Consider the following 56,600-nt stretch of genomic DNA (forward strand, 5'->3'; position numbering starts at 1 on the left):
CTCCAGGCCGCCCGAGCTGCCAACAGGCAGCTGATCAGTCGGCTCAACACGAGCCACTGACCTCGGCAGCGGGGGGGGGGGGGCCGGGGTGACTTGCCCCCCCCCCCCCCGGGGCGGGCGGGCGGCCGGGCCGCCGCCCCCCCCCGGCCGCCACGGCCGGGCCCGGCGGTCCGGTGGCGCGCGGCCGGTGCTGTCGGCCGCGCTCGGACTTCCGGTGGCCGGCGCGGTGGCCGGTGAACTGACCGGACACGGCGGCGGCCCGCTGTTCGCGGCCGGCGCCGTGCTCGGCACCGGCGCCGCGGCGGCGCTCTGCGGCCGCGCCGGGCGCTGGTGGGTCGTCATCGCCGCGCCGCCGGTGGCCCTGGCCGCCCGGGCCGGTACCGCCTACCTCGCCGACCGCGAGACCCTGCGGGGCAACGCGCTCGCCTCGGCGGCGGTGCGCTGGGTGGTCGGCGCGTTCCCGGTGATGGCGGCGGCGGTGGTGGCCGGGCTGCTGGTGGTCGCGGTGCGGGCGCTCCTCGACCGGCGCGCCCGCCCGGACCGGCGCGCCGACGACCGGCACCGGCGGCGGACCGACGGCCCGCAGAGCACCGCGCCCGCGGCCCCCGCGCCCCCGGCCGCCGTGCTTCCGGCCCCCGTACGCCCGACCCCCGTCCCCGACCGGAGGAGCCGCCGTGGCTGAGCCCCGCACCAGCCGGCTGGCCGTCGCCGGCCGCGTCCTCGCCGGCACCGTCTCGGTGGCGGTCTTCGGCGCGAGCGGCTTCACCTGGTACGAGTACCGGCAACTCGACGCCGGCGTGGTCAAGTCGGGCGCGCTCACCGAGGCCCGGAAGAACGCGCCGCCGCACCTCGACGCGTCCGTCAACCTGCTGCTCATCGGCCTCGACAGCCGCAAGGACATGGACGGCAACGACCTCCCCAAGGAGTTCGTCGAGGAGGAACTGCACGCCGGCTCCAGCGAGATCGGCGGCTACAACACCAACGCGCTGATCGTCCTGCACATACCGGCGAACGGCGGCAAGGTGACGGCGCTGTCGGTCCCGCGCGACGACTACGTGCAGACCGTCGGCGCGGACGGGAAGATGCACAAGATCAAGGAGGCGTACGGGATCGCCAAGGAGACGGCCGAGCAGAAGCTGGGCGGCAAGGGCCTGTCCAAGGCGGAACTGGAACGGCAGAGCCGCGAGGCCGGGCGGGCCGCGACCCTCCAGACCGTGCAGGCGTTCCTCGGCATCCCCATCGACCACTTCGCGGAGGTGAACCTGATCGGCTTCTACGACATCGCCAAGGCCGTCGAGCCGATCCAGGTCTGCCTCAACAACCCGGTCGACGACCCGATCGTGGCCCGGACGGCGAACCACGAGGGCGGCGGGACCGGGCTCAGGCTCCCGGCGGGCGTCAGCTCGCTCGACGCCCGGCAGGCGCTGTCGTTCGTCCGCCAGCGCCACCACCTGAAGAACGGCGACCTGGACCGGACCCACCGGCAACAGGCCTTCCTCTCCTCGGTCGTGTACAAGCTCAAGCAGCAGGGCGTGGTCAACGACCTCGGGCAGCTCCAGCGGCTGTTCGAGGTGGTGAAGAAGGACGTGGTCATCGACGACCGCTGGAACGTGCTGGACTTCGCCCAGCAGGCGCCCAACCTCACCGGCGGCAACGTCGAGTTCAACACGCTGCCGATCACCGGGTTCAGGACGATCGGGGGCCAGGAGGTCAACACGGTCGACCCGGACCAGATCAAGCGCATCGTGAAGCAGCTGTTCGGGCACGAGCCCCCGCCGCCGGCCGCCTCCGAGGAGCCCGCGCCGGCGGCGGTCCCGGCGCAGCAGCCCGCTGCCGCGCCGACCGTCACGCCGACCGTCACGCCGAGCGGTGCGCGGTCCGTCGCCCCCACCCGCACGCCCGCCCCCGCCCGCACGACGACCACCCCGGCCCCGTCCGCCTCCGCCACCACGGCCCCGCCCACCGCCGAGCCGACCCCCGACCTCCCGATGCAGGGCCCGGCGGTCAGGGCGGGTGGCATCCCCTGCGTGGACTGAGGCGGGACGGCCGGACGGCCGAACCCGCCTCCGCCCTCACCTTCGCGCCGGCCCGCTGTCTCGCCGGCGCCCCGGGGACGCCGAACACCTGGCCCACGCCGTGCGACGCCAGGGACCCCGGTCGGCGCCGGGTGGTCTTCGCCGACCGGATCGGCCCGGCGCTCGCCTGAGGCCCGGGCGCCGGGTCCGGGCGGCACGGGGCGACCCGGGCGGGGAACCGCGGTGCGGGGCCGGGCGTCTTGGGACGGGAGACGAGGGGCCGGAGTGGCGGATGGGGGAGCGGGTGGGCCGGGCGGGCTGGCGGGTGTGGGCGCGGCGGGCGCTGCTGGGGGTGTGCGGCGCCGTGCTGGCCGGGTCGGCGGCGCTGGTGGCCGTCCGCCTCGGCGGGTGGGACGACGGGACGTGGCTGGCCCTCGCCGTGGTCGGGCTGCCGTACGCGGCGGTCGCCGGCGTGGTCGCGCTCGGCGTGCTGCTGGCGCTGCGCTCGTGGTGGCCGGCGGCGCTGGCCGGTGTCCTGGTGGCCGTGCAACTCGTCTGGCTGATACCGAGGTTGGTGCCGGAGGGCGGCGGTGCTCCGGCGGCCGACGCGCCGCGGCTGCGGGTCGCGACGAGCAACGCCTTCAAGGGCCGGGCCGACGCGGCGGAACTCGTCCGGCTGGTGCGCGAGCAGCGGGTCGACGTGCTGGCGATGGAGGAGTTCGGTCCGGGGGCCGCCGAACGGCTGGACCGGGCGGGGATCGCCGAGGTGCTGCCCTACCGGGAGCTGCGCCCGGGCCGGGACACCGTGCTCTACTCCCGGCTGCCGCTGACCCCGCTGGACGGTACGGCCTCGCCGGCGGCCCGGGACGAGGTGGCGGCGGAGGTCGTGGTCGGCGGACGCACCGTCCGGCTGACGGCCGTGCACACCTACTACCCGATGGGCGACGCCGGCCGCTGGGCGGAGGACTTCGACGGACTGCGGGCGGCGGTGGCCGGCGCCGCCCGCAACGCCGTCCTGCTGGGGGACTTCAACGCCACGCTCGACCACGCGCCGATGCGCGCGCTGCTCGGCACCGGCCTCACGGACAGCCACGCCGAGCTGGGGCGCGGCGTCGCGCCGACCTGGCCGGAGTCCACCACCTCCTTCTCGGGCCTGTGGCCGGTGATCCAGATCGACCACGTGCTGCACGGGGAGGCGCTGCGCGCGGTGTCGGTGACGGAGCACACGGTGCGCGGCACCGACCACCGCGCGGTGGTCGCCGAACTGGCGGTCACCGGCTGACGCGGCGTCCGGCGGTCCTTCCTTCCGGGACGTCCCCCTCGGTGCCGCCGTCCCCGGTCGGCGCGCGATCGGTGGCCCGCCAGAAGGCGAGCGCGAGCAGGCTGACGCCGCCGCCCAGCCAGCAGACCGCCGTCCAGCCGCCGCGCTCGTAGACGAGGGTGGAGACGATCGCACCGAGCGCGCTGCCGACCGAGTAGAACAGCATGTACCCGGCGGTCAGCCGGCTGCGTGCCTCGGGGCGGACCTGGTACAGCAGGTGCTGGTTGACCACGTGCACGGACTGCAGGCCGTAGTCGATCACCACCATGGCGAGCACCAGCCACCAGACCGAGTGCGGCAGCAGCGCGGCGAGCGGCCAGGAGACGAGCATCGCGGTGAGCCCGATCGCCAGGGTGCGCCGGGCCCGCCCGCGGTCGGCCTGCCGGCCGGCGTGCCCGGCGCCGAGCGCGCCGGCGGCGCCGGCCAGGCCGAAGAGCCCGATCGCGGTGTGGCTGAGCTCGAACGGCGGCGCGGCGAGCGGCAGCACCATCGGGGTGAGCAGCACGGTGACGGCGGTGAAGACGAGCAGCGCGAGTCCGGCGCGGACCCGGAGCACGGGCACCTCGGCGAACAGGGTGAACACCGAACCGACCAGCCGCGGGTAGCGGACGCGTTCCGCCCGCCGGCGCGGTTCGGCCGGGACGACCGAGGCGAGGACGACGGCCGTCGCGCCGGTGGCGACGGCGGAGACGACGTAGACGGCGCGCCAGCCGGCGAGGTCGCCGATGGTGCCGGCGACGGTGCGGGCGAGCAGGATGCCGACCACGATGCCGCTGGTGACGGTGCCGACGACGCGGCCCTGGTCGGCCGGGTCGGCGAGGGAGGCCGCGTGGGCGACCATCACCTGGGCCACCACGGCGAGCACCCCGACCGCCGCCATGGCGAGCAGCATCAGCGGCGCCGAGGGGGCGAGGGCCACGGCGCCGAGCGCGACGACGGACAGGCCGAGCTGGGCGGTGATCAGCATCCGGCGGTCGAGGTGGTCGCCGAGCGGGACGAGCAGCACCAGGCCGACGGCGTACCCGATCTGGGTGAGGGTGCCGACCAGGCCCACCGTCGCGCGGCCGATGCCGAGGTCGTCGGCGATGAGGTCGAGCAGGGGCTGGGCGTAGTAGACGTTGGCGACGGCCAGACCGCTGGCGACGGAGAACAGCCAGGCGACGGCGGGGGAGAGCCGGCGGGCGGGGGCAGGCACGGGGGATTGCTCCTTCGGGACGGCGTGACATCCAGGAGTGGTTTCAAAGTGCCACCGCCATACCCTCGCACGGCGAGGTTTCATTAAGCAACCACAAGGGGGCCGGAGGGCGGCGCGATAGGGTTGCACGGTGAAACCCCGCTCCCCCGGGAGCGCGGAACCGCAGGCGAGAGAGGAGCGGCGCGTGCCCAAACGCACCTCGCACGAGGGTTCGTCCTGCCCGGTCGCCCGGCCGCTGGACGTCCTCGGCGACGGCTGGACGCTGCTGATCGTCCGTGACGCCTTCGACGGGCTGCGCCGCTTCGGGCAGTTCCAGAAGAACCTCGGCCTGGCGAAGAACATCCTCTCCGCCCGCCTCGCCAACCTGGTCGCCAACGGCGTCTTCGAGCTGGCCCCGGCCGCCGACGGCAGCCCGTACCAGGAGTACGTGCTCACCGAGAAGGGCCGGGCGCTGTTCCCCGTCGTCACCGCGCTGCGCCAGTGGGGCGAGCGGTACTGCTTCACCGACGAGGAGCCGCGCGCCCGCCTGGTCGACCGGGACGCGGGCGCGCCGGTCGCCCGGGTGGAGGTCCGGTCGGCCGACGGCCGGCTGCTCGGGCCGGACGACACCGAGGTGCTGCTGCCCTGACGGCACGCCGGCGCCCCGCCCACCGCGGCGGTGGACGGGGCGCGGGCGGAGGGCTCAGCAGGTGCGGATGGCCCGTACGGGCGTCCAGTCCTGCTGGTGGTTGGCGCCCCCGTCGGGCGTGAAGGACTTCAGCACGCGGCCGTTCGCGCCGTAGAACACCGACCGGGTGCCGGGTGTCCGGTTGTCGGCGTAGAACCCCTGGCCGCTCCAGCCGTCGAGGCTGTACCGGGCGCAGGCGGTGAGGTAGAAGATCTTGTAGTCACCGGCCGTCGGGTCCCACACCAGGGTGCAGAGGGTGCCGGCGGCGCACTGGTAGTCGCTGTCGGCCGGGACGTGCCCGAAGGGGGCCGCCGGTGAGACGGTCGGTGAGCCGGCGGCGAGCGCGGCGGCCCGTTCCTGGAGCGAGGGCGCGGCGGGCGCGGCCGACAGCTGTCCGGTCGGGGCGGCCGTCGTGGGCGCGGCCTGGACCGGGCCGGTGCCGGCCAGCGCCGTCAGTAGTGCGGTGAGCGTGCCGGCCGCGGCCAGGGCCGGGCGCCGGGGACGGAAGCGGGGCATGGTTCCTCCCAAGGGTTTCGGATCGGCTCAGCCGGGGGTTCCGGTGGCCGTCGAGGGCTCTTCGACGGAGGTGGTGGTCGCGGTGGTGGTGGTGGCCGGCCCGGCGGTGGTGGTCGCGGCGGTGGTCGTGGCGGGGGCCGACTTGGGGGTCGTCGTGGTGGGGGCGGGCGTGTTCGTCACCGTCGGCTTGGCCGTGGTGGGTGCCGCGGTGGTCGGTGGCGCGGTCGTGGTGGGCGGCGCCGTCGTGGTGGGCGGCGCCGTCGTGGTGGCCGGCCCGGTGGGTGCGCTGGTCGTGGCTCCCGGTGAGGTCGTCCCCGGCGAGGTCGGGCCCGGCGTGGTCGTCGTCGGCCCGCCGGACGTCGTCGTGGTGCCGGTCGTCGGGCCGGACGGCGAACCCGAGGTCGAGGTGGAGGAGGCGGTCGAGGCGGAGGACGACGTCGAGGCCGAGGCGGACACCGAGGCCGTCGCCGTGAACACCTGCCAGACGGCGGGAGCCGGGACGCCGGGCGCCAGCGGGCCGCGGGGGGCCGGGGCCGGCCGGTCGACGACCTCCGCCTTCCCCGCCGACCGGGTGAACCAGCCGCCGGTTGTGACGTCCACCAGCACGATCTCGGTCACCGGCTTCGGCGCGGCGACCACGACGACCAGCGTGCTCGGCTGGAAGCCCGTCCATGCCTTGCCGGTGTACTTCGCGTCGCTGACCAGCGTCGGCGGCTTCAGCGGGTTGCCGCAGCCGCAGCGCACCCGTGGCACGCCCTGCGCGTCCACCAGTACGGCGGTGCCCGCCGCCAGCACGGACTGGTAGGCGACGGCCGCGCCGCCCTTGTAGGCGTGGTTGGTGACCCGGGTGTCCACCCGCAGGTACGCCGAGGTCAGCGAGCGCAGGTAGCCGGGGACGGCGGACTGCTGGATGCCCTGCGCCGACGCCCAGGCCCGGCCGGCGTCACCGGTCGAGGTCATCGAGACCAGCCGCTCGACGTCGCAGCTCGGCGTGTGCATCGTCCCGCCGTACACGCCCGCCGACGTTCCCTCGACGGAGTGGATGCCGGTGCCCGTGCCCGTGCCCGCGGTCCCGGTGGCCGTGGCGCCGCCCGTTCGGGTGGCGGAGGGCCCGGCGGGGGCCGGCGCCTTCACCGCCTGGGTCTCCACCGATGGGGTGAACGGTGCCGGGCCCGGGTCCTGCGGGCTCTGCAGCGCGACCTCGTTGGCGGTCGGCACGGTCTCCTCGTTTCCACCGCCGCCGGTGCTGTTGGTGACGATCAGCACCGTGGCCAGCACCGCCAGTCCGGTCGCGAAGATCACCAGCGCGGCCTTCTTGCGCGAGCGCCACCACGGCGTCGGCCGCTGCCCGGAGGGGCCGCCCGAACCCGTCGAGCCGCCACCGCCGCCCGAGGGCGGGCCGAACGGCGGGCCGGGCGGTGCGGGCGGTCCGGCGCGGCCGCCGCCCGACGGCGGGCCCGAGAGCGGCCCGGACGGCGGTCCGGAGGGCGGGCCGAGCGGTGACCCGGAGGAAGGCGGTTGGGAACTCATCGAGGGCTCCGATCGGGGGCTCCGCCGTCGCGGACGGCCGGTCCGTCCGGCCGGCGCGGGAGGCTCCTGCCACTGGCCTCCATTTCTGCCCCCGGTCCCGGTCCGTCGCAACAGCAGCGCGCGCGAGGGAGCACGCTGCCCGGGCGGTCCGGCCCGTCCTGGTCCACCCTGGTCCCAGGCGCGGGGGCGGGGCCGGCACCGGACGCGCGGGGGACACCGACCCCGACAGACCGACCCCGACAGGGAGGCCCGCATGCAGCAGCAGGCCCGACCGGGCGCGGCCGCGCCCGGCAGCGGGGCGGCCGGACCGCCCGGCGTCCTGCGCGGCTGGCTGGACGCGGCGGCGGTCGTCCTGGCCGGCCTCGCCGCGATGGCCCTGGTGGCCGCGCTCGGCCTCTGGGCGGCCGGCGCCGACACGCTGCCCGGCGGCGGTTTCCCCGCCGTGCTCGCCGGCACGCTCGCGCTCGCCGTCGGCGGATCGGTCGGCCTCGACGGCGGTGCCGGGTTCTTCGCCTCGGTCGACGCCGGGATCACCGCGATGCCGCTCTCCGTCGGACTGGCCGGCGCGCTGACCATGGCCGAGGTCTTCCTGCGCCAACTGCGCTACCGCGCGGTGGCCGGCGGCCGCGAACTGCTCGGCCGCGCCGCCCGGACGGCGGTGGTCTGGCTGGTCGCGCTCGCCCTGCTCTGCGCCGCCGCCCGGCACACCTTCACGGTGCCGCTCGGCGAGGGCCTCGCCGAGCAGCTCGGCAGCGTCCTCGGGCTCAACCCCGAGGTGGGCTTCCACGCGGATCCCGCGAGCACCCTCGGACTCGGGCTGCTCTGGCTGCTGGTCGTGCTGGCCGCGACCTTCGCGGTCTCCCGCCGGGCGCCGCTGCCGCGCTCCCTGGTGCCCTTCCAGCAGGCCGTCCGCCCGGCCGCGTTCGCGATGCTGCTGGTCCTGCTCGGCTACGTGGTGCTGGGCGTGGCGGCCGTGATCGGCACGGCCGCGGCGCACGGCCAGGCCCGGCAGGTCGCCGCCCTCGCGCTGCTCGCCCTGCCCAACCTGGTCTGGCTCGCCTTCGGCGTCGGCCTCGGCGGCGAGTGGCACGGCCACCTGGTCGGGGCGCTCGGCCTGCCGGTGCCCCAACCGCTGGCCGCCGTGCTGCGCGGCGGCGAGGGCCAGGACGGCACGGTGAGCCTCGGCACGCTCGCCGAGCAGGACGCCCGGGCCTGGTGGCTGCTCCCGCTGGCCGCCGTGCTGATGCTCGCGGCCGGGGTGCTGGCCGCCCACCGCTCACCGCGCGGGGTCCCGATCTGGCAGCACGCCGTGCGGCTGGCGGCGGCCGCCGCCGTCACCGTGCTGCTGGTCGGCGTGTGGACCAGGGTCTCCGCCGACTACGGCCTCTCCGTGCTCGGCGTCGGCCTCGGCGAGGGCGGCCTGGGCGACCTCCTCGGCTCCGTCCTCGGCCCGGCCGTCGGCGCGGTCGGCCCCGCCGCCGCCCTGACCGGTGGCACCCTCACCCTGGACCCGCGGCTGTGGACCCTGGTCCCCCTCGCCGCCGCCTGGGGCCTCCTGGCCGGCGCCCTCGGCGCCCTCGCCGCCAACCGCCTCCCCCGCCGCGGCGGGACCCGCTGACCCGAGGGGGCGGCCGGCCGACGGTCCTCCGGCTCCGTAGCGGGCCGGTGGCGGGGGTGGTCAGCCCAGGGCCTCGGCGAGAAGGACGGCGGTCGGGGGGAGGGCCTGGCCGAGGGCGCCGGGCCAGAGGCGGGGGGCGGAGGCGAACAGGGTGATGCCGGCGGCGATCATGAAGGCGCTGAGGTAGCGGATCAGGGTGCGGCCGACGGCGGGTTCGTCGGTGTGCAGCGCGACCAGGCCGGCGACCAGTCCGAGGGCGAGGAAGAGGTTGTAGAAGCCGACGTTGACCCGCCAGAGGCGGACCTGCGGCGCGTCGGCGGTGGAGCCGGTGAGCAGTCGGCGGACCCTCGGGTGGCCGTAGAGGAAGCTCTCCAGCGGCCAGACCACCAGGTGGACGGCGGCGGCGATCAGGGCGAAGACCTGGCTGACGGCGTTCATCCGGAGCTCCTGCGCGCGGGCGGGCGGACGACGGGGAGGGCCCAGGCGGGCGGTTCGGGGACGCCGGGGGCGGGGCCCACCGTGGTGGGCGGGCCGGGGGAGGCCCAGGGGCCGCCGGCCGGGGGAGCGGTGCCGGGCGGGGCGGTGGCGGCGGCCCGCAGCTCGGCGACGAACTGCAGGCAGCTCGCGAAGCGGTCCTCGGGGGACTTGGCGAGGGCACGGGCGAGCACCGCGTCGACGACGGCAGGCAGATCGGGCCGGTGCTCGCGCAGGGTGGGCGGCGGCTCGTTGAGGTGGGCCCAGAGCAGGGCGAGATCGCTCTCGCGGCGGAACGGGGGCGCGCCCGCGAGCATCTCGAAGACCACGCAGCCGAGCCCGTACTGGTCGCAGCGGCCGTCGAGCGGGCGCCCGGAGATCTGCTCGGGCGCGGCGTAGTCGAGGGTGCCGACGATCTGGCCGACGCCGGTCAGGCCGCTGAGCGACAGGGACTTCTTGGTGAGGCCGAAGTCGGCGAGGTAGAGGTGCTCGGGGTGCTCGCTGTCGGTGCCGGCGGCGACCAGCACGTTGCCCGGCTTGACGTCCCGGTGGACCAGGTCGTGGTCGTGCGCGGCGTCCAGCGCGGAGGCGATCTGCAGGGCGAGCCCGGCCGCCCGGGTGACCGGGAAGGGGCCGCTGCGGGTGATCAGCGCGCGCAGGTCGCCGCCCTCGACGAAGCGCATCGCGATGAACAGGATGCCGTCGGCCTCGCCGGCCTCGAAGACCGGGATGATGTGCGGGTGGTCGATCGCGGCGGCGGTCTGCGACTCGTGGATGAAGCGCTGACGGAACACCTCGTTGCGGGCCAGCTCGGGGGCGAGCAGCTTGACGGCGACGGTGCGGCCGAGCCGGAGGTCCTTGGCGCGGTAGACGACCGCCATGCCGCCGCGGCCGATCTCCGCCTCCAGGCGGTAGCCGGCGACCCGGCGCCCGACCAGTCCGGCGGGCAGGCTGGGCGGCTCGATGACGTCGTCGAAGTCGGCGGGTTCGCCGCGTCCGGAGGGCTCGCCGCGTTCGGCGGGTCCGGCGGGTTCGGAGAGTTCGGCGCGTTCGGCGGGTCCGTCGGGTCCGGTGGGTTCGGTGGGTTCGGTGGGTCCGGCGGGTTCGGTGGGTTCGGCGGGATCGCCGGGCCGGGCGTGGCCGGCGGTGGGCGGGGCGGGCGGTTCGACGGCCCCGGTTTCGGTGGGCGGGTGCGGCCGCCGCGGGGTCCGGTCGTCGCCGCCGTCGGGGGGCGGGATCACGGCTCCGCCAGGCGGGTGGGCTCGTCGGTGCCCGGGGCCCGGCCGGCCGGCGGGCTCGGACGGTTGCCGACGGCGTAGGTGCGCAGCTGGAGGCCGTCGCAGTAGCACCAGCGGTCGTGCACCGGGTCGTAGACCCAGAGCCGCTCGCCGTCGACGACCAGGCCGATCCGCAGGCCGTGGGCGCGGTCCCGGAAGGTCTCCAGGTCGGTGCCGCCCGCCGCGAGGTCCTCCAGCAGCGAGCGGTAGCGGGCCAGCGCGCCCTCCGCCTCGGCCAGCGCCGGGCGGGGGTCGGCGGTGCGGGCCGGCGGGCCGGCGGCCGTGGGCGGCACGCCCGGCAGCGAGACCAGCAGCCGGCCGTCCACCCAGGTCGTCCAGCCGTTGGAGCAGAGCACCTGTGCCCAGTCGCCGGTCCGGCCGATCAGCTGCAGCGGCAGCAGCGCGTCCAGCGGGGAGGTGGGCTGCGCGGGGTCCGGGGCGGCCCAGCTGGTCAGGCCGCCCGGCGGGGCGACATGGGTGGGGCGGAACGCGAGCTCGTCCATCGGCCGGGTCTTCTCACCTCCGCTCTTCTCGCTTCTCTGCTCTTCTGCCGCTGCTCACTTCCGCATGATCGCCGGCTCCTGCCGGCGCAGCAGCGCCACCACGGCGACGGCCAGCACCACCGAGAGCGCCACCAGCACGGCCAGCGCGAGCAGCCACCCGCCCCGCTCCTGGGCGAACATCGGGTCGTCGGTGATGTCGTTCGGCAGGACGGTGTGCAGGTCGACGGTGCGGGCCATCGCGGACAGGCCCCAGCGGGAGGGCACCAGCCAGGCGAACTGCTCCAGGCCGGGCACCGCGTGCAGCTTCAGCATGGCGCCGCTGAACACGATCTGCACCACGGAGAGCAGCACCAGCAGCGGCATGGTCGCCTCCTCCTTGCGGACCAGCGCGGAGACCAGCAGGCCGAGCATCATCGCGGAGAAGGAGAGCAGGGCGACCGCCACGATCAGTTCGGCCAGCGGGGGCATCAGCACCCCGCTGTGCACCGTGACGCCGCCCGGCAGGGTGGGGTCGAGGTCGACGCCGGCCAGCCCGACCACGGTCAGCACGGCGGCCTGGGCGACCGTGATGGTGCCGAGTACCACCACCTTGGAGACGAGATAGGCCGAGCGGGACAGCCCGACCACGCGTTCTCGCTGGTAGATCGGCCGTTCCTTGACGATCTCGCGCACCGCGTTGGCGGAGCCGGTGAGCAGGCCGCCGATGCAGAGCGTGAGCAGGATGTTGAGGGCGTTCTCCGAGGAGAGCCGGCTGCCCGCCATCGCCCGGCACATCACGCCGATCAGGAACGGCAGGGCGATCATCACGGTCAGGAAGAGCTTGTCGGCGGCGAGCACCGCGGTGTAGCGGCGGATCAGCGTGCCCAGCTGGGAGAACCAGCCCTGCGGCTGCTCGGGGCCGAACGCGTCGGCGGGCGCGGCGGGCGCCGGCACGGGCACGGCGGGCGGCAGCGCCCCGGCGGCCACGTAGCGCTCGTACTGGGGGGACTCCCGGAACCGGCGCTGCCAGGCCCGGTGGTCCTCGTTCTCGAAGGCCTCGAAGGCCTGCGGCCACTCGGTGAAGCCGAAGAACGGCAGCGCCTCGGCGGGCGGTCCGTAGTAGGCGGTGCGGCCGCCGGGGGCGAGCACCAGCAGCCGGTCGCAGACGTCCAGGCTGAGCACGCTGTGGGTGACCACGACGACGGTGCGCCCGTCGTCGGCCAGTCCGCGCAGCATCTGCATCACCGAGCGCTCCATGCCCGGGTCGAGGCCGGAGGTGGGCTCGTCGAGGAAGAGCAGCGAGGGCTTGGTGAGCAGTTCCAGGGCGACGCTGACCCGCTTGCGCTGGCCGCCGGAGAGGCTGGAGATGACCAGGTCGGCCCGGCTGTCCAGGCCCAGTTCGTGGATCACCTCGGAGACCCGGGCCTCGCGTTCCGCCGGGGCGGTGTCGCCGGGGAAGCGTAATTCGGCGGCGTACGTCAGGGCGCGGCGGACGGTCAGCTGGGTGTGCAGGATGTCGTCCTGCGGGACGAGGCCGATCCGGCGGCGCAGCTCGGCGTAGTCGCGGTAGAGGTCGCGCCCGTCGTAGAGCACGGTGCCCTCGTCGGCGGGGCGCAGCCCGGTGAGGGCGTTGAGCAGGGTGGACTTTCCGGCGCCGCTGGGGCCGGCGACGGCGAGCAGGGCCTTCTCGGCGAGCGGGAAGGAGACGTCGTCCAGCAGCACCCGGTGGTCGGCGCCGACCCGCACCACCAGGCCCTGCACGTTGAGCGAGACCTCGCCGGTGTCGGTGTACTCGACGAGGTCGTCGCCGGACAGGCAGAGCGCGAAGTGGCCGATGCCCACGATGTCGGCGGGGCCGACCGGGGCCCGCTCGACGGGGCCGCCGTTGAGGTAGGTGCCGTTGTGGCTGCCGAGGTCGGCGATCTCGTGGCCGCCGTCCGGCAGGGTGCGCAGCTCGGCGTGGTGGCGGGAGACCACCAGGTCGTCGAGGACCAGGTCGTTGTCGGGGGCGCGGCCGATCCGCACGGTGCGCCCGGGCAGGCGCAGCACGGCGCTGGGGCGGCGGAAGGTGCCGGAGGCGGCCGGCGCGATCAGCGAGGGGCGCTCGGCGGGTACGGGGGCGGGGGCCGGTGTCGGCGCGGGCGGCGGCGCGGGGTCGGGCAGTCCGGCGAAGGTGGCGGACGGGCCGTCGGCCGGGTTGCCGAACCGCAGACGGGTCCCGGGGCCGACGTCCTCGGAGCTGATCCGGCGGCCGTCGGAGAAGGTGCCGTTGGTGCTGCCGACGTCGTCCAGGTGCCAGTGGCCGCCGGTGGAGCGCAGCACCGCGTGGTGCCAGGAGACCCGGGGGTCGTCCAGGACGATCTCGCTGGTCGGGTCGCGGCCGACGTGGTACGCCCGGCACGGGTCGATCAGCTGCGAGTCCGTGTCGGTGACGAGGACCAGGGGCGGCGCGGTGGGCGCGCCCGGGCGCTCTCCCATGCTTCGGATTCTAGTCCGGGGACGGCCCGGGGGCGTCCGGACGCCGTTCCGTACCGTCCGTCCGGTCCGATACCGCTCAATTGGACTGGACCACTGGATCGCTGCCGGGTGGCTGTCCTATCGTTCTGGTGATCGCTACCGTCGTCCGGGGCACTCGGTACGACTCCCTCGACCGCCCCGGGATGAATCGATGAGCGTCTGGCCGCAGTTGCGCGACACCCGCACGGTCAGAGCGGGCACCGCGCCCGGGACGGTGCTCCGCTGCGGCCTGGCCGACACCATGCTCGCCGACCTCGCCGTCTCGGTCGTCCTCTTCTTCGAGCGCGCGCTGGACGAGGACCGCCTCGCCGCGGGCCTGGCCCGGGCGCTGGAGCGCGTCCCGGTCTTCGCCGGCCGACTGCGCACCGTGGACGGGGTGTTGGAGGCGGTCTGCGACGACTCCGGTGTCCCGATGGTGAGTTACCGCGTCGACGGCACGCTCGCCGAGTCCATGGGTCGGGTCACCGCGCCCGGTGCGCTGCACGTCGACCCGCTGGACGCCCCGGCCGCCCGCACCGGCGGCGGACCGCTGCTCGCCGTCCGGGTGACCCGCACCGGCGACGGCGGTACCGTGCTCGGCTGCTCCTGGCACCACGCGATCGGCGACCTGCACAGCTTCGCGTTGCTGCTGCGCGCCTGGTCGGCGGCGGTCGAGGGCGAGGAGCTCCCGGCGGCCGAACTCGTCGGGGACCAGGACGCCCTGCTCGACCGGGTGCTGCCCGCCGAGGACTGCGGCCGGCCCGGCTTCCGGGTGCCAGGACCGGCCGAGCGCGCCGTGCTGGACCGCGAGGTGGCGGCCGGCCCGCGTGCCAACCGGACCGTCCAGCTGTACTTCGGCGACGCCGAGATAGCCCGGATGCGCGAGGAGTTCGGCGCGGAGGCCGGCCGCTGGGTCTCCTCCGGCGACGCGGTCTGCGCCCATGTCACCCACACTCTGAGGGAGTTGGACGGCGACCGGGAGACCCGCTGGCTCACCGTCCCGGTCAACGCCCGCCGCGCGCTCGGACTGCCGGACGCCCTGGTCGGCAATCTGCTCGGCGACATCCACCTGCCGTACACGCCCGAGGACGGCCCGGCCGCCCTCGCCGGAGCGCTGCGCACCGCCGTGCGGGGATATGCCGAGGACCACCTCAACCTGCGCGCCAACCTGCGCTTCCTGGCCGAGCTCGGCCGGCCCGGGCTGGGGAGCTGCGTGCCGATCGGCTTCGACCCCCAGCAGCGCCGGATCAGCTTCTCCAACTGGAGCCGCTTCGGCCTCTACGACGCGACCTTCCAGGGCCAGCGGCCGGTGTTCTTCAGCCCGGCTGCCAACTACCCGCTGCCCTGGGTCTGCTGGGCCGTCGAGGGCTTCGGCGGCAGCGGTCTGCTCACCACGGCGGTGCTCCCGGCCCGGCTGGCCGCGCGGCTGCGCGGGACGGAGGGGCGGGCGGCGCTGCACCGCTTCCGGGACCGGTCGGACGAGCTGCCGGACCTGCTCGCGGCCGTGCCCAAGGTGCTCTGAGAACGCTCCGGGACGCAACCGGGGGCGACCGTAACGGCCGCCCCCGGTCGGTATCCTGACGCATCATCACTTCATGACGGCGCGCAGTGCGTGGCGCAGCTGCTCCCGGTCCGGCTGCAGGGCCCGGTCGAGCGCGGGGGCGAACGGCAGCACCGCGCCGTCGGGCCGGGTGACCCGCCGCGGCGGGGCGACGAGCCGGAACTCCTCGGCGGCGGTGGCCAGCACCTCCGCGCCGATCCCGCAGCTGCGGTTGGAGTCGTCGATCACCACCAGCCGCCCGGTGCGCTCCAGCGAGGCGCCCAGGGCGGCCCAGTCGAACGGGTACAGCGTGCGCGGGTCGAGCACCTCGACCGAGATCTCCCCGGCCAGCTCCTCGGCCACCGCCAGCGCGTCGTGCACCAGGTGCCCGACGGCGACCAGGGTGACGTCGGTGCCGCCGCGGTGCACCCGGGCGCTGCCGAGCGGGACCGGCGCCAGCTCCCAGGTGACGGTCTCGCGGACCGCCAGCGCGGCGGCCGGGGCGAAGACCACCACCGGGTCCGGGTCCCGGATCGCCGAGCGCAGCAGCCCGTAGGCGTCGGTCGGGGTGGCCGGCACGACGGTCTTCATCCCGGCGTGCGCGAACAGGCTGTATGGGTGGTCGGAGTGCTGGCCCGCCCAGCCGTCCCGGGAGCCGGAACCGGGGACCAGACAGGTGAGCGGGACACCCGCCTGGCCGCCGGTCATCAGCGAGAACTTGTGGGCCTGGTTGACGAGTTGCTCGAATACCAGGAAGAGCAGCGAGGGGATCTGGAACTCCAGCACCGGCCGCCGCCCGGCCAGGGCCGCACCGAGTGCCATCGCGGTGAACGCCTGCTCGGAGAGCGGGGTGTCGACGATCCGCTCCGGCCCGAACCGGTCCAGCAGCCCGAGGGTGGGTCCGGCCATCCCGGCACCGATGTCCTCGCCGAACACGCAGACGGCGGGGTCGCCGTCCAGCTCGTCGGCCAGTGCCCGGTTGAGCGCCTTCGTATACGAGAGTCTCATGCCACCGCCCCCGCCCGGGGCCGCAGCCCGGAGGCGTACAGGTGGTCGGCGGCGCCGGCCGGGTCCGGGTGCGGCGAGGCGAGCGCGAACTCCTCGGCCGCCGCGAGTTCGGCGGCCACCTCGGCGTCCAGGGCGGCGGCGCGCTCGGCGCCGATCGCGGCGGCGGCCCGGGGGAGCGGGTCCCGCTCGCGCCAGGCGGCCACCTCCTCGGGGGTGCGGTAGCGCAGTTTCATCCGCCGTTCCATCGTGTGGTGGCCCTCGAACCGGTAGGTGCGGCACTCCAGGAAGCCCGGACCGCCGCCGGACCTGGCCCGGGCGACGGCCCGCTCGGCGGCGGCCCGGACCGCCTCGGTGTCCATGCCGTCGACCTCGGCGGCCGGGATGCCGAAGGCGGCCGCCCGGCCGGTGGCGCTGCCCGCCACCGCGGCGTCGGCGGGCAGGGTGGTGGCGTAGCCGTTGTTCTCGCAGACGAAGAGCACCGGCAGCCGCCACATCGCGGCCAGGTTGAGCGACTCCAGCAGCACACCCTGGTTGAGCGCGCCGTCGCCGAAGAAGGCGACCGCCACCGCGTCGGAGCCGGCCCGCAGGTCGGCCCAGGCGGCGCCGACCGCGATCGGCGCGCCGGCGCCGACGATGCCGTTGGCGCCGAGGATGCCCAGCCGCAGGTCGGCGGCGTGCATCGAGCCGCCCCGGCCCCGGTTGGACCCGCCGACCCGCCCGGCCAGTTCGGCCAGCAGCCGCGCCGGGTCCAGGCCGCGGGCCAGGACGTGGCCGTGCCCGCGGTGGGTGGAGGCGAGTCGGTCGCCCGCCCCCAGCGCGGCGCAGACGCCGACCGCGACGGCCTCCTGCCCGATGTACGGGTGGATGCCGCCGGTGATCACCCCGGACTTCACCAGGTCCAGCGCCCGCTCCTCGAAGGAGCGGATCAGCCGCAGCATCCGGTACCGCCGCTCGGGCGTGTCGAGCGCGGCGACGACGGGTGCCCCAGGGATCACAGCACTCCCCGCCAGACGGTCGGGCAGAAGTCCGGGTCCGCGTAGTCGGGGCGGCCGTCGGCGGTGCGCCGCACCAGCACGTCGTGGTTGTAGACCACCGTCTCGCCGTCCGGGCGGGTGGCGAGCCGGTGGGCGTTGGCGCCGTCCTGGAGGTGCAGCGAGACCGCCCGGCGCGGGTAGGAGGCCAGGTTGGGGCCGCTGCCGTGGTAGGTGCGGCAGTGGTGGAAGCTGACGTGGCCGCGCGGGATGATCATCGGGACCTTGCGGACCTCGGTCCCGTTGTACTGCGCGTTGGCGTCCAGGATGGCGTCCAGCTCGGAGTTGTCGCGGTCGGCGAAGTGCCGGGTGGAGTCCTCCTCGGAGGGCAGCTCCTTCCACCGGTGGCTGCCGTCCACCATGGTGATGGTGCCGTTCTCCTCGCCGCAGTCGTGGAACGGCAGGAAGGCGGTGAGCATCCGCTCCGAGGTCGAGGTCTGCCAGTAGTGCTTGTCGAAGTGCCACGGCACCTGGTTGCTGGGCTCGCCCGGCACCGGGGGCTTGTAGATGAGGGTGGCCTGGAAGATCCGGACCTCCTCGGCCTCGGCGAGCAGCGCGGCGACGGCGCCGAGCAGCGGCTTGCGCAGGATCGCCGCGATCGCCTCGCTCTCGTAGTGCACGTAGTCGTTGTGCCGCTGGACCGGGCCGTGCGCGGGCTCCCAGGAGGCCAGCCGCGGCGGGCGGACCGGCAGGGTGCGGTCGCGGTGGCCCGCGTAGTACTGATCGGTGGCGGCCTGCAGGGTGTCCAGCTCCTCGTCGCTGAACAGCTTGCGGGACAGGTACCAGCCGTGCTCCAGGTAGCCGGCCACCTCCTCGGGGGTGGGCAGCAGGGCGCGTTCGGCCTCGGTCAGGTGGAACTCGGGTGCGGTGGTCATGGGGGACGGGCCTCCTGGGGTGTGAGGGCTCGGACGGACGTCGGGCGGCGGGCTCAGACCGAGGCGGCGGCGCGCTGGCGCTCGACGGCCTCGTAGAGGGCCTTGATGTTGGCGGTGCCGAAGGTGCCGGCGCCCTGGCGCTCGATCAGTTCCACGAAGTACGTCCGGCGGGGGTGGGTGGAGCGGGCGAAGATCTGGAACAGCTGCCCGCCGTGGTCCTGGTCGACCAGCACGTCCAGCTCGCGCAGCGTCTTCACCGGGATGGCGGTGCCGCCGAGCCGCTCGGCGAGCGCGTCGTAGTAGGTGCCGGGGGTGGTCAGGAACGCCACGCCCCGGTCGCGGATGGTGCGTACGGCGGTGGCGATGTCGCCGGTGCGGAACGCCAGGTGCTGGACGCCGGCGCCCTCGTGGTCGGCGAGGAAGGTGTCGATCTGGCCGGGGCGGCGGGTGGTGTCGGGCTCGATGAGGGTGAAGGTGACCTCGCCGGAGGCGCTCTGCACCACGCTGGAGTCCATCGCCTGCTCGCCGACCTCGATGTACTCGCCGAAGATGCGGTGCATGCCGAGCGCGGCCTCGCAGAACTTCACGGCGTCCGCCAGCTCGCCGGCCGGCAGGCAGATCGCGGCGTGGTCGAGGGCGTCCAGCAGCCGCGGCGAGCCGGCCGGCTCGGGCTCGGAAGTGGCCGGCGCCTCGGGGACGAACCGCAGGGCGGTGTCGCCGAAGCCGGCCACCAGCCCGCCGGCCCGGTCCAGCACCCGGGCGCCGTGCCGCTCGGCGCGGTCCAGGGCGGCCTGCGGGTCCGGGCAGGAGAGCGCGAGGGCGGCGACGCCCTCGCCGTGCCGGGCGGCGTAGCGGGCCACCGGGTGCTCCGGGTCGGCGGCGGAGCGCAGCAGGAAGCGGATGCCGCCCTGCCGCACCAGGACGGTGCGGGCGTTCGCGGACTCGGCCGCGGCGAGCTGATCGGGTTCGGGCGCCGCGAGCGCGAAGCCGTAGTCGGCGCAGAGTTCGGCCGCCGCGGTGTCGGCGTCGGCGCAGTGGTACTCGACGTGGGCGATGGACTGGATGGACAACGGGATCTCCCCGGGGGATCGCGAGTTGACGAGTGGCCTGGCACGGGTGTCCGCGCCGCGCTGGCGCCGGGCGGCGTCAGCGGACGGACGGGGTGGAGGCGGGCTCGAAGACCAGGCTGAGGTTGTGCCCGCCGAAGGCGAAGGCGTTGCTCAGGGCGGCGGTGAGCGGGACGGCGCGGGCGGCGCCCCGGACGTGGTCCAGGTCGCAGGCCGGGTCCGGCTCGTCGAGGTTGACGGTCGGCGGCAGCGTCCCCCGGGCCACCGCGAGTGCGGTGACCGCCGCCTCCAGCGCGCCTGCCGCGCCCAGGAGATGACCGGTGGCGCCCTTGGTGGAGCTGACCGCGGGGCGGTGGGTGCCGAAGACGGTGTTCAGCGCGGCGCTCTCGGCGACGTCGCCGAGCTTGGTGCCGGTGCCGTGCGCGTTGACGTAGCCGATGTCGGAGGGCGCGAGGCCCGCGTTGGCGAGCGCGGCGCGCATCGCGTCGGCGGCGCCCGCGCCGTCGGGACGCGGCATGGTCGGGTGGTGGGCGTCGGTGGAGGCGCCCCAGCCGGTGAGGTCGGCGTAGCCGGCGGCGCCGCGGGCGGCGGCGTGCTCGGGGCTCTCCAGCACCAGGACGGCGCTGCCCTCGCCCAGCACGAAGCCGTTGCGGCGGCGGTCGAAGGGCCGGCTGGCCTGCCCGGGGTCCTCCCAACCGGAGGACAGCGCGCGGGCGTTGGTGAACGCGGCGGCGATCGTCGGGTGCAGCGAGGACTCGGTGCCGCCGCACACCACCACGTCGGCGTCGCCGGAGCGGATCAGCCGCAGCCCCTCGGCGACGGCCTGGGCGCCGGCCGCGCAGGCCGTCACGATGGCGGTGCTGAAGCCGCGGATGCCGTGCTTGATGGCGATCCGGGCGGTGGCCATGTTGGAGAGCATGCCGGGCAGCAGGTACGGGCTGACGCCGGGCCGGCCGCGGTCGAGCCGGCGGTGGGACTGCTGCTCGAAGGTCTCCAGTCCGCCGCCGCCGGTGGCCAGCACCACGGCGGTGCGGTGCGGGTCGGCGTCCTGGCCGACCACCAGGCCGGCGTCGGCGAGCGCGTCGTCCGCGGCGGCCAGGGCGAGCAGCACGAAGCGGTCCACGCAGCGGGTCTCGGTGGGCGGCAGCACCTCGCGGCCGTCCACCGCCGGGGCGAGGCCGGCCGCGCTCAGCCAGCCGTGGGCGGCGTGGCCCTCGGGCAGCGCGCGGATGCCGGAGCGGCCGGCGGTGAGCGCGTCGAAGACCTCGGCGGGCTTGCGGCCGAGCGGGGTGACCAGGCCGATGCCGGTGACCACGGCGCCCGGGCGGCGGGCGGTCATCGGGCGGCCGCCGGGGCCGCGGCGACGGAGTCCAGGTAGCGCCGGCGCAGCAGGACCTTGCGGACCTTGCCGGTGGGGCCGACCGGGATGTCGTCCCCGCCCACCACGACGACCTGGCGGACGGTGGCCGCGGCGGCCTCGTCCAGCGCGGCGGTGACGGCCTTGGTGCGGTCGGCGGCCGGGTCGGCCCCGGCGGTCAGCACCAGCAGGACGTCGGTGACCACGCGCTCGCCGTCGCGCACCGCGACCACCGTGCAGTCCAGCACGTCGGGGCAGGCGGCCAGCACCCGCTCCTCCGACATCGCGGTGAACAGCCTTGTGCCGTCGTCGAGTTCGACCGAGTCGACGGCCCGGTCGACGTGGTAGTAGTAGCCCTCCTCGTCCCGGTACATCAGGTCGCCGGTGAGGAAGCGCCCGCGCAGCCGGGTGCGGTAGGTGGTCGCCGAGTCGTTCCAGTAGCCGAGGGCCAGCGTCGGTGAGGTGGTGGCGAGTTCGCCGACCTCGCCGGGGCCGAGCGGTTCGCCGTCCGGGCCGACCAGTTCGCAGTCGACGAAGGTGTGCGGGCGCCCGACGCAGCGGCCGTAGCGCTCGGTGTCCGGGCCGTGGGTGATGAAGAAGTGCGAGTGGCCCATCTCGGTGGAGCCGAGGCCGTCCACGAACAGCGAGCCGGGGACCCGGGTGCGGCCCTCGCGGGTCACCGACTCGCGGCTGCCGGTGGCGACCAGGCGGCGGATGTGCACCTCGTGGGCGCAGTCGCCGGTGTTCCACCACAGCGCGACCGAGTCCAACCGCCGGGCGTTCAGGTCGTGGTGGGCGAGGTCGGCCCAGGTGGCGGCGAAGCCGACCACTCCGCTGGGGCGCCACTGCTCGATGGCGTCCAGCACGCCGGCGCCGGACTGGCTGGACAGCAGGGCGAGTCGGGTGTGCGAGGCGAGCGCGAGGTTGACCGCGATCAGGGTGGCGGCGTGCGGGGCGGGCAGGGCACTGAGCATCCGCTCCTGGCCCTGCGGGCGCGGCAGCCGGGCGCGGTGGCGGATCGCCGCGTAGAGGCTCGCGTGCGAGTGGACCACGGCCTTGGGCAGGCCGGTGGTGCCGGAGGAGTGGGTGATCGCCACCGGGTCGCCGGCCCAGTGCCGGTAGGGCTCCGGGGCGGCCTCCGGGTCGCCGGAGGCGAGGGTGGCGATCTCCGGCAGGGCGGGGGCGCCGGTCTCGTGGCCGGCCAGCGCGGCCAGGTGCGGCGCGTCGGCGAGGACGCCGACCGGGCCGAGCTTGGCGATGTAGCGGGCGGCCCGCTCGCCGTCCAGGTGGGGGTTGAGCAGCGCGGGGATGGCACCGAGCCGGGCCAGGGCGAGGAAGGCGAGCACGTGGTCGGCGGCGTCGCTCGCGTACACCACCACCGGGTCGCGCCGGCCGATGCCCAGGGCGTGCAGGGCGGCGGCCCTGGCGCGGACGGCGCGGTCCAGCTCGACGAGGGTGAACGGCTGCCAGGCGGCGTGGTCGTCCACCGGGGTGTCGAAGGTCAGCAGCGGCTCGTCGAGACCGAGGCCGAGGGCGAGGCGGCTGGTGAGGACGTTTCCGGCGCCGACGGCCGGATCGTCGGCCAGCAGGGTGCGGATACTGCGGATGCTCACGGGGTGGATCCCTCCCGGGGTGCGGGCGTGCGGGGCGTGCGGGCGTGCTGCGGCGGGACGCGGCGGGTGGGGGACCGCTCGCGCCGGGTGGTGCGCAGGGGGACGGGCCGGGGGTCGGTTCGGGGTCGGTTCGGGGTCGGTTCGGGTGGGTGGGTCAGACGGCGGCGACCAGCAGGGCCACCGCCCGGTCGGTGTGCTCCGGGCCCTCGGCCGCCGCGGAGTCCTCGCCCTGCTCGCCCTGCTCCGCGGCGATGACGAGGACCTGCTCGGCGTCGCCGTCCGCGAGCAGCAGTTCCGCCAGGTCGAGCGCGTCCTGCGGGACCCGCCCGGGTGGCGGGGCCTGGGCCGGGCTGATCGCCACCACCGGGCCGGTCAGGCCCCAGCGGGCGGCGATGTGGCCGAGGACGGCGTTCGGGTTGGACTGGAAGAACAGCAGCGGGGGCATCCGCCGTCCGGGATCGGCGGCGGCCTCCTCGATGGCGCGGGCGGTGGCGCGGTCGCCGCTCGCGCTGGCCAGCAGCAGCGCGGTCCGGCCGGGAGCCGGGGCCGTGCCGTGCCGGGCGCGCAGGCAGCGTTCGGCGGTCTCGGCCACCAGGGGGTTGAAGGAGGAGGCGGCGAAGCCGGGCAGCGGGGGGAGCGGCTCGCGCCGTTCGGCGTCGGGGTCGGGCCAGGCGGCCTCGGCGAGGATGCGCAGCGTCGTCATCGGGCGGCCACCAGGAGTGCGGTGTTGGCGCCGCCGAAGGCGGAGTTGAGGGTGAGCGCGTAGCGCGGCCGGGCGGCACGCGGGCCGTCCAGCACGAGGTCCAGGCCGATCTCCGGGTCCGGGCCCAGCCAGCCGGCGTTGACCGGCAGCAGGCCGTCGGTCAACGCCCCGACGGTGACGACGAGTTCGAGCAGTGCCGAGGCCTCCAGGGCGTGCCCGTGGACGGCCTTGCTGGAGCTGACCGGCAGCCGCGCGGTGTGCGCGCCGAAGACCCGGTGCAGCGCCATGGCCTCCGCGAGGTCGGAGAGCGTCGAGCCGGTGCCGTTGGCGTTGACGTAGCCGACCTCCTCCGGGGCGATCCCGGCCCGCCCCAGCGCGGCGCGGACGGCCCGTGTCACGCCGTGGCCCTCGGGTTCGGGGCGGCAGACGTGGTGGGCGTCGCCGGCCCGGCCCCAGCCGGCCAGCCGGGCCAGCACGGGCGCGCCACGCCGCGCGGCCTCCGGCTCGGCCTCGACCAGGACGGCGGCGGCCGCGTCGCCGAGCAGGGTGCCGCTGCGGCCGGCGCTGAACGGGCGCAGCTCGCCGTCGCGGGCGAGCGCCCGGCCGGCGTCGAAGGCGGCGAACACGCCCGGCTCGACCAGGTGGCCGGCGGCGACCAGGACCCGGGGGTGGCGGCCGGCGGCGACCAGCGCGGCGGCGTCGGCGACGGCGGTGGCGGCCGCGACGCAGGCGCCGGTGTAGGCGCGGGTCACCCCGGGGCTGCCCCAGCCCGCCGCGGCCCCGGTGGCGACCGCGGCGACGGTGGCCCGGGTGCGCAGGTCGCTGTGCAGGGCGAGCAGCACGGGCGGGCCGGCGTCGGGCGCGGCCGGGGTCAGGCCGGCCCCGCGGCAGGCCTGACCGGCCGCCGCCAGCACGGCGTCGGCCAGCGGGCGCGGCTCGGGCAGCAGCGCGGCCCGGACGGTGCGGCGCGCCGAGACGTCGAACCGGGTGACCGCGGTGAACGCGGTCTTGCCGTGGACGACGGCCTCGGTGAGCGCGGCGGGGCCGTCGCCGGCCGCGCTGAGCACGCCGACGCCGGTCACCACGGGCCGCACGGCGGGCGGGGCGTGGCGGTTCATGGCCGTGCGGCCCCCGCGGTGGCGTCGTGGACGGCGGTCGCGCCGGTGACGGCTGCGCCGCCGGCCGCGAGCACGGCCGCGCGGAACACCGCGACGGCGTCGTCGACCGTCCGGACGGCCTCGAAGGCGTCGTCGTCGAGGTCCGGTTCGATGCCGTAGCGCTGCTCGAACTCGGCGATCAGCCACGTGAGTTCGAGCGAACCGAGCTCCTCGGGGACATCCTCCGGGGCGCGCTGCCCGAACGCCGCGAGCATGGCCAGGACCTCGGCCCGGTCGGGGCGGGCGAGGTCGGTCACGCCGGGCTGCCCGTGGTGACGGTGGCGGCGGCGACCCGCTTGGCGACGTCGGCGGTGAACTCGTCGAGCGTCATCAGCGCGGTGGTCTCCATCTCGTCCAGGTCGAACTTGACCCCGAACTCGTCCTCCACCTGGACCGAGAGGTCGGCGAGGGCGAGCGACTCCAGGTCCAGGCCGGCCGGGCCGAGGTCGGTGTCGCCGGTGACCTCGGAGACGTCGTACTGCATCTCGGTCAGGGCGGCGAGGACGAACACGCGGATGCGGTCCTGCATGGTGGGCTCCTTGGGCCCGGGCGCGAGCGGCGCCCGGGGTCGTCGGGGAAGGGAAGGCGGTCCTGCGGTGTGTCGGTGGTGGCCCCAACGGGCATATGGCATGTGCCCGTTGGGGAAGTCTCCGGTGGCCGTCCGGGGCGCCGCGCGCGGCTCGGGCCGGGTGCGGCCGGGGCCGGGAGGCTGAACGGTGCGCGGCCGGGCGCGCCGGATCGCGGCGCGGCGGGGTCAGCCGGCGGCGGCGCGCAGGGCGGCCGGGTCGCGCAGCAGCTTCCCGGTGGCGGTGCGGGGGAGCTGCGGGAGGAAGGCCAGCCGGCGCGGCCGCTTGTAGGCGGCGAGCTGCTCGGCGAGGCCGTCCCGGACGAGTGCCCGGTCGGCGCCGTCCTCGGCCGAGAGGTAGGCCTCGATGGCGCCGTCGTCGAAGACCACGACGGCCTCCCTGACGTGCGGGAGCGCGGCCAGGGTCTGCTCGACCTCGGTGAGGTCGACCTTGAGGCCGCCGATCGAGACCTGAGAGTCCCGGCGGCCGAGGATGGTGACCCGGCCGGTCGCCGGGTCGAGGACGGCGGCGTCGCGGGTGTGCAGCCAGCCGTCCGCCCAGCGGGTCGGGTCGTCGAGCCCGGGGTAGGGCGAGGCGGGGGTGCGCAGCTGGAGTTCGCCGCCGACCCGCCGCAGCTCCATGCCGTGCACGGGTTGCTTGGCCGGGTGCAGGGTGCCGTCCAGGTCGGTGGCGATCACCCCGGTCTCGGTCATCCCGTACATGGTGCCGAGCGGGACGCCGTAGCGCGCGGTGAACGCGGCGGGCAGGCCCGGGCGGACGAGTTCGCCGGCCACCACCATCCGGCGCAGCTGCGGCAGTTCCGGTGGATCGGTGGCGCCGGCCAGCAGCTCGGCGTGGAACGGCACCCCGATCACGGTGGTCGGCCGGCCGTCGGCGGCGACCGAGGCGAGGATGCCCGCCGCCGTCATCCGGTCCGGGACGGTGAGCGGGGCGCGCGCGTGCAGGCTGTTGAGCAGCCCGCCGACCAGGCCGAGCACGTGCACCACCGAGGAGAGCAGGACCACCCGCTCGCCCTCGCCGGGGAACGCCGCGAGCCTGCGGTAGCAGTCGAGTTCGCGGATCAGGTCGCTCGCGGTGCGCGCGATCACCTTGGCCGGGCCGGTCGAGCCCGAGCTGAGCTGGACCAGCGCGTGGCCGGTCCCGGCGGGCCGGCCGGCGGGCAGCCGGACGGCGACCGGGTCGACCAGCGAGTAGCCGCGCAGCGCCGCGGCCGCGGGCCGCGAGGCCGAGCCGACCAGCACCTGCGGGGCCAGCCGGCCGATCGCCGCCTCGACCTCGTGGTCGGTCAGTCGGTGGTCCAGCAGCGCCACCTGCGCCCGCAGTTGCCAGGCGGCCAGGAGCACGGCGACGAAGCCCAGGGAGGGCGGCAGCCGCAGTGCGACGGTCCCGCCGGGGCCGAGGCCGGCCGAGGCCAGCCGTTCGGCCTGCTCGGCGACCAGCGCGCGCAGGGCGTCGCGGTCGACGGGCGTGCCGAAACGCAGGCACTCCTCACCCCCGGGGCCGGCCAGCAGCACCCGGTCGACCCAGTCGGCGGGAGCATCGGCATGCGGGGGTGAGGCGGGCGGCGGTGAAGAAGGGGAAAAGCCGGTCAACGCCACTCCACACAGTGAGGAGATTTGTCATGGACACTAGAGCGATGTTCAGCTGCCATCAGCAGCAATACGCCCAATTCCGTTGCCAGACCATTGCACAGACGATTGGTCAAATCAAGGTCTATACCAATGTGGTGCAGACCTCCTACGCTGCCGATCCGTGGGCCGGTCCGAACGTGGCCGGTCCGGGAACGAGGATGCCTGTGGCACCACGCACACTGGCCGGGATCGAACGCGCCGCGCGCGAGCAACTCCCCCCGGAAATCTGGGACTTCATCGAAGGCGGCAGTGGATCGGAACGCACCCTGGCGGCCAACCGGGAATTGTTCGGACGCTATGCCTTCCGCCCCCGCGTACTCGTCGACGTCTCCGTCTGCGAGCCGGCCGTCGATCTGCTCGGCACCACCCTGCAACTGCCGGTCGGAATTGCCCCGATGGCCTACCACCGGCTGGTCCATCCGGACGGCGAAACGGTGACCGCCCGGGCGGCCGGGAAGGCGGGCGCCCTCCTGGTCGCCGGCATCTTCGCCAGCCGCACCCTGGAGGAGATCGCCGCCGCCGCGACCGGCCCGCTCTGGCTCCAGCTGTACTGGCTGCGCCGCCGCGACGCGCTCGCCGCCCTGGTGGAACGCGCCGAGGCGGCCGGCTTCGCCGCCCTGCTGCTCACCGTCGACGCGCCCCGGATCGGCCGCCGGATGCGCGACCTGCGCAACGGCTTCGCCGTCCCCCCGGAGATCCGCGCGGTGAACCTCGACCCTGCCCTGATGGCCACCACCCACCGTGCCGGAAAGGGCAGTTCGGGCATCGCCGAGCACGCCAGGGAGCAGTTCGACCCCACACTGACCTGGGCCGACCTCACATGGCTGCGGGAACGCACCCGGCTGCCGCTGGTCCTCAAGGGCGTGCTGACCGCCGAGGACGCCCGGCGCGCCGCCGACCACGGCGTCGACGCGGTCGTCGTCTCCAACCACGGCGGCCGCCAGCTCGACGGCGCGCTGCCCGCCCTGGCCGCCCTCCCCGAGGTCGTCGACGCCCTGCCGCCGCACCTCCCGGCGCTGCTCGACGGCGGCGTGCGCGGCGGGGCGGACATCGCCGTCGCCCTCGCCCTCGGCGCCCGCGCCGTACTGGTCGGCCGCCCGGCGTTCTGGGGCCTGGCCACCGGCGGCGAGGCCGGCGTCGGCGCCGTCCTCGACCTGCTGCGCGACGAACTGGAGCACACCATGGCCCTGTTGGGCCGGCCCACGGTCGCCGACCTGGACCGCACCGCCCTCGCGCCCTGGCCCGGCTGACCCTTCGCGCGCACCACCACCCCTCCTACGGAACGAGCGAGAGAACGACACCCATGAGCAGACAGGACGCCTTCCCCGGCTGGGACTGGGACGACCCCGACGGCCTCGCCGAGCAGCTCGACCGGTTCAGCGCCGACGTCGCCACCTGCCGGACCCTGGAGGCCGCCGTCGGCGGACTCCCGAAGGACCACCGGGGCCTCACCGAAATCGGCGTCACCGGCCTGGAGTTCGCGGCCTTCCGGACCGCCCACCCGGCCGGCCTCGGCACCGACCTCACCGCCCTGCGCAGCCCCGACGCGACGACCGAGCCCGGCACCCTCTACCGGGTCGACGGCGACCGCTGGTTCACCCAGCTCGACATCGCCGAGCCGCTGCCCTTCGCCGACGCCTGCGTCGACTGGGTCTACGCCGAGCACCTCATCGAGCACGTCACCATGCCCGTCGCGGTCGGCTGGCTGCGCGAGGTCCGCCGGGTGCTGCGCCCGGGCGGCGTGCTGCGCCTCACCACCCCCGACCTGGCCCGCTACCTGGTCGGCTACGCCACCGGCGACGGCTTCCTCGCCAAGCACCGCCGGCGCCTGACCACCATGGGCTTCGGCCCGCCGATGCCGCAGCGCCCCGCCTTCCTGGTCAACCAGATCTTCCGGTACTACGGTCACCAGTGGATCTACGACCTCGACGAGCTGCGGCACGTCCTCACCCGGGCCGGCTTCGAGGCCGGGCGGATCCGGCACTGCGCCTACCGCGAGGGAGTCCGCTCCGACGTCGCCGACCTGGACACCGCCTTCCGAACCGACGAGACCGTCTACGTCGAGGCCGACCGCTAGAGCGTGTCCGACGATTCCCGCCGGTCGCGAATCGTCGGACACGCCCTCGTCCGGCCCCGTCCAGAGGAAACCCCGATGCCCCTGCACCCCCAGGCCCAGGCGCTGCGCGACCGCCGCGCGAGCGCCGGCACCGCCCCGCTCTACAGCCTCACCGTGGCCGAGGCCCGCGCCGCCGACCTCGCCGAGATCCGCGCCGCCGCGGGCACCCCCGAACCGGTCGCCGCCGTCGAGGAGCACCGCCTGCCCGGCCCCGGCGGCGAACTCGCCCTGCGCCTCTACCGGCCCGGGCCGCCCGCCGACGGCCGCCCGCTGCCCGTCCTGCTCTACCTGTTCGGCGGTGGCTGGACCCTCGGCTCGCCCGACACCAGCGACGCGATCTGCCGCGCGCTCACCAACGCGGTCGGCTGCGCCACCGCCTCCGTCGGCTACCGCCTCGCCCCCGAGCACCCGTTCCCGGCCGCCGTCCAGGACTGCGCCGCCGCCGCCCGCTGGCTGGCCGGGCACGCGGAGGAACTCGGCCTGGACGCCGGGCGGCTGGCCGTGGCCGGCGACAGCGCGGGCGGCAACCTCGCCGCCGTGCTCGCCCTGATCGCCCGCGACGAGGGCGGCCCGGCGCTGCGCCACCAGCTGCTCGTCTACCCCAACACCGACGCCCGCGCCGACACGCCCTCTTCGCGCGAGCACGACGACCCGGCGCTGTTCAACCGCCGCTCGGTCGCCTGGTACTGGGGCCACTACCTGGCCGACCCGGCCGACGGCGCCCACCCGCACGCCTCCCCGCTGCGCGCCCCGAGCCTGGCCGGGCTGCCGCCCGCCACCGTCATCACCGCCGAGTACGACCCGCTGCGCGACGAGGGCGAGCAGTACGCCGAGGCGCTGCGCGCGGCGGGCGTCCCCGTGGAGCTGCGCCGCTGGGCGGGCATGCCGCACGGGTTCTTCGCCATGACCGGCACCCTGGACGGCGCCGCCGAGTCCCAGGCGTACGCGGCCGCGCGCCTGCGCGAGGCCCTCGCGTGACGGCCCCCGCCGCCGCGGCGGCCCCCGGCCTCCCCCCGTCGCCGGCCGGGGCGGTCACGCTGCCGCTCGCCGAGCTGCACGGCTCCCTCGCGGACCCGCTGCTGGACGCGATGACCTTCCTCAACGAGGTCACCACCCGCTACCCGCGGGCGATCTCCTTCGCCCCCGGCCGCCCCTACGAGGGCTTCTTCGAACCCGAGGACGTCCCCGCCTACCTGGACGCCTACCTCGACCACCTGGCCGCGACCGGCCTGGACCGCGACGCGATCCGCACCACCCTGTTCCAGTACGGGCCGACCAAGGGCGTCATCAACGACCTGGTCGCCCGCACCCTGTTCCACGACGAGGACCTCGTCGTGGCCCCCGAGGCGCTGGTGCTGACCGTCGGCGCCCAGGAGGGCATGCTGCTGACGCTGCGCGCGCTGTGCGCCGGCCCGGACGACGTGCTGCTGGTCAGCTCGCCCTGCTACGTCGGCGTCACCGGCGCCGCCCGGCTGCTCGACCTGACCACCGTGCCGGTCCCCGAGGGCCCGGAGGGCGGGCCGGACCCGGAGGCCGTGCGGGCCGCCGCCCGCGAGGTCCGCGCCGCCGGGCGCCGCCCGCGCGCCCTCTACGTGGTGCCGGACTTCGCCAACCCGTCCGGCACCTCGATGCCGGTCCCGGCCCGCGCCCGGCTGCTGGCGACGGCCGCCGAGGAGGACCTGCTGGTCATCGAGGACAACCCGTACGGCTTCTTCGCCCGGGAATCGGGCGGGCGGCCCGGCGGGCGGCCCACCCTCAAGGCGCTGGACCGCCACCGGCGGGTCGTCTACCTGGGTTCCTTCGCGAAGACCTGCTTCCCGGGCGCCCGGCTCGGCTACGTGGTCGCCGACCAGGAGGTGACCGGCCCCGGCGGGCGGCGCGGCCTGCTGGCCGACGAGCTGGCCAAGCTGAAGAGCATGACGACGGTCAACACGCCGGCCCTCAGCCAGGCCGTGATCGGCGGCATGCTGCTCACCCACGACTGTCGGCTGCGGGCCGCCAACGCCCCCGCCACGGCCCACTACGCGGCCGGCATGGACGCCCTGCTGGCCGAGCTGGAGCGGTGCTTCCCGGCCGCCGAACGGGAGCGCCTGGGCCTGTCCTGGAACGTGCCGGAGGGCGGCTTCTTCGCGGTGCTCACGGTCGCCTTCGCGGCCGACGACGACGCGATGGAGCGCTGCGCGCGGGAGTGCGGCGTGCTCTGGACGCCGATGGCGCCGTTCTACCCGGCCGGCGGCGGGGAGCACCGGCTGCGGCTGTCCATCAGCTCGCTGACGCCCGGGACGATCGCGGCCGGTGTCGCCCGGCTCGCGGACTTCGTGCGGGCCGAGACCGCCCGGGCGGCGGCGCCCTGACGGGCCGCGGCCGGAACAACGGCGAACGGCGGCGCCTCCCGCTCCCGGGAGGCGCCGCCGTTCGCCCGTCCGTACCGGCCGGTGGCGCCGCCGTCAGCGGCCGTCGGCCGCCTGCGGGGCCGCTTCGGCGGCCTTGACGGGCGGCTTGGCCGCGATGGCCCTGGCCGGGGGCCTGGCGGCCACCGCCTTCGCCGGCACGACAACCAACCTTTCACCGCGCCGCCCGCGGTGACGCCGCGTCGGCCGCCCGGGCTCAGCGCACCCGGGTCGAGAACAGCCGGGCCGACCAGTACACCGCCGCCGCCGTCATCAGCACGACCACCAGCAGGCCCTGCCAGACCACGCTGTCCCCGACGTGGCCCGAGAACAGCGCGCGCATGCCCTCCACCGCCCAGTAGAAGGGGTTCCACTTGGCCATCGACTGGAGCCACATCGGCGCCAGCGCCAGCGGCAGCAGCACCCCCGAGAGCAGCGCGATCGGCTGCGCGATGGTGTTCACCACCGGCGCCATCGCCTCGTCGGCCGGGAGCACCAGGGCGATCCCGTAGGAGATCGCCGAGGTCATCATCGCGAGCAGGCCCATCAGCAGGAAGGCCAGCAGCAGGTCCAGCGGGCCGACCCGCAGGCCGAACGGCAGCGCGATGATGGTGATGATCACCGCCTGGACGAGCAGCGCCACCGTCTCGCGCAGCGCCCGGCCGAGCAGCAGGGCGAGCCGGCTGACCGGGGTGACCCGGGCCCGCTCGATGATCCCGGCCCGCAGCTCGCCGAGCAGGCTGAAGCCGGTGTACAGGCCGCCGAAGATGCACAGCACGGCCAGCAGGCCGGGCACGTAGATCTGGTAGGCCTCGGCGTAGCTGTGCGCTCCCATCGGCTCCAGCACCCGCTTGAGCAGCGGTGCGAAGAGCAGCAGGTAGAAGATCGGCTGGATCACCCCGACGGCGATCCAGATCGGTGTCCGCCACATCAGCAGCAACTGGCGCTGGAAGACCAGCCAGGTGTCGCGGGCGAGCTTCATGGGCCCCTCCTCGGGGTTCCGGAGGTGCGGTCAGGACTGCCCGATGGAGCGGCCGGTGCGGGCCAGGAAGACGTCGTCCAGGCTGGGCCGCTGCAGCTGCACGGTGCCGGTGACGACGCCGGCTCCGTCCAGGGCGCGCAGCAGGCGCGGGATTGCGGCGGCGCCGTCGTCCAGGTAGAGCCGCACGCCGTCCTCGCCGCTCAGCTCCAGGCGGTGGAGGACCGGCGGACCGGGCTGCTCGCGCAGCGCCTTGGCGGCCCGTTCGGCCTCGCCGGCGCCGAGGCCGATGAGCACGACGTCGCCGGATATCTCGCGTTTGAGGGTCTCGGGCGTGCCCTCGGCGACGATGCCGCCGTGGTCGACGATGGAGACCCGGTCGCAGAGCGCGTCGGCCTCGTCGAGGTAGTGGGTGGTGACGATGACGGTCATGCCCTCGTCGCGCAGCCGCCGGATCTCGGACCAGACGTGGCCGCGGCTGGCCGGGTCGAGGCCGACCGTGGGCTCGTCGAGGAACAGCACCTTCGGCGAGTGGATGACGCCGAGCGCGATGTCGAGCCGGCGGCGCTGGCCGCCGGAGTAGGTGCGGCACGGCCGGTCGCCGAACTCGGTGAGTTCGAACGCCCCGAGCGCGTCCTCGGCGCGGCTCAGCGCCTCGGCCTTGCTCTTGCCGTGCATCCGCGCCTGCATCACGAGTTCCTCGCGGGCGGTGACGGTGTCGGTGGTGCCGCCGCCCTGGGCGACGTAGCCGATCCTGCGGCGCACCTCGGCCGGGTCGGCGAACAGGTCGGCGCCGGCGATCCGGGCCTCGCCGCCGTCGGGGCGGATCAGGGTCGCGAGCATCCGCAGGGTCGTCGTCTTCCCGGCGCCGTTGGGGCCGAGGAAGCCGAAGATCTCACCGGGCTCGACGTCCAGGTCGATGCCTCGGACGGCGTCCACGGGTGGCTGGCCGCGTTTCTTGGAAGGGTAGGACTTTCTCAGCCCCTTGGTCTCGATCAACCAGAACTCCCGTGCGGGGATGGGTTGCCGGGGCGCCGGGAAGGCGGCGCGCGGGGCACCTGGGAAGTGGTGCTGCGGGCCACCCTAGAGTCTGCGGCGCCCCGGAAACAATGGCCTAGACCAATGGATTGGCCGATGGGACGGCCGGGCGGGCACCCTCCGCGACCAGTGCCTCCACCCGGTCGGCGGCCGTCACGGCCCCGCCGCCGGCGAGCAGTCCGGCCCCGACCCGGGCCGCCGCCGCCCGGTATCCGGGCTCCTCCAGCACGCTGCGCAGCGCCGTGCCGAGGTGATCGGGCGTCACCCGGGCGAACGGCACCCGCAGCCCGGCCCCGGCGGCCGCGACCCGCGCGGCCACGAACGGCTGGTCGTGCCGGATCGGCGCCGTCACCAGCGGCAGCCCGTGCGCCAGCGCCTCGCCGACGGTGTTCATCCCGCCGTGGCACAGCACCGCGTCCAGCGCCCCGCGCCGCATCAGCTCCAGCACCGGCGCCCGGTCCACCGCCACCGCGTCCGCGGGCAGGCCGGAGGGCGCGGGCAGCAGCTCGCCCGGCGCCGCGAACACGGCCTGCACCTTGGGCCCGCACAGCTCCAGCGCCCGCGCCGCCCGGGCCAGGAAGTCGGCGCCCAGCTCGCCGGAGAGGGTGCCCATGGTGACCAGCACCCGCCGGCGGTCCGGCCGCAGCCGCTCCCAGGGGAAGGCCGGATCGGCGGGCCGGTCCGCCAGCACCGGCCCCACCGGGGCGTACCGCGTCGGCAGCGCCCCGGCCCCGGCCGGCTCCGCGTCGGCGGGCGGCGGACCGGTGAGCGCCGGACCGGTGAAGGCGAGCACCAGCGCGGGGGAGAACCGCGGGTCGGTGTACTCCTCCTCGGGCAGCCCGGCCCGCCGCCACAGGCCCCGCAGCAGGTCGGTCATCCACTGCTCCACCAGCGGCAGGGCCCGGAACGGCCGCCCCAGCTCCATCGCGCCCGGCGCCAGGGTGCCCCAGGGCAGCCGGTGCCGGTGCGCCACCAGCGCCCCGGCCGGCGTGTGCTGGTCCACCAGCAGCGCGTCCGGGCGGTACTCGCGCACCGCCGCGTCCAGCGCCTTCACGGTGAACCGCGCGTACGGGACGATGAACCCCTCCCAGAGCGAGCGGACGGCGGCCAGCCCGTGTCCGCCCTGCGCCCGGAACGCCCGGGTGCCGGTGCCGAAGACCCGCGCGTCCGGCCCGAGCAGCGGCCGCAGTGCCGTCTCGGTGCCGGTCCAGGCCACCTCGTGGCCGCGCGCGACCAGCTCCCGGGCCAGGCCCACGGTCGGGTTGACGTGGCCGGTCAGCGGCGGCACCACCATCAGGAAGCGGCTCATCGGGCGTCCTCCGCGGGCAGCAGCCGCTCGACGTCGGCGACGGTCAGCGCCTCCAGCGCGGCCAGGTCGAGCCCGGCCCGCAGCGCGGCCAGGTCCACCGAGGGGCCGAAGGCGTGGCGCAGGCCCTCGTGCAGCGCGGCGAGTTCGGTCTCGTCGAGCAGCAGGTCCCCGTCCAGCCGGGCCCGCGGGGTCACCCGCGCGGCCCAGCTGGGTGGGGCCTGCGCCACGTCGGCCAGCAGGGACACCAGCGCCGGACGGACCGGCGGCACGGCGACGGGAGGTTCACGATCGGTCATCTGGGACTCCACCGGCTCGACGACGCGGGGCGGGAGGGCGGCGGCACGAGACGTGCGCGTTCCGTGGGTGGGATGTGCGGTCGGTGTGCCGCAACCGCCCGAGATCACTTGTGCGGACCCGTCGGGCGTGGGAATACTAGCCCGCGTGACCGCACTGGAGGCAGTGGCCGTTCACCTCCCCCAACAGACCCTGCCCATTGAGGCAGTGGGCGAGCGCATCGGCCTGACCCCACGTCAACTCCGTCTCTTCCGCCGCTTCCACGGCCTGGACCAGCTGCGACTGGATCCGGACGGGAAGCTGCCCGACCTGCTCGAATCCGCCGTCGACGCCCTTCCGGAGCTGCGCGGACGCGAACGGCACGTCCGTTTCGTCGTCCACGCGCGCAGCATGCCGGTGGCGGTGCCCTACCCGCTCAACCCGCTGCACGACCTGCTCCACCGATACGGCCTCGGCCACGCCCAGGCCTTCACCGTCACCCACCACGCCTGCGCGGTCGGCCTGCTGGCCGTCGACCTGGCCGGCCGCCTGCTCGCCGGAGAACCCGACCGGGAGGCGCTGGCCCTGGTGCTCGCCGGGGAGAAGACCTTCACCAAGGACGCCCAGGTGGTGCCGGAGACCGGCATCTTCGCCGAGGGCGCGGCCGCCTGCCTGGTCAGCGCCGACGGCGAGCGGGACCGCGTGCTGTCCTACGCGGTGCGCCAGCGCCCCGAGTTCGACGGCCGGCTGGCCGAGGACCCGGAACTGCTCGCCCGCTACCAGCGCGAGTACCCGGCGGTGATGGTGGAGGCGATCGAGGCCGCCCTCCAGCAGGCCGGTCTGGACCTCTCCGACCTCGCGCTGCTGCTTCCGCACAACGTCAACCAGGCCTCCTGGCGGATGATCGCGCGCCGGATCGGCTTCCCGATCGGGAAGGTGGTGCTGGACAACGTGCCTGCGGTGGGGCACAGTTTCGCAGCGGACAGCCTCATCAACCTGCACACCGCCACCACGCGGGGGCTGCTCGGCCGCGGCGAGCGCTACCTGATCGCCGCCGCAGGCATCGGAGCGACCTTCTCCGCCATGGTCGTCGAGCACTGACGATCCGTCAGCCACTCCCTTCCGGGCGCCGGTTCCCCGGCGGCCCGCCCCCACTCCACCACGCACGACGGGACGGTCCCACCCATGTCCGACCAAGTGGTCCAGACCACCGACACCGAGCTGCGCGGCCGGGTCCTGCACAGCCTCGGCGAGCTGCTGCCGCGCGTCCTCAAGCGGGACCTCCCCGAGATCCCCGAGAACGCCTGCCTCTTCGACGACCTCGGCCTCACCTCGGCCGGCACCATCGAACTGATCCTGGAGGTCGAGGAGGCCCTCGACATCCAGGTCGACGTCGAGCAGATCACCGAGGACGACCTGCGCTCGGTCACCAGCCTGGCCGAGTACGTCGCCTCGCACGTCATCGCCGAGGACTGAGCGGTGCCCGTCGCGCCGGGCCTCACCCGGGTGCTGACGCGGTACACCGACGGCCGCTCCGAGCTCTCCCTCGATCCCGACCTGCGGGTCTTCGTCTCCGACCTGGTCCGCCCCTACGGCCTGCCGCTGCGCGAGGACCTGCTGGCCGAGGGTGCCGGACACGCCTACGAGGAGCTGGCCGCCGACCTGCTCACCGAGGCGCTCGGCCCGGACGAACCAGCGGACGTGCTCGTCCAGGCCTTCGACTCGCCCGACGTCCGGCCCGGCGCGCCCACCTCGCTCGCCCTCAGCCGCTCCTGCCCGGGCGCACCCCTCGCGCTCGCGCTCTGCGACCAGGGCACCGCCGGGGCGTTCGCCGCGCTGCGCGCCGCCACCGCGTACCAGCGCACCGGCGTCGCCCACCGCGCGGTCGTCGTCCTCGCCGAGCAGACCGCGCTGCACTACGAGGCGGCCGCGCCGGTCGCCCTGCCCGAGCGGCACTGCGCGGTCGTACTGGTCTGCGAGCTGGTTCCGGGCGAGGAGCTGACCGTCCGCCAGGGCGGCGGGGCGGACGCCGGGTCCGCCGCCGAACAGGTGCGCCGGGAGGCGAAGGACCTGGGGGAGGGGGCCGCCGTGCTCCTCTCCGCCGCCCTGGAGGTGCCCGGTCTGGACGCCGTCCGCGTCCCCGCCGGCCAGCCGTTCACCGGGCTCTGGTCCGCGCTCGCCGCGCACCTGCCGGCCTGGCGGGCCGAACGGCGGCCGGTGCTGCTCGCCGACCTCGACCCGCGGCTCGGCGTGCTCTCCACCCTGACCCTGCGCGCCGGTCCGAAGCCGTGAGCAACGGCCGCGAGGCCGGGACCGGGGCTGGGGCGGGCGAGGGCGAGGAGGCCGCCGAGGGCGTCGACCGCATCGACGTCTGGCTGATCCCCACCGACCAGCCCGAGCCGGTGGTCCGCGCCCTGTGCGCACTGCTCGACCCGGCCGAACGGGCCCGCGCCGACGGGCCGGACCCGCGCTTCGGGCGGCGGTTCACCGTCGCCCACGGCGCCGTCCGGCTGCTCGCCGGCGCCCGGCTCGGCCGCGACCCGGCCCGGCTCACCTGGCGTCGCGGGCCGCACGGCAAGCCGGAGATCGACGGGCTCGCCGTGAACCAGTCCGCCTCCGGCACGCTCGCCGCCGTCGCCCTCGCGCGGGGGCGGCCCGTCGGCGTCGACGTCGAGGAGGTCCGCGACGCCCGCAGCGCCCTGCGCCTGGCCCGGCGCTACTTTCCCGCGGCCGAGGCGGCCCTGGTCGCCGCCGACCCGGCGCCCGCCGAGCGCTTCACCGAGCTGTGGTGCCGCCGCGAGGCCTGTGTCAAGGCGTACGGCGGCCGGCTCGTCCAGGGCTTCGGCCTGCCGCTGGCCGGTCCGGCCCCGGTGCTGCTCGCCGACCCCGGCGCCCTCGGACCGGGCCCGTGCCGGGTCGACGACGTGCCCGCCCCCCGGCCGTTCCGTGCCGCCCTGGCGGCGGTCGGCGGCCGCCCGTTCGAGGCCCGCGTCCGCACCTGGACGATGCCCGATGGCCTTGCCATGTCAGATGGTTGACGAAGCGTCAGGCCCCTTTCGGCATCCCGGATTTCTGGTCTGGACCAGTGGCTCGACGCACTGCTAGCGTCCCGACCGCATCCCCGCCGCAAACAGTCGAGCCGAAGGGCACGGACGACGTGACGTACGACGTGGCAGAGCAGGACGGGCGGATCGCCGTCCGGTACGGCGGCGCGAGCAGCGGCTCCGGCCCGCTCACCCTCGGCCAGGACAACATGATCCGCTGCATCCGGCGCGACCGGCCCGAACAGATCAACCAGGCGTCCGCCTGGCCGGTCCCCGACGGCACCACCCAGGCCCACGCCCTGGACGCGCTGCGCGCCCTGGTGGAACGCCACGAGTCGCTGCGCACCGCCTTCCCGCCCGGCGCCGCCGACGGCTTCCCCGAGCGCCAGGAGGTGCTCCCCGAAGGCGAGTTCACCGTCACCGTGATCCCCGCCGGGGGCCGGACGGACGCCGAACTCGACGCCCTGGCCGAGGAGGTCGGGCGCGCCGACGTCGCCCTGCCGATCGACCTGGCCACCGCCCCGCGGCTGCGCTTCACCTTCCTGACCGATGGACGGCTGCTGCGCCGCCTGGTCGTGACGGCCTGCCACGCGGGCGTCGACGGCGCCGCCGTCACCCTGCTCATCCAGGACTGGCTGGCCCTCGCCACCGGCCGGCCGCTGCCGCCCATCACCTCCCGCACCCCGCTCCAGGTGGCCGCCCACGAACAGAGCACCCAGGGCCGGCGCAAGACCGCGGCCGCCCTCAAGCACTGGGAGGCGATCCTCACCACCGGCCCCTCGACCGTCTTCGCCACCGACGCCCTCACCGGACCGCCGGACGGACTCGCCGCGGTGCTGGTCCGCTCGCGCACCGCCGCCGCCGACCTCGCGGCGGTCTGTCGCCGCACCACGGCCAGCCCCTCGGTCGTCCTGCTCGCCGTCTTCGCCGCCCTCACCGCGCACCGCGCCGACCGCGCCGACCTGGTGATCTCGGCGCTGTCCGCCAACCGCCAGCGCGCGGTGCTCGCCGACCACGTCGGCACCCTCGCCCAGGACGCGCTGATCGCCCTCGACACCGCGGCCGGCGACCTCGACGAGCTGATCGGCCGGACCAAGTCCGCCTCCTTCACCGGCTACTGGCACAGCACCCTGAACGCCGACAAGGTCTGGCGGCTCATCGAGGACGTCGCCGAGCGGCGCGGCGCCCGCTTCGCCCGCCAGGTCGTCGTCAACGACCTCAGCCTCGCCGTCCCCGAGGCGATGTCCGACGCCCGCCCCGCGCCCACCGCCGACCCCGAGCTGCGGTGGCTGCCCGACCAGCCGGTGCCGGTGCGGCTGATGCTCAACCTCCTGCGCACCACCGGCAGCCTGGAGTTCGCGCTGCTCGCCTGCCCCCAGGTGCTCGACCGCGCCGACACCGAGCGCTTCGCCCGCGCCGTGCCCGCCGTCCTGGCGGCCGCCGCCGACCGGCCCCTGCCGCTCGCCGGGATCGGCGCCCTCAGCGGGCTGCGCCCGGTCACCCGCAGGGGCGACTGGCACCGCGTCGGCGCCGACTGGATCGACCTCGACGCCGTCCGCGCCCTGCTCACCGACGCCCTCGGCCCCGCCGCCGCGGCCGTCGACCTCATCCGCACCGAGGGCGCCCTCGCCGCCCGCGTCGCCACCCCCGACTCCGGCCTCACCCCCGCCGCGGCCCACCGCGCGGTCATCGCCGCCCTCCGGGGCCGCGAGACCGCCATGGCCCCGCACCACTACACCCTCCACCTCCACCCGGGCGACACCCCGGGCGTCCCGCTCCCCCTTCCCGCCCTCCCCGTCCTCGCCGAGGGCTCCGGCAGGGTCGGCTGACCGCGATTGGGTACGCTCCCTCCGGGGAGAGCCGGGGGGAGCGGGGCATGCACGTCCGGGACGTGGTGAAGGCGACGATCGTGGCCGAGATCGGGACCGCGTTGATCGTCGGCCTGGTCGCCCTGGTGGCGTGGCTGGTGCTGGGGGACCACGACCGGGTCGAGGACATTCCCTGGGTGGTCTGTGCCATGGGCGCCGGTGGAGTCGCCGCCGACTACTTCCGCAAGGGCCCGCCGAACCGCCGCCGCGGGGTGCAGGCCGGCGCGGCCGTGCTCCTCGTGCTGACGGTCGCCGCCATGGCGGCGACCGACCAGTGGCTGCCGGGCGAGCGCGGGGGCGGTATGAGCGCCGCGGTCGTCCTGATGATCGCGCTCCCCGTGGCCAACGGCGTCTTCGCCGCCGTCGCCGGCCCTCCGCCCGCGCGCCGACCCGCCGCCTCCCGCCCGCCCCGTGGTGACCGAGGGTGACCGCAGTTGCCGGGAGCGTCCGCGGGCGGAAGCCTGGACGTACGGGGGCGTTCACGATTGCGGGGTGATCGATCATGGTCAGGTTCACGCCGAAGTACCAGGAGGAGGAGCACGAGGTCGAGATCTGGGACGTCGAGTTCACCGAGGAGGACTGGGCCGAGTTCCACAAGGGGCCGCGAGCGTTCCTGGAGCGCATCAGCAAGGCCGACGGGCAGGAGGTCAACCGCCTCCTCGTCGACGCGCGGCTGCTGGAGGTCGCCCCTGACGGCAGCATCTGCCACGGGCACATCACCAGGATCCACATCAAGTCCGGACCGGAGCGCTCGACGAACGCCTACAGCTGCTCCGGGCTCTGGGAGTAGCCCCCGCTGCGGGACGGCCGCACCCGGCCGACACTGGGGGTGACCCCCGGCTTCCGGGGGCGCCCCCGATGCCGGGAGGGCCATGCTGCTCGGACTCACCACCGCCCTGGTCGCCACCGTCTGCTTCGGCTTCGGCTCGGTGTTCCAGGCGGGCGGCGCGCGCGAGGCCCCGCACGCCGACCGGGTGCGGGTCGGCCTGCTGGCGGCGCTGCTGCGCTCCTGGCGGTTCCTGCTCGGCACCGGCCTGGACATCGCCGGCTTCGCACTGAGCATCGTGGCCCTGCGCACCCTACCGCTTTTCCTGGTCCAGGCCGTCACCAACGCCAGCCTCGCCGTCACCGCGCTCGCCGCCGCCCGCCTGCTCGGCGCCCGGCTGCACCGCACCGACCTGCTCGGCATCGGTGCCGTGGTGCTCGGCCTCACCCTGCTGGCGTTCGGCTCCGGCGAGGCGGGCCGCGACCACGCGCCGCCCGCGTTCCACTGGGCGCTGCTGGCCGCGACCGTGCTGATGCTGCTGCTCACCCTCCTGCTCGCCCGCCGCACCGGCACCGCGGCGGCCGTCGGCCTCGGTCTGCTGGCGGGCGTCGGCTTCGGCGTCACCAGCCTCGCCGTCCGGGTCTTCGACTTCGCACGCCCGCTCGACGTGTTCACCGATCCGGCGGCCTACGGACTGGCCCTCGGCGGCCTCGGCGGCTACCTCGCGTACGCGCTCGCCCTGCAGCGCGGCACGGTGACGGCCGCGACCGCCGCCGGCACGGTCTCGGAGACCTTCGGCCCGGCGCTGGTCGGGGTGCTCGCGCTCGGCGACGCCGCCCGCCCCGGCTACGCCTGGTGCGCACTGGCCGGCTTCGCGGTGGCGGTCGGCGGCACCTTCGTGCTCTCCCGCTTCGGCGAGGTGGAGGCCGAACTGGGCCCCGTGGCCGGCGCCGCCGGGGTCCACCCACCGCCCCGGTCCGGCCCCACCCCGCTCGCTCGAACGGCCTTGCCGTGCGAAGGTGACTTGCCGGACAAATCGGACGGCTAGGCGCGGACAGAGCGGCAGGTGCCATGACGACGGACGACGACCATCCGCCCTCCCGCCGGGCCCGGCGGCGCCCCGCCGAGGACCCGCCGGTCGCCCTGGTGACCGGTGCCTCCTCGGGCATCGGCGCGGCCACCGCCGACACGCTCGCCTCGGCCGGCTGGCGGCTGCTGCTCTCCGGCACCGACCAGTCCCGGCTCGACGCGGTCGCCGCCCGCACCGGCGGCCGCCCGCTGCCCGCCGACCTCGCCAAGCCCGACGGCGCCCAGCGGCTCGCCGAGGCCGCCCTCGCGGCGGCCGGCCGGGTGGACGCGCTGGTCGCCGGCGCCGGTCTCGGCTGGCGCGGCCCCTTCGTCCGGACCCCCGCCGACACCCTGGACCGGATGCTGGAGGTCAACCTCGCCGCCCCGCTGCGGCTCACCCGCCTGCTCCTGCCGGGCATGCTGGAGCGCCGCCGGGGCCGGATCGTCCTGCTCGGCTCGATGGCCGGCCAGGTCGGCGTCCGCGACGAGGCCGCCTACGCGGCGACCAAGGCCGGACTGACGATGTTCGCCGAGAGCCTCTGGTACGAGCTGCGCGGCACCGGCGTCGGCGTCCGGCTGATCCTGCCGGGCGCGGTCCGAACCCCGTTCTTCGCCACCCGCGGCACCGACTACCAGCGCGAACGCCCCCGTCCCGTCTCCGCGCAGGAGGTGGCCGCCATCGTCCACGGCGTGCTCACCACCGACCGCGACCGGGTCTTCGTCCCGCACTGGCTGGGCTACCCGGCCCGCCTCCACGGCGCCGCGCCGGGCCTGTTCCGGCGGATGGCGTCCCGCTTCGGGTGAGGGCAGGCCCGCTCCTCGGCACCGTGGCCGCCGTGGAACTGCTCCACCTCGCCCCGGCCGCCGTCCGCCTGCCGCCCGTCCGCCGTCACCTCGCCCGCCGCACCGCGGGCTACGGCGACCCGGGGCATGTCGCGCTCACCTTCGACGACGGACCCGACCCGCGCGGCACCCCGCCGATCCTCGACGCCCTCGACGCGCTGGGCGTCCGGGCCACCTTCTTCCTGCTCGGCAGCATGCTCGAACGCGCCCCGGACCTCGGCCGCGAACTGGTCGCCCGGGGCCACGAGGTGGCCGTCCACGGCTGGCACCACCGCCGCCAGTACCGTCCGGCCCCCACCCGTGACCTGCGCGAACTCCACCGCACCACCGAAGCCGTCACCGCCCTCACCGGCACCCGCCCGCTCTGGTACCGGCCCCCCTACGGCGTCCTCACCGCCGGCCTCGCCCTGGCCGCCCACCGCCTCCGCCTGCGCCCCGTCCTGTGGAGCGCCTGGGGCCGCGACTGGCTCCCCACCGCCACCGGCCCCTCCGTCTACGCCGCCGCCCGCCCCACCCTCACCGGCGGCGCCACCCTCCTCCTCCACGACTCCGACTGCACCTCGGCCCCCGACTCCTGGCGCGCCACCCTCGCCGCCCTCCCCCTCATCGCCACCCACTGCCACACCCACAACCTCACCCTCGGCCCCCTCCGCGACCACGGCATCCCCCAAGCACCCCCGCACGGGACCGAGCACCTGAGGAAACCGACGCACCCACAGACCGCAGAACCATCCCCGCCGAGCGCGGGGCCGAGACGTCGCTGGCCGTCGTAGACAGCACGGGCGTGTCAGTGACTTCGTGTAAGCCGTAGGGGCTATCGAATGCTGAGCCGGTCCTCGAAGAACAGTGAGAACTGGTTCAGTGCCTCCTTCCAGTGTGCGGCGACGTGGTTGACGTCGCGTGCTTTCGGGTTGATCTGTTCTCGGACCGCGAGGTAGAGCACCTTCAGCGCGGCCTGCTCGGAGGGGAAGTGGATGGTTGGCCAGGGTTGCCTGCCACGTCACCGGGTGTACGCGGATCGGGGCGATGACGGTCTCAGGCCAGGCCGACGCTCTCCAGGGCCGCCGTGAAGCCGGTGCGCCAGCCTTCCGGGGTGGCGCTGGGGGAGGGGGTGGGGGCGGGGCGGGTGAGGGCGGCGAGGGCGGAGCGGACGACTTCGGCGGGGCGGGCGGAGACGACGTCGGCGTGGCCGAGTTCGAGTTCGTGCTGGAGGTTGTCGCGGCCGTGGCCCTGGACGACGTCCAGGAGCAGCAGGCGGCGGCCGAGGGCGCGGGCCTCGCTGCAGGTGTCGCCGGAGCTGGTCACGACCAGGTCCGCGGCGGCCATCAGGGCGGGGACCCGGTCGGTCCAGCCGTAGGGGTGGAGTCGTGGCCGACGGGTGGCGGCACGTCGGAGGCGGTGTTCCAGTTCGGCGTTGCTGCCCGCCACCGCGAGGACGTGCGGGCCGGCGTCGGCGAGTTCGGCGGCGGTCCGGGCGAGCGGGCCGAGGCCCCAGGCACCGGACATCAGCAGCACGCACCGCGCGTCCGCCGGCACACCCAGCTCCGCCCGCGCCTCGGCGCGCGGGGGCGGGCGGTAGAAAGGGGCACGCAGTGGTGCCGGGAGGACGGCCACCGGCGCGTCCGGCCGGTACCGCCGTACGCCGCACGCGGCGACCTCCGAGGTGACCAGGAACAGGTCGGTCTCCTCCTGCACCCAGAGCCGGTGCGGCGTGACGTCCGTGCACAGGACCAGGTGCCGAAAGGGCCGGGACGTGCCCCGCAGGCGGTTGACGGCCGACGTGGCCGTGGCGAACACCGACACCACCAGCTCCGGCCGCTGCCGCACGATCAGCGCCCGCAGCGCCGGCACCAGCCGCCGCCGCGCCGCCGCGTCGGCGAGCAGCGCGATCCGCGCGCCGGGGCGCAGCGCCGAGAAGTGGAAGGCGTCGTAGACGCCGGGCAGGCCGATCAGCCGCCGGAACACCGCCTCCCCGGCGGTGCCGGCGCGCTGCCCGAGCAGGGCCATCGCGTCGACCGTGCCGGTCGTCCAGCCGAGGTCCTCCAGGGAGTCCGCGCAGGCCCGGGCCATCACGTCGTGGCCCTGGCCGAGCGAGCCGGAGACCAGCAGCGCGTGCGGCACGGTCGCGCCCCCTCCCGGCTCAGGCGCCCGGCCGGGGGGCGGCCTCCGCCCGGTACCAGTCCGCGTACCGCCGCACGCCCTCGGCGAAGTGGGTCCGCGGCGACCAGCCCAGCAGCCGCTTGGCCTGCGCGGCGGAGATCCGGCGCCCGGCGTAGTCGGCGGTGCGCGCCTCGATGTGCTCGATGGTGACCGGCCCGAGCAGTTCGTCGACGGTGTCGGCGATGTCCCGCACGGAGACGGCGGTGGAGCCCTCCAGGGCGAAGGTCTGGTCCTCGGCGCTGGGGGAGAGGGCCCGCACGTGGGCGTCGGCGAGGTCCTCGACGTAGACGAAGTTGCGGCTCTGCCGGCCGTCGCCCGCGATGGTGATCGGGCGTCCGGCGAGCGCGGCCTGCACGAAGCGGGCGACCACCAGCTCGTCGCGCATCCGCGGCCCGTACGGGATGCCGTACCGCAGGATGGTGAAGTGCCGTCCGTACAGCTGGCGGTAGCTGTGCACGAGCATCTCCGCGGCCAGTTTGGTGGCGACGTACAGGTGCCCGCTGTGCTCCAGCTCGATCGGCACGTGCTCGTCCAGCTCCTGCTCCTCGCCGTCCAGCGAGGCCTCGGTGAGGGCGGCGCCGTACACCCAGACCGTGCTGGCCAGCACGGTACGGCTGAGGTCGTTGCGGCGGGCCGCCTCCAGGACGGTCTCGGTGCCGTCGATGTTGGCCCGCACGGCGCCGACCGGGTCGGCGGCGACCCGTTCGACGTCGGCCTGCGCGGCCAGGTGGAAGACCACCTCGCAACCGTCCAGGGCGCCGGTGAGCGCCGGCAGGTCGAGGATGTCGATCCGGGCGTGGTCGGCGTCGGGGTTGAGGTACTTGTCGGTGGTGTCCACCGCGAGCACCTCGTGCCCGGCGGCGAGCAGCCGGTCGACGACGTGTGAGCCGATGAATCCGCATCCCCCGGTGACCGCTATCCGCACGGTGTCCTCTCCTTCGTCGACGTCGGGTTCTGCCGGCGGGGCGCCGGTGTCCGGTGGCCGCGGGGCGTCACCCCGCGAGCCGGCGGTGGACGGTGGACACCGCCTCGATCACCCGGTCGGTCTCGTCCTCCGTCATGTCGGAGTGGACCGGCAGGCAGATCTGCCGGGCGCAGACGTCCTCGGCGACCGGCAGGGCGCCGCGCCGGTAGGGGGCGAGCACCGGCTGGAGGTGCAGCGGCAGGTCGTAGACTTCGCCGGGGAGCCGCACGTCGTACTCCTCGGCGACCGCCCGCTTGAAAGCGGCCCGGTCCACCCCGCGCGGCAGCAGGGCGACGTACTTGTAGTAGTTGCCGCGGCAGCCGGCCGGCTCGGTGACCGGCTCCAGTCCGTCCAGCGCGCCGAGCGCGGCGTCGTAGCGCTGGGCGACCCGGCGCCTGGTCTCCACGAACTCCTTGAGCCGGCGCAGGTGAACGGTGCCGATGGCGGCGTTCGGCTCGCTCATCCGCCAGGACGCGCCGAGCCGCACGTGGTGGTTGGTGCTGAACGACCCCTTGCCCTGGTCGCGGTAGATGCGGGCCTCGTCGCGCAGTTCGGCGGACCCGGTGAGGATCATGCCGCCCTCGCCGCTGGTGGTGACCTTGGTCGGGTAGAAGGAGAACGCTCCCGCCACGCCGAAGCCGCCGGCCGCCCGCCCCCGGTAGCTGCTGCCGTGGGCGTGCGCGGCGTCCTCGACCAGCGGGACGCCCCGGGCGTCGCAGAGCGCGCGCAGCGCGTCCACCGCGGGGGTGATCAGTCCGCCGATGTGGACCAGCACGACGGCGGCGGTCTCGGGGGTGAGCGCGGCCTCCAGGGTGTCGGGGCCGAGCGCCAGGGTGGCCGGGTCGACGTCGGCGATCACCGGCCGGCCGCCGGCGTGCAGCACGGCGCCGGCGGTCGCGTAGAAGGTGACGGCGGGCACGACGACGTCGCGGCCGCGGACGTCGAGGGAACGCAGGACGATCTCCAGCGCGGCGGTGCCGCTGGCGACGGCGACCGCGTGCGGGGCGCCGTGCTCGGCGGCGAAGGACTGCTCGAACCGCTCGGTCCAGGGACCGAGGGTGAGCGCACCGGTGGCGAGCATCTCGCTCACCGCCTCCGCGACGGTCGCGCGGTCGTTCTCGTCGAACACGATGCGGGCGGCGGGAACGCCCATGGGCCACCTCCGGCTACGGGACGCGCTGTGGACGGGCTGCGTCCCCGGGGGGCGCGAACCACCGGGAACCGTGGTGAACCGTCGGGGGCCATCGGGAACCCGGCAGGGACCACGGGGACGCATCGGTACGGACCGGGACGAATCACCCGGGCCAGGCACATCACGCTACTTCGCCCGCCGGGACGCGGCCCGTCCGCACCTCCGCCCGGGTGACGCGCCGCCGCCGGCGGGCCGGCCGCGAGCGACCCCGAGCCCCCGGGCCGTGATCGGGGCGGGCCCTCGGCCCCAGGTCGGAGCGCGGCGCCCGGTCTCCGACCCGAGGAGTACTCCGTCCGGGGCCGCGCTGCTGCGTCCGCACTACCCCGGAATGCCTGCACAGAGCCGACGCCGGGGAGACCCCCGCCGACGCAGGATTGGTCATGCTCCGGGCGCCCCGGCCCTCCGGCCGAACGCGCCGCCCGGCCATCCGTTCCTGCCCGCCATCCGAAGGAGTCCGCTCTCCCGTGGCCACTTTCCTCTACCGCCTGGGCCGATGGTCCTTCCTCAGGCGCCGGCTCGTGACCCTGCTCTGGGTCGCCGTGCTGGCCGCCGTCGGGGTGCTGGCCGCCAAGGCGCCGGCCGCCCCGGACGACGGCTTCGCCATGCCCGGTACCGAGGCGCAGAAGGCCTTCGACCTCATGGACGAGCGCTTCCCCGGCGCCATGTCCGACGGTGCCTCGGCCCGGCTGGTCTTCGTCGCCCCGTCCGGCCAGAAGATCACCGCCACCGAGCACCAGCAGGCGGTCGAGAAGACGGTCGCCGAGCTCGCGCACAGCGATCAGGTGGTCGGCGCGACCAGCCCGTTCAAGGCCGGCGCGGTCTCCCAGGACGGCACCACCGCCTACGCGACGGTCAACTACAGCGTCAAGCCGGGCAAGGTCAGCGAGACCGCCACCGAGACGCTGAAGGACTCCGCCCAGCACGCCCGCGACGCCGGTCTCACCGTGGACATCGGCGGCACCGCGCTGATGGAGATGGGCGAGGCGGGCGGTTCCGCCGAGGCGATCGGCATGGCGATATCCGCCGTCGTGCTGGTGATCACCTTCGGCTCGCTGCTGGCCGCCGGACTCCCGCTGCTCACCGCCCTGATCGGCGTCGGCCTCGGCATCGGGCTGATCACCGCGCTCGGCAGCACCCTGGGCCTGTCCACCACCACCAGCACCCTCGCGATGATGCTCGGCCTCGCCGTCGGCATCGACTACGCGCTGTTCATCGTCTCCCGCTACCGCGCCGAGCTCCTCGACGGCCACGAGCCGAAGGAGGCCGCCGGGCGGGCCGTCGGCACCGCCGGCTCGGCCGTGGTGTTCGCCGGACTCACCGTGATCATCGCGCTGGCCGGCCTCTCGGTGGTGGGCATCCCGATCCTCGCCAAGATGGGCATGGCCGCGGCCGGCACCGTGGTGATCGCGGTCGTGGTCGCGCTCACCTTCGTCCCCGCGCTGCTCGGCTTCCTCGGCCGCAGGGCGCTGTCCCGCAAGGACCGCAAGGCGAGTAAGGGCGGCCACGCCGCCGGCGCGGCCGGTGGCGACCGCCCCAACGGCGGCACCCGCTGGGCCCGCTTCGTGCTGCGCCGCCCGGTCGCCGTGCTGGTCCTCGGCGTGGTCGGCCTCGGCGTCCTCGCCCTGCCGGCCCTGGACCTGCGGCTCGGCCTGCCCGGCGACGAGGCCAAGCCCACCTCCACCACCCAGCGCCGCGCCTACGACCACCTCTCCGAGGGCTTCGGCCCCGGCTTCAACGGCCCGCTGACCGTGCTGGTCGACGCCAAGGGCGCGGCCGACCCCAAGGCCGCCGCCCAGAAGGTCGGCGACACCGTGAAGGCGCTGCCCGGCGTGGTCGCCGTCACGCCCGCGGTCTTCAACCAGGCCGGGGACACCGCGATGGTCACCGCCATGCCGGCCACCGGCCCGAGCGACGCCGCGACCACCGACCTGGTCCACGCCATCCGCGACAAGGCCGACGGCCTGAAGTCCGAAACCGGCGCGACGGTCCTGGTCAGCGGCGCGACGGCGATGAACATCGACGTCTCGCAGAAGCTCAACGACGCCCTGCTGCCCTACCTCGCGGTCGTCGTCGGCCTCGCGGTGCTGCTGCTCCTGGTGGTCTTCCGCTCGATCCTCGTGCCGATCAAGGCCGCCGTCGGCTTCCTGCTCTCGGTGGTCGCCGCGCTCGGCGCCGTCGTCGCGGTCTTCCAGTGGGGCTGGCTCGCCGAGCTGATCGGCGTCGAGCAGACCGGCCCGGTGATGAGCATGATGCCGATCTTCATGATCGGTGTGGTCTTCGGCCTGGCCATGGACTACGAGGTGTTCCTGGTCACCCGGATCCGGGAGGCCTTCGTGCACGGCGAGGAGCCCGGCGAGGCCGTGGTCACCGGCTTCCGGTACAACGCCCGGGTGGTCACCGCCGCCGCGCTCATCATGATCAGCGTCTTCGCCGGCTTCATCGGCATGAGCGAGCCGATGATCAAGATGATGGGTCTCGGCCTGGCCGCCGCCGTCGCCTTCGACGCCTTCGTGGTCCGCATGGCGATCGTCCCGGCCGTGCTCGTCCTGCTCGGCCGCCGCGCCTGGTGGCTGCCGGCCAAGCTGGAGAAGATCATCCCCGACGTCGACGTCGAGGGCGCCAAGCTCCAGACCGCCGCCCCGGCCCCGGTCACCGGGGCCGACGGCCCCGAGGCCGAGTCCCCCCGCCACTCGGTCGGCGTCTGACCCACCCGCCCCTGCCGCGGTTCCCGCCCCACGGGACCGCGGCAGGGGCACGCTCGACCCGTCGGTGCGCCGACCGGTCAAAATGGTACGAACCACATCCGTACTACCGTTCCAGGAGCAGGTATGTACTGCATCTGCCGTATGTCCCGCTCCGTGCAGTACCTCCCCACCCCCCTCGCCGGATCGTCCGGGCCCGGCCGAGGGGCCCGCCAGGGCAGCCCCGGACGGGAGAAGCGAGCATGACCGACACCTGGCTGCGCCGCGTACGCCGCCGCCATCCCCGCCTGCTCGACGCACTGCTCGTGTTCGCCGTGTTCGTGGTCACCGCCGGGACGACCACCATCGACCGCCTCGGCAACCGCATCGAGCCGAACCCGGCCGCGCTGGCCCTGGCCGTCGTCTCCAGCACCGTGCTCCTGGCCCACCGCAGTCGGCCCCACCTCGTCTTCGGGGTCACCCTCGTCTGCAGCCTGGCCCTGTGCTTCGTCGCCACCCAGCTCAACGCCGGCCTGGTCGCCCCGCTGCTCGCCGCCCTCTACCTCCTCGCGGTGCGCACCGACCGCACCACCGCGCGCGCCGCCACCGCCGTCGCGGCCGTGATGGTGACCGCCGCCACGATCATCAACGAGCCCGACACCTCCTTCAGCGTCAAGGTCGGCGTCGTCGCCTGGGTCCTGCTGCCCGGCGCCTTCGGCGACTCCGTCCGCAGCCGCCGCGCCCACCTCGCCGCCATCGAGGAACGCGCCGAACGCGCCGAGCGCACCCGCGAGGAGGAGGCCCGCCGCCGGGTCGCCGACGAACGCATCCGGATCGCCCGCGACCTGCACGACGTCGTCGCCCACCACATCGCCCTCGCCAACGCCCAGGCCGGCATCGCCGTCCACCTGCTCGACCGCCACCCCGCCCAGGCCCGCGAGATGCTCAGCCACCTCACCGCCGCCACCGGCTCCGCGCTGCGCGAGCTCAAGGCCACCGTCGGCCTGCTGCGCCGCGCCGACGACCCGCAGGCCCCGCTCGAACCGGCCCCCGGCCTCGACCGGCTGCCCGACCTCATCGGCGCCTTCGAACGGGCCGGCCTGCCCGTGCGCCTCTCGGTCGAGGGCGAGCCGCAGCCGCTCTCCCCGGGCGTGGACCTCACGGCGTACCGGATCCTCCAGGAGTCCCTGACCAACGTGGCCAAGCACGCGGCCGGTACCGCCGCCGACGTCACCCTGACGTACTCCGGCAGCCGCGTCCTGCTCAGCGTCGCCAACGACCGCCCGGCCGCCGTCGTCGCCGTGCCCGCCGCCGGAGGAGGCTTCGGCCTGATCGGCATGCGCGAGCGCGCCTCCGCCGTCGGCGGGCGGCTCACCGCCGACCGCCGGCCCGGCGGCGGCTTCCTGGTCTCCGCCGAACTGCCCCTGCGCACCGCCGCCCGAGAGGAACACCCGTGACCATCCGAGTACTGCTGGCCGACGACCAGGCGCTGCTGCGCGGGGCCTTCCGCGTCCTCATCGACGCCGAGGACGACATGGAGGTGGTCGGCGAGGCCGCCGACGGCCGCGAGGCCGTTGAGTTGGCCAAGGCCACCCGCCCGGACGTGGTGCTCATGGACATCCGGATGCCCGGCGTCGACGGGCTCTCCGCGACCGCCGCCATCTGCGGCGACCCCGAGCTCGCCGGCACCCGGGTGCTGATCCTCACCACCTTCGAGATCGACGAGTACGTCGCCCAGGCCCTGCGCGCCGGCGCCGGCGGCTTCCTCGGCAAGGACGCCGAACCGACCGAACTGCTCGCCGCCCTGCGCCGCGTCGCCGCCGGGGACCCCCTGCTGTCGGCCGCCGCCACCCGCGCCGTCATCGATCAGCTGCTCGCCCACCCCGAACCGGACCGGGGCCCCGCCGCCGCCCCCGAACGCCTCGCCGCCCTGACCGCCCGCGAGCGCGAGGTGATGGCGATGGCGGCCACCGGCCTCGGCAACGAGGAGATCGCCGCCCGGATGTTCGTCAGCCCCTTCACCATCCGCACCCACATCCACCGGGCGATGGCCAAGCTCGACGCCCGCGACCGCGCCCAACTCGTCGCCCTCGCCTACCAGACCGGCCTCGTCCCGGCCCCGCGCCCCACGACGTAGGACCCGGTGCCGGCCGTGCCTCAGCGGCGGGCGCCGCGCACGGCCCAGAGGAAGCCGCCCGCGACGACGGCCGCGGTGGCCGCCGCACAGGCCGCGACGCCCGGGTGGAGGAAGGCCCGCCGATCGTCGAGGGCGACGCCGATGACGGCGTACTGCCCGGCGCAGGCGAGGACCGCGCCGGTCAGCGGCGCCGTCCAGGGGCTCAGGGCGGCACGGTCGGGAAGGACGGCCAGCAGGGCGGCCGTCACCAGGGCGATGGCGGTGGCGAAGGCGGCGCCCACCGGGATGCCGAGCACGACGGTGCCGACGTCGTAGCCGATGACGGCGGCCACGGCGCCCCAGCCGCCTCCGCCGACCAGGCCCGCGGCGATCAGCCGTCCCCAGATCCGCAGCCGCCAGACGGTGTCCGTCGGAGCGTCCTGGCGCGGCGCGAGGGAAGCGGTCATCTGTGAAGTCTCCGGGATCTCATGGGTGTGGGGATGCCCGCCGGGTCGCCGTGCGGCGTTCCCGGCGGGCATCGCCGTCGAACGGGTGTCGTCCGCCGTGGTGGCGGAATGCTATTCCAGGTCGCTCTTGCGGCCGAAGGCGCCGGAGGCGAGGTACTCGCGGGCGCCGCGCTTGATGAGCAGGACGGTCAGGGCCTGGTTGCCGTTGGCCTCGCGGGCCGCGCGTTCACCGAGCGCCTGGCCGAACTCGTTGTTCAGCAGGTCGATCCGGTGGTCGCTCTCCTCCTCCGCCGGGTAGTAGGCCTCGTGGGCGGCCGCCCACCTGTCCGCCTTCTCCCGCCCGAGCCGCGCGGTGAGGCTGGCCTGCCACAGCACGTGGCGGTAGGCGTTCGCCCGCTCCCCGCTCAGGGCGTGCTCCTCCTCAAGGGTCTGTTCGATCGCCCACGCGCTCTCGACCTTGTAGATGCGGCACTCGGCCTTGTTCTCCTCGCAGACCGCGTCCTCCGCCTCGCTGAGGGTGAAGTCGGTCGAGCGGTCCAGTTCCTTGCGCTGCTGCTCCGTGACCGCCGGGTACCGGGCCTTCTTCCGGTCCTGCTCGGCGAGGTGGTTGGACCGCGCCCTGCGCTCGTCCTTCGACAGCCCGCCGTTCGCGTTGCTGCGCGGGGTCGGAGCCGGCGGGGAGCAGTCGTGGGTGGCGCAGTACTCGGGGGCGGGGGTGCCGCCCTCGTTGCGGGTGATGTTGAGGTAGTTGCTGCCGTATCCGGTGGGCCGGGTGCCCCTGTTGTCGCAGGTGTACTGGCCGGAGTAGCACTCGGGCAGTGCCTCGCCGGACGGGTCGCTGGTGGCCAGGGGGTTGTTGTTGGCGTAGGTGTAGGCGCCCATCTCCTGGGAGGCGGTGGTGTCCATCTTCGGGTCGACGCTGATGAACCGGCCCGTGTTGGCGTCGTACTCGCGGGCGCCGAGGTGGGTCAGGCCGGTGTCGCCGTCCCGGGTGCCGCCGAGGAAGCCCCGGTCGCCGGTCCAGCCGGAGCCGGGGGCGGTGCCGCGTTCGGCGCCGAACAGGGTCGTCCTGCGCCGGGTGACGGCCTGGGTGGCCGCGTCGACGTGGACGGTCGCGGTGCCGTGCCGGTCGGAGAGGACGAAGGCCAGCTTGCCCGCGGTGCGCACGGCGGCGGTGGTGCCGCCGTGGGTGTAGTAGCGGGTGCCGACCGGCGTGGTGGCGCCGGGCGCGAGCTTCAGCTCGTTGCCGCCGGGCAGGTAGAGCGTGGTGCCGGTGGAGTCCTTGCGGACCAGGCGGTTGCCGTCGGCGTCGTAGACGTACGTGTTGTCCGTCCCGGTGCCGGTGAGCTTGGCCAGGCGGCCCTGCTGGTCCCACTCCAGGGTCTGGGCGGGGGCGGAGCCGATCGTGCGGCCGGTGGTGTTGCCGGTGGCGTCGTAGGAGTAGGTCTCCTTCACCGTGCCGCCGGGGCCGCTCTGGGTGACCTCGGCGAGGGCGTTGGGCTTGCCCGGGACCGGGGTGTAGGTGCGCACGGTGTCCGCCGCGCCGCCGGTGCCGTGGCGGGTCTCGCTCCTGCGGTTGCCGACGCCGTCGTAGCCGAAGCTGGTCCAGTAGGCGTCGGGGCCGCCGACCGTGCTCGCCGAGGGTGCGGCGGCGCAGTTGTCGGTCGCGGTCCAGGCCTCGGTGATCCGGCGCAGCGCGTCGGTGATGACGCACTGGGTGTCGGTGACGGCAGCGGTGTCCTGGCCGGAGCGGGTCGAGGTGCTGGTGACGTTGCCGACCGCGTCGTAGGTGTAGCGGGTGTCGTCGATGCGCTGCGGGGCCGTCTCGCGGTCGGTCACGGCGCGCAGCAGGCTGCCGGTGTGCTCGTCGTACTCGTAGGAGGCCCACAGGTGCGAGCCGAACGCGCCGTACTCGTCCCGCAGGATGCGGCCGTAGTGGTCGTACGTGCCGGCCGAGACGATCGGGTCGGCGCCGGCGTACGTGGTGGCGGGCAGTCCGGTGGTCGGGGTGTAGGAGGTGGTGACGCGTTCCTGCGGCAGTCCGCCGATCGCGGGCTGCTGGGTCCACATCGGCTGGCCGGTGTTGGCGTTGTAGGACGTCGTCCACTTGTAGGTGTCGGCGAGCGCGCCCGCGGCGGCCGGGACGGTCAGCTGGGTGTTGACCGGCTGGTACAGGCTGTTGTACGTGGTCACCGCCGAGACGTAGGCGGCGCCGTCCACGTAGCGGGTGCTGGTGGCGGGCTTGCCCTTGGCGTTGGCGACGGTGTCGTACGTCCACTCGGCCAGCGTGGTGGCGCCCTGCTTGACGGCGGTGGTGCGGCCGAGCGCGTCGTAGTCGGTGTGCAGCACGATGCCGCGGCCGTCCTTGACGTCGGTGACACGGCCGCCGGCGTCGACGGTCAGCTCGGAGGTCCCCTTGTCCGGGTCCTCGACCTTGACCTGCCGGCCGCGGGCGTCGTAGGTGTAGCGCCACTCGTTGCCGGCCGGGTCGTTCATCCGGACGACGTTGCCGCGGCTGTCGTACTGGTAGGTCACCGACTGGCCCGCGGTGCGCGCCTCGTCGGTGTACTCCTTCATCTCGACCACGTTGCCGCGCGCGTCCGCCCAGCTCGTCTTGGCCGTGCCGCCCTCGGGCGGAACGACGGTGACGGCGTCGCCGTGATAGGTGGTCGTGGTGCGCTTGGTCTCGTCGCCGAACCGCTTGCCGATGACGGCGGTCGCGCGCGCCGCGCCGTCGTACAGGGTGTCGGTGGAGGCGGGGTACTTCAGCTCCTGGCCGGTCACCAGGACGCCCTCGGCGGCGCCGTCGGCGTAGTACGAGCCGGAGTCGCGCCAGGCCAGGCCGCGGCTGTCGTAGAACTGCTCGGTGACCAGGCGCCCCGAGCGGTCCGGCGAGGTGCGCTGGGTCTGACGCGAGCGCAGCAGGCCGTCGAAGAAGGAGTAGGAGGTCTCGTAGGTGGAGTCGTGCCGCAGGGTGCGCGTGGTCACCACGATCGGGCCGTTGTTGCGCACCTGGTAGTCGAAGCCGTAGTTCGGCGAGTCCGGGTAGGTGGCGGCCGAGCGGGTGGGCAGCCACACCTTGGTGATCCGGCCGAGCGCGTCGAACTGGCTGGTGGTGACCTTGTTGTTGGCGTCGGAGATCGTCAGCGCCTGGCCCCGCAGCGGCTCGTAGCCGGTGGTGGTCGTGTGGCCGAGCGGGTTGGTGACCACGGAGGAGACCGCGACCTCCCCGGTGGCCGGGGTGTAGGCGGTCGTGGTGGTCCTGCCGTAGGCGTCGGTGGCCGTCAGCGGGCGGCCGTAGCCGTCGTGGCCGGTGCGCGAGAGCGTGTCGTAGCCGGTACCGGCCCCGTTGACCGCCCGGGTCTCGGTGACCAGGCCCTTGGTGGGCGCGGCGCCGACGGCGGTGGTGTCGTCGTAGAGGGTCTGGGTGTCGGAGACGATGTCCGCCGGCCGGTTGACCGGGGAGCCGCAGGCCGCGCCGACGACCTCCACCCGGCTCGGGCTGCTCAGGATCCACGCGCCGGTGTTGCGGGCGTACTCGGTGGTGGTGCACCGCTCGTCACCGCTCCTGGACTCGTCGCCGAGCTCGCTGAGGGAGGTGACGAGGCCGTAGCCGTCGAAGGTGCGCGACAGCGAGGTGCGGCGCTCCCCGCCGGTGACCGCGGTGCGGGTCTGCTCCTTCTGGACGCCGGTGAGGTGGGCGCCGAGCGCCGGCAGTCCGGCGCGGGCGCGGGTGGCGGTGGCGGTGGAGCTCCACGGCGTGTAGGAGGTCGCCGACACCAGGGCGCCACCGTCCCCGTTGTAGACCGCCCGCTCGCGCAGCTGGCCCGCGAACTCGGGGCGGTCCGTGACGGTCTCGCCGGCCGAGTTCCCGACCTGCGCCCCGTCGAGGCCGCGGAAGTAGCGGGTCTCGGTCAGGGTGCGGGCGTCGTAGCCGGCGCCGGTGCGGGTCTGGACCCGCCCGTAGCCCCGGCCGACCGAGAAGGTGCGCTCGTCGGCCTTGGTGAGCTCGTCCTCGTTCATCGCCCAGGCGGCGCCGTCGAGGTAGGCGTACTCGGTGACCTTGTCCGGGGTCTCGGCGAGGTTGTCGCCCTCGACGACCTTCTCGACGACGTAGCTGTTGAACCAGTCGTCCTTGACGGTGCTGCCCTCGCGGCGCTTGACCGGGTAGCAGCGGCTGGTGTTGGCGGCGCTGACGGGCGGGAGGCTCGTCACCGAGCAGCCGGGGGCCGAGTAGTAGGCGCCGATGGTGCCGCCGGTCTCGGTGGTGATCTGGGACAGCCGCAGCCGGACGAACGGGGCCAGGCCGTCACCGGTCCTGTCGACGCGGTTGGCCAGCTGCTCGCCGGCGAAGGTGACCGGGGGCAGTTCCAGCTTGCCGTTGGTCCAGCCGGTGCGGGTGATGGCGGACAGCCACATCGGGGTGGAGATGCCGTCACCGGAGGGCGGGAAGCTCTGCGTCAGGCTCCAGCTGTCGACGTTCTTGTGCGTGCCGCCGGTCAGGGCCCTGGTGGTGACGGTGACCAGTCGCTTGCGGGACCAGAAGGTCGGCGAGGCGTTGGTCCTGCAGTCCGCGCCGTCGGCGCAGTACAGGTCGAACGGGACGTCCGGCCAGTTCTTGGCGTTGGTGTCGTCGAAGGTGCCGCAGGTGGCCAGGCACCGCTCGTCGACGTCGAACTTGACGACGCCGGTCGGCTTCGCGCTGTACACGGTGTCCGAGCGCAGGCCGTACTCGACGCGGTCGAGCCAGCCGCCGCGCACGTACGGCGTCGTGGTGCCCTTGCCGGTGGTGGTGCTCCAGTTGCGGGCGTAGTTGTTGGACTCGGTGTTCCAGTAGTACGCCATCGCGTTGCCGCGCGGGTCGACCACGTAGTCCAGCTGCCAGCGCCAGGCCTGCTGGCACCAGGCGCCGGCGAACGAGGAGTTGTAGCACGGCTCGCCGGACTGGTTGCCGAACACCGGCACCGTCCACGCCGACTTCGTCTCGGCCGAGCCGGACTGGTGGCCGGGCAGGCGGTTCAGGCCGAAGAAGTACTGGGTGCCGTCGGTGGTGGTGATCTTCCAGTGCTCGCCGTCGTTGTCACCGTTGGCGGCGCCGGTCAGCTTCTCGACCTTCTCGCCCGAGTCGCTCGCCGGGTGCCAGCCCTTGCCGGCCTCGTGGACCAG

General features: G+C 75.2%; 50 protein-coding genes and 1 pseudogene (1 of these 51 running past the window's edge). 23 read left to right on the forward strand and 28 right to left on the reverse strand.

The features are described 5' to 3' along the window. The first annotated feature begins 187 nt into the window (after positions 1-187). The 3 genes from ABT238_RS11920 to ABT238_RS11930 all read left to right on the forward strand — a co-directional run bounded on the left by ABT238_RS11920 (position 188) and on the right by ABT238_RS11930 (position 3,297). On the forward strand, positions 188-682 hold the full coding sequence (locus ABT238_RS11920; protein ID WP_350756823.1) for a DUF6542 domain-containing protein: 495 nt from the start codon (positions 188-190) through the stop codon (positions 680-682). Further along, the gene (locus ABT238_RS11925; RefSeq protein ID WP_350756826.1) at positions 675-2,036 is read left to right on the forward strand and encodes an LCP family protein; all 1,362 of its coding nucleotides are present in this window, start codon (positions 675-677) and stop codon (positions 2,034-2,036) included. The genes ABT238_RS11920 and ABT238_RS11925 overlap by 8 nt, the downstream gene beginning before the upstream one ends. 271 nt (positions 2,037-2,307) lie before the next feature. After that, entirely contained in the window at positions 2,308-3,297 is a 990-nt protein-coding gene (locus ABT238_RS11930; protein ID WP_350571924.1) for an endonuclease/exonuclease/phosphatase family protein, read from the forward strand. On the opposite strand, the gene ABT238_RS11935 is transcribed toward ABT238_RS11930, so the two are convergent. Next, positions 3,287-4,531, reverse strand: coding sequence for an MFS transporter (locus ABT238_RS11935; protein WP_350756829.1), 1,245 nt, complete (start codon positions 4,529-4,531; stop codon positions 3,287-3,289). The two genes, ABT238_RS11930 and ABT238_RS11935, sit on opposite strands and share 11 nt — an antisense overlap. 184 nt (positions 4,532-4,715) lie before the next feature. Here ABT238_RS11935 and ABT238_RS11940 point away from each other — a divergent pair, with 184 nt between their 5' ends. After that, a complete protein-coding gene (locus ABT238_RS11940; protein WP_350571926.1) occupies positions 4,716-5,159 on the forward strand; it encodes a winged helix-turn-helix transcriptional regulator in 444 nt (147 codons plus the stop codon). A gap of 54 nt (positions 5,160-5,213) precedes the next feature. On the opposite strand, the gene ABT238_RS11945 is transcribed toward ABT238_RS11940, so the two are convergent. Beyond that, positions 5,214-5,714 carry a hypothetical protein gene (locus tag ABT238_RS11945; protein ID WP_350571927.1) on the reverse strand — a complete coding sequence of 167 codons (501 nt, stop codon included), beginning with the start codon at positions 5,712-5,714 and terminating at the stop codon, positions 5,214-5,216. Positions 5,715-5,741: 27 nt separating this feature from the next. Then, a complete protein-coding gene (locus ABT238_RS11950) occupies positions 5,742-7,244 on the reverse strand; it encodes a DUF6777 domain-containing protein (RefSeq protein WP_350756832.1) in 1,503 nt (500 codons plus the stop codon). Between the two features lie 253 nt (positions 7,245-7,497). Between ABT238_RS11950 and ABT238_RS11955 the strand changes: the two genes are divergently transcribed. Continuing rightward, positions 7,498-8,862 (forward strand): streptophobe family protein, encoded by a 1,365-nt coding sequence (locus tag ABT238_RS11955; protein WP_350756835.1) that lies wholly within the window; start codon positions 7,498-7,500, stop codon positions 8,860-8,862. A gap of 60 nt (positions 8,863-8,922) precedes the next feature. Here the strand turns inward: ABT238_RS11955 and ABT238_RS11960 are convergent, their stop codons facing one another. The 4 genes from ABT238_RS11960 to ABT238_RS11975 form a co-directional block, all read right to left on the reverse strand. Beyond that, positions 8,923-9,300 (reverse strand): DUF1304 domain-containing protein, encoded by a 378-nt coding sequence (locus ABT238_RS11960; RefSeq protein WP_350571930.1) that lies wholly within the window; start codon positions 9,298-9,300, stop codon positions 8,923-8,925. Next, positions 9,297-10,301 (reverse strand): serine/threonine-protein kinase, encoded by a 1,005-nt coding sequence (locus ABT238_RS11965; RefSeq protein WP_350571949.1) that lies wholly within the window; start codon positions 10,299-10,301, stop codon positions 9,297-9,299. The genes ABT238_RS11960 and ABT238_RS11965 overlap by 4 nt, the downstream gene beginning before the upstream one ends. A gap of 272 nt (positions 10,302-10,573) precedes the next feature. Then, positions 10,574-11,116 (reverse strand): SH3 domain-containing protein, encoded by a 543-nt coding sequence (locus ABT238_RS11970; protein ID WP_350756838.1) that lies wholly within the window; start codon positions 11,114-11,116, stop codon positions 10,574-10,576. Positions 11,117-11,170: 54 nt separating this feature from the next. Next, complete coding sequence (locus tag ABT238_RS11975) at positions 11,171-13,573, reverse strand: ABC transporter ATP-binding protein/permease (protein WP_350756841.1); 2,403 nt, start codon at positions 13,571-13,573, stop codon at positions 11,171-11,173. A gap of 190 nt (positions 13,574-13,763) precedes the next feature. Here ABT238_RS11975 and ABT238_RS11980 point away from each other — a divergent pair, with 190 nt between their 5' ends. After that, entirely contained in the window at positions 13,764-15,113 is a 1,350-nt protein-coding gene (locus tag ABT238_RS11980; protein ID WP_350571933.1) for an acyltransferase, read from the forward strand. 66 nt (positions 15,114-15,179) lie between these two features. On the opposite strand, the gene ABT238_RS11985 is transcribed toward ABT238_RS11980, so the two are convergent. The 11 genes from ABT238_RS11985 to ABT238_RS12035 all read right to left on the reverse strand — a co-directional run bounded on the left by ABT238_RS11985 (position 15,180) and on the right by ABT238_RS12035 (position 26,127). Then, positions 15,180-16,139 carry an alpha-ketoacid dehydrogenase subunit beta gene (locus ABT238_RS11985; RefSeq protein WP_350571934.1) on the reverse strand — a complete coding sequence of 320 codons (960 nt, stop codon included), beginning with the start codon at positions 16,137-16,139 and terminating at the stop codon, positions 15,180-15,182. Then, positions 16,136-17,134, reverse strand: coding sequence for a thiamine pyrophosphate-dependent dehydrogenase E1 component subunit alpha (locus ABT238_RS11990; RefSeq protein WP_350571935.1), 999 nt, complete (start codon positions 17,132-17,134; stop codon positions 16,136-16,138). Before ABT238_RS11990 ends, ABT238_RS11985 begins: the two co-directional genes overlap by 4 nt. Continuing rightward, positions 17,131-18,045 (reverse strand): phytanoyl-CoA dioxygenase family protein, encoded by a 915-nt coding sequence (locus tag ABT238_RS11995; protein WP_350756848.1) that lies wholly within the window; start codon positions 18,043-18,045, stop codon positions 17,131-17,133. Before ABT238_RS11995 ends, ABT238_RS11990 begins: the two co-directional genes overlap by 4 nt. A 53-nt stretch (positions 18,046-18,098) precedes the next feature. Then, complete coding sequence (gene hppD / locus ABT238_RS12000; protein ID WP_350756851.1) at positions 18,099-19,115, reverse strand: 4-hydroxyphenylpyruvate dioxygenase; 1,017 nt, start codon at positions 19,113-19,115, stop codon at positions 18,099-18,101. Positions 19,116-19,191: 76 nt separating this feature from the next. After that, the gene (locus ABT238_RS12005) at positions 19,192-20,451 is read right to left on the reverse strand and encodes a beta-ketoacyl-[acyl-carrier-protein] synthase family protein (protein ID WP_350571938.1); all 1,260 of its coding nucleotides are present in this window, start codon (positions 20,449-20,451) and stop codon (positions 19,192-19,194) included. Next, positions 20,448-22,082, reverse strand: a complete 1,635-nt coding sequence (locus ABT238_RS12010; RefSeq protein WP_350756853.1) for a class I adenylate-forming enzyme family protein — start codon at positions 22,080-22,082, stop codon at positions 20,448-20,450. The genes ABT238_RS12005 and ABT238_RS12010 overlap by 4 nt, the downstream gene beginning before the upstream one ends. Positions 22,083-22,236: 154 nt before the next feature. Further along, positions 22,237-22,785, reverse strand: a complete 549-nt coding sequence (locus tag ABT238_RS12015; protein ID WP_350571940.1) for a hypothetical protein — start codon at positions 22,783-22,785, stop codon at positions 22,237-22,239. Continuing rightward, positions 22,782-23,903 (reverse strand): beta-ketoacyl synthase N-terminal-like domain-containing protein, encoded by a 1,122-nt coding sequence (locus tag ABT238_RS12020; RefSeq protein ID WP_350756856.1) that lies wholly within the window; start codon positions 23,901-23,903, stop codon positions 22,782-22,784. The genes ABT238_RS12015 and ABT238_RS12020 overlap by 4 nt, the downstream gene beginning before the upstream one ends. After that, positions 23,900-24,199 carry an acyl carrier protein gene (locus ABT238_RS12025; protein ID WP_350571942.1) on the reverse strand — a complete coding sequence of 100 codons (300 nt, stop codon included), beginning with the start codon at positions 24,197-24,199 and terminating at the stop codon, positions 23,900-23,902. The genes ABT238_RS12020 and ABT238_RS12025 overlap by 4 nt, the downstream gene beginning before the upstream one ends. Continuing rightward, complete coding sequence (locus ABT238_RS12030; RefSeq protein ID WP_350571943.1) at positions 24,196-24,471, reverse strand: phosphopantetheine-binding protein; 276 nt, start codon at positions 24,469-24,471, stop codon at positions 24,196-24,198. The genes ABT238_RS12025 and ABT238_RS12030 overlap by 4 nt, the downstream gene beginning before the upstream one ends. 225 nt (positions 24,472-24,696) lie before the next feature. Beyond that, positions 24,697-26,127 carry a class I adenylate-forming enzyme family protein gene (locus ABT238_RS12035; protein ID WP_502884406.1) on the reverse strand — a complete coding sequence of 477 codons (1,431 nt, stop codon included), beginning with the start codon at positions 26,125-26,127 and terminating at the stop codon, positions 24,697-24,699. A 191-nt stretch (positions 26,128-26,318) separates the two neighbouring features. Between ABT238_RS12035 and ABT238_RS12040 the strand changes: the two genes are divergently transcribed. The 4 genes from ABT238_RS12040 (at position 26,319) to ABT238_RS12055 (ending at position 30,630) form a co-directional block, all read left to right on the forward strand. Beyond that, positions 26,319-27,410, forward strand: coding sequence for an alpha-hydroxy acid oxidase (locus ABT238_RS12040; RefSeq protein WP_350756859.1), 1,092 nt, complete (start codon positions 26,319-26,321; stop codon positions 27,408-27,410). 53 nt (positions 27,411-27,463) lie between these two features. Beyond that, positions 27,464-28,237: a methyltransferase domain-containing protein gene (locus ABT238_RS12045; protein ID WP_350756862.1), complete on the forward strand. Its 774-nt coding sequence runs from the start codon at positions 27,464-27,466 to the stop codon at positions 28,235-28,237. A 75-nt stretch (positions 28,238-28,312) separates the two neighbouring features. Then, positions 28,313-29,254, forward strand: a complete 942-nt coding sequence (gene lipP1 / locus ABT238_RS12050) for a LipP1 family hormone-sensitive lipase (protein ID WP_350571947.1) — start codon at positions 28,313-28,315, stop codon at positions 29,252-29,254. Continuing rightward, complete coding sequence (locus ABT238_RS12055) at positions 29,251-30,630, forward strand: aminotransferase-like domain-containing protein (RefSeq protein ID WP_350756865.1); 1,380 nt, start codon at positions 29,251-29,253, stop codon at positions 30,628-30,630. Before lipP1 ends, ABT238_RS12055 begins: the two co-directional genes overlap by 4 nt. Before the next feature lie 253 nt (positions 30,631-30,883). Here the strand turns inward: ABT238_RS12055 and ABT238_RS12060 are convergent, their stop codons facing one another. From ABT238_RS12060 to ABT238_RS12075, 4 genes are all read right to left on the reverse strand, one after another. Further along, positions 30,884-31,648, reverse strand: coding sequence for an ABC transporter permease (locus tag ABT238_RS12060; RefSeq protein ID WP_350756868.1), 765 nt, complete (start codon positions 31,646-31,648; stop codon positions 30,884-30,886). Positions 31,649-31,678: 30 nt separating this feature from the next. After that, complete coding sequence (locus ABT238_RS12065) at positions 31,679-32,644, reverse strand: ATP-binding cassette domain-containing protein (RefSeq protein WP_350562818.1); 966 nt, start codon at positions 32,642-32,644, stop codon at positions 31,679-31,681. Positions 32,645-32,759: 115 nt separating this feature from the next. Beyond that, positions 32,760-33,992, reverse strand: coding sequence for a nucleotide disphospho-sugar-binding domain-containing protein (locus ABT238_RS12070; RefSeq protein WP_350756870.1), 1,233 nt, complete (start codon positions 33,990-33,992; stop codon positions 32,760-32,762). After that, positions 33,989-34,288 (reverse strand): hypothetical protein, encoded by a 300-nt coding sequence (locus ABT238_RS12075; RefSeq protein WP_350756872.1) that lies wholly within the window; start codon positions 34,286-34,288, stop codon positions 33,989-33,991. Before ABT238_RS12075 ends, ABT238_RS12070 begins: the two co-directional genes overlap by 4 nt. Before the next feature lie 145 nt (positions 34,289-34,433). Here ABT238_RS12075 and ABT238_RS12080 point away from each other — a divergent pair, with 145 nt between their 5' ends. The 10 genes from ABT238_RS12080 (at position 34,434) to ABT238_RS12125 (ending at position 42,627) form a co-directional block, all read left to right on the forward strand. Continuing rightward, on the forward strand, positions 34,434-35,366 hold the full coding sequence (locus tag ABT238_RS12080; RefSeq protein WP_350562824.1) for a 3-oxoacyl-[acyl-carrier-protein] synthase III C-terminal domain-containing protein: 933 nt from the start codon (positions 34,434-34,436) through the stop codon (positions 35,364-35,366). Positions 35,367-35,450: 84 nt separating this feature from the next. Then, the gene (locus tag ABT238_RS12085) at positions 35,451-35,741 is read left to right on the forward strand and encodes an acyl carrier protein (RefSeq protein WP_350562826.1); all 291 of its coding nucleotides are present in this window, start codon (positions 35,451-35,453) and stop codon (positions 35,739-35,741) included. Positions 35,742-35,744: 3 nt separating this feature from the next. Continuing rightward, complete coding sequence (locus ABT238_RS12090) at positions 35,745-36,557, forward strand: hypothetical protein (protein WP_350562828.1); 813 nt, start codon at positions 35,745-35,747, stop codon at positions 36,555-36,557. Next, positions 36,554-37,303 carry a 4'-phosphopantetheinyl transferase family protein gene (locus tag ABT238_RS12095; protein ID WP_350756875.1) on the forward strand — a complete coding sequence of 250 codons (750 nt, stop codon included), beginning with the start codon at positions 36,554-36,556 and terminating at the stop codon, positions 37,301-37,303. Before ABT238_RS12090 ends, ABT238_RS12095 begins: the two co-directional genes overlap by 4 nt. A 119-nt stretch (positions 37,304-37,422) precedes the next feature. Next, a complete protein-coding gene (locus ABT238_RS12100) occupies positions 37,423-39,138 on the forward strand; it encodes a condensation domain-containing protein (protein ID WP_350562832.1) in 1,716 nt (571 codons plus the stop codon). Positions 39,139-39,185: 47 nt separating this feature from the next. Beyond that, positions 39,186-39,605 carry a hypothetical protein gene (locus ABT238_RS12105; RefSeq protein ID WP_350562834.1) on the forward strand — a complete coding sequence of 140 codons (420 nt, stop codon included), beginning with the start codon at positions 39,186-39,188 and terminating at the stop codon, positions 39,603-39,605. A gap of 74 nt (positions 39,606-39,679) precedes the next feature. Further along, the gene (locus ABT238_RS12110) at positions 39,680-39,967 is read left to right on the forward strand and encodes a hypothetical protein (protein ID WP_350562836.1); all 288 of its coding nucleotides are present in this window, start codon (positions 39,680-39,682) and stop codon (positions 39,965-39,967) included. Positions 39,968-40,049: 82 nt separating this feature from the next. After that, a complete protein-coding gene (locus ABT238_RS12115) occupies positions 40,050-40,991 on the forward strand; it encodes a hypothetical protein (RefSeq protein WP_350562838.1) in 942 nt (313 codons plus the stop codon). A gap of 23 nt (positions 40,992-41,014) precedes the next feature. Next, positions 41,015-41,815, forward strand: a complete 801-nt coding sequence (locus ABT238_RS12120; RefSeq protein WP_350756878.1) for an SDR family NAD(P)-dependent oxidoreductase — start codon at positions 41,015-41,017, stop codon at positions 41,813-41,815. A gap of 23 nt (positions 41,816-41,838) precedes the next feature. Next, positions 41,839-42,627, forward strand: coding sequence for a polysaccharide deacetylase family protein (locus ABT238_RS12125; protein WP_502891421.1), 789 nt, complete (start codon positions 41,839-41,841; stop codon positions 42,625-42,627). 41 nt (positions 42,628-42,668) lie between these two features. On the opposite strand, the pseudogene ABT238_RS38770 reads toward ABT238_RS12125, so the two are convergent. From ABT238_RS38770 to ABT238_RS12140, 4 genes and pseudogenes are all read right to left on the reverse strand, one after another. Then, a pseudogene (locus tag ABT238_RS38770) lies at positions 42,669-42,834 on the reverse strand (IS256 family transposase); the annotation flags it as partial. 55 nt (positions 42,835-42,889) lie between these two features. Next, complete coding sequence (locus tag ABT238_RS12130; protein ID WP_350756887.1) at positions 42,890-43,975, reverse strand: MGDG synthase family glycosyltransferase; 1,086 nt, start codon at positions 43,973-43,975, stop codon at positions 42,890-42,892. 19 nt (positions 43,976-43,994) lie between these two features. Then, the gene (locus ABT238_RS12135) at positions 43,995-44,939 is read right to left on the reverse strand and encodes an NAD-dependent epimerase/dehydratase family protein (RefSeq protein ID WP_350562846.1); all 945 of its coding nucleotides are present in this window, start codon (positions 44,937-44,939) and stop codon (positions 43,995-43,997) included. Positions 44,940-45,006: 67 nt separating this feature from the next. Continuing rightward, positions 45,007-46,131, reverse strand: a complete 1,125-nt coding sequence (locus ABT238_RS12140) for a DegT/DnrJ/EryC1/StrS family aminotransferase (RefSeq protein ID WP_350562848.1) — start codon at positions 46,129-46,131, stop codon at positions 45,007-45,009. 503 nt (positions 46,132-46,634) lie between these two features. On the opposite strand from ABT238_RS12140, the gene ABT238_RS12145 reads away from it, so the two are divergent. From ABT238_RS12145 to ABT238_RS12155, 3 genes are all read left to right on the forward strand, one after another. Continuing rightward, positions 46,635-48,875 carry an MMPL family transporter gene (locus ABT238_RS12145; protein ID WP_350756892.1) on the forward strand — a complete coding sequence of 747 codons (2,241 nt, stop codon included), beginning with the start codon at positions 46,635-46,637 and terminating at the stop codon, positions 48,873-48,875. 239 nt (positions 48,876-49,114) lie between these two features. Beyond that, positions 49,115-50,308, forward strand: a complete 1,194-nt coding sequence (locus ABT238_RS12150) for a sensor histidine kinase (protein WP_350756895.1) — start codon at positions 49,115-49,117, stop codon at positions 50,306-50,308. Continuing rightward, a complete protein-coding gene (locus tag ABT238_RS12155; RefSeq protein ID WP_350562854.1) occupies positions 50,305-50,988 on the forward strand; it encodes a response regulator transcription factor in 684 nt (227 codons plus the stop codon). Before ABT238_RS12150 ends, ABT238_RS12155 begins: the two co-directional genes overlap by 4 nt. A gap of 20 nt (positions 50,989-51,008) precedes the next feature. Here ABT238_RS12155 and ABT238_RS12160 read toward each other — a convergent pair whose 3' ends face one another. Together ABT238_RS12160 and ABT238_RS12165 are read right to left on the reverse strand one after the other, a co-directional pair. Beyond that, positions 51,009-51,434, reverse strand: a complete 426-nt coding sequence (locus ABT238_RS12160; protein WP_350562856.1) for a hypothetical protein — start codon at positions 51,432-51,434, stop codon at positions 51,009-51,011. Between the two features lie 111 nt (positions 51,435-51,545). After that, positions 51,546-56,600: the 3' portion of an RHS repeat domain-containing protein gene (locus ABT238_RS12165; RefSeq protein WP_350756898.1), read on the reverse strand. Its footprint extends 690 nt past the window's final position; 5,055 of the gene's 5,745 nt are visible here — the last part of the coding sequence; the start codon falls outside the window, past its right edge — the gene reads right to left on this strand; its stop codon occupies positions 51,546-51,548.

This window comes from Kitasatospora sp. NPDC001527 (assembly GCF_040298605.1).
GTDB lineage: Bacteria > Actinomycetota > Actinomycetes > Streptomycetales > Streptomycetaceae > Kitasatospora.

Bases quoted from the DNA above. Each gene is read 5' to 3' on its own strand.
- ABT238_RS12015 (WP_350571940.1), bottom strand. From the start codon at position 22,785: ATGACGACGCTGCGCATCCTCGCCGAGGCCGCCTGGCCCGACCCCGAC.
- ABT238_RS11985 (WP_350571934.1), bottom strand. From the start codon at position 16,139: ATGAGACTCTCGTATACGAAGGCGCTCAACCGGGCACTGGCCGACGAG.
- ABT238_RS11980 (WP_350571933.1), top strand. From the start codon at position 13,764: ATGAGCGTCTGGCCGCAGTTGCGCGACACCCGCACGGTCAGAGCGGGC.
- ABT238_RS12150 (WP_350756895.1), top strand. From the start codon at position 49,115: ATGACCGACACCTGGCTGCGCCGCGTACGCCGCCGCCATCCCCGCCTG.
- ABT238_RS12045 (WP_350756862.1), top strand. From the start codon at position 27,464: ATGAGCAGACAGGACGCCTTCCCCGGCTGGGACTGGGACGACCCCGAC.
- ABT238_RS11945 (WP_350571927.1), bottom strand. From the start codon at position 5,714: ATGCCCCGCTTCCGTCCCCGGCGCCCGGCCCTGGCCGCGGCCGGCACG.
- ABT238_RS11960 (WP_350571930.1), bottom strand. From the start codon at position 9,300: ATGAACGCCGTCAGCCAGGTCTTCGCCCTGATCGCCGCCGCCGTCCAC.
- ABT238_RS12075 (WP_350756872.1), bottom strand. From the start codon at position 34,288: ATGACCGATCGTGAACCTCCCGTCGCCGTGCCGCCGGTCCGTCCGGCG.
- ABT238_RS12085 (WP_350562826.1), top strand. From the start codon at position 35,451: ATGTCCGACCAAGTGGTCCAGACCACCGACACCGAGCTGCGCGGCCGG.
- ABT238_RS11995 (WP_350756848.1), bottom strand. From the start codon at position 18,045: ATGACCACCGCACCCGAGTTCCACCTGACCGAGGCCGAACGCGCCCTG.
- lipP1 (WP_350571947.1), top strand. From the start codon at position 28,313: ATGCCCCTGCACCCCCAGGCCCAGGCGCTGCGCGACCGCCGCGCGAGC.
- ABT238_RS12070 (WP_350756870.1), bottom strand. From the start codon at position 33,992: ATGAGCCGCTTCCTGATGGTGGTGCCGCCGCTGACCGGCCACGTCAAC.
- ABT238_RS12030 (WP_350571943.1), bottom strand. From the start codon at position 24,471: ATGCAGGACCGCATCCGCGTGTTCGTCCTCGCCGCCCTGACCGAGATG.
- ABT238_RS11955 (WP_350756835.1), top strand. From the start codon at position 7,498: ATGCAGCAGCAGGCCCGACCGGGCGCGGCCGCGCCCGGCAGCGGGGCG.
- ABT238_RS11970 (WP_350756838.1), bottom strand. From the start codon at position 11,116: ATGGACGAGCTCGCGTTCCGCCCCACCCATGTCGCCCCGCCGGGCGGC.
- ABT238_RS12005 (WP_350571938.1), bottom strand. From the start codon at position 20,451: ATGACCGCCCGCCGCCCGGGCGCCGTGGTCACCGGCATCGGCCTGGTC.
- ABT238_RS12120 (WP_350756878.1), top strand. From the start codon at position 41,015: ATGACGACGGACGACGACCATCCGCCCTCCCGCCGGGCCCGGCGGCGC.
- ABT238_RS11930 (WP_350571924.1), top strand. From the start codon at position 2,308: ATGGGGGAGCGGGTGGGCCGGGCGGGCTGGCGGGTGTGGGCGCGGCGG.
- ABT238_RS12115 (WP_350562838.1), top strand. From the start codon at position 40,050: ATGCTGCTCGGACTCACCACCGCCCTGGTCGCCACCGTCTGCTTCGGC.
- ABT238_RS11975 (WP_350756841.1), bottom strand. From the start codon at position 13,573: ATGGGAGAGCGCCCGGGCGCGCCCACCGCGCCGCCCCTGGTCCTCGTC.
- ABT238_RS12105 (WP_350562834.1), top strand. From the start codon at position 39,186: ATGCACGTCCGGGACGTGGTGAAGGCGACGATCGTGGCCGAGATCGGG.
- ABT238_RS11950 (WP_350756832.1), bottom strand. From the start codon at position 7,244: ATGAGTTCCCAACCGCCTTCCTCCGGGTCACCGCTCGGCCCGCCCTCC.
- ABT238_RS12060 (WP_350756868.1), bottom strand. From the start codon at position 31,648: ATGAAGCTCGCCCGCGACACCTGGCTGGTCTTCCAGCGCCAGTTGCTG.
- ABT238_RS12160 (WP_350562856.1), bottom strand. From the start codon at position 51,434: ATGACCGCTTCCCTCGCGCCGCGCCAGGACGCTCCGACGGACACCGTC.
- ABT238_RS12020 (WP_350756856.1), bottom strand. From the start codon at position 23,903: ATGAACCGCCACGCCCCGCCCGCCGTGCGGCCCGTGGTGACCGGCGTC.
- ABT238_RS12140 (WP_350562848.1), bottom strand. From the start codon at position 46,131: ATGGGCGTTCCCGCCGCCCGCATCGTGTTCGACGAGAACGACCGCGCG.
- ABT238_RS12040 (WP_350756859.1), top strand. From the start codon at position 26,319: ATGCCTGTGGCACCACGCACACTGGCCGGGATCGAACGCGCCGCGCGC.
- ABT238_RS12110 (WP_350562836.1), top strand. From the start codon at position 39,680: ATGGTCAGGTTCACGCCGAAGTACCAGGAGGAGGAGCACGAGGTCGAG.